This window comes from Pseudoduganella dura, assembly GCF_009727155.1.
In the GTDB taxonomy this organism is placed as follows: Bacteria; Pseudomonadota; Gammaproteobacteria; order Burkholderiales; family Burkholderiaceae_D; genus Rugamonas; species Rugamonas dura.
On record NZ_WNWM01000002.1, the window covers coordinates 6,835,688 to 6,893,358 of the forward strand.

At 68.2% G+C, this 57,671-nt stretch carries 41 protein-coding genes (2 of these 41 running past the window's edge); 11 read left to right on the forward strand and 30 right to left on the reverse strand.

The annotated features are described in order from the left end of the window. From GJV26_RS29455 to GJV26_RS30410, 3 genes are all read left to right on the forward strand, one after another. A protein-coding gene (locus GJV26_RS29455; protein ID WP_155712098.1) for a hypothetical protein crosses the window boundary here: on the forward strand, positions 1-246 show its 3' portion. The gene continues 693 nt to the left of window position 1, outside the view; only the last 246 of its 939 coding nucleotides appear in the window; its start codon lies beyond the left edge, outside the window; it ends in the stop codon at positions 244-246. Positions 247-850: 604 nt separating this feature from the next. Continuing rightward, positions 851-1,378: a PEP-CTERM sorting domain-containing protein gene (locus tag GJV26_RS30405; RefSeq protein ID WP_229419498.1), complete on the forward strand. Its 528-nt coding sequence runs from the start codon at positions 851-853 to the stop codon at positions 1,376-1,378. A 241-nt stretch (positions 1,379-1,619) separates the two neighbouring features. After that, positions 1,620-2,402, forward strand: a complete 783-nt coding sequence (locus GJV26_RS30410; protein ID WP_229419499.1) for a PEP-CTERM sorting domain-containing protein — start codon at positions 1,620-1,622, stop codon at positions 2,400-2,402. 159 nt (positions 2,403-2,561) lie between these two features. On the opposite strand, the gene GJV26_RS29470 is transcribed toward GJV26_RS30410, so the two are convergent. Further along, entirely contained in the window at positions 2,562-2,846 is a 285-nt protein-coding gene (locus tag GJV26_RS29470) for a hypothetical protein (protein WP_155712099.1), read from the reverse strand. A 313-nt stretch (positions 2,847-3,159) separates the two neighbouring features. Here GJV26_RS29470 and GJV26_RS29475 point away from each other — a divergent pair, with 313 nt between their 5' ends. Continuing rightward, on the forward strand, positions 3,160-3,504 hold the full coding sequence (locus GJV26_RS29475; RefSeq protein WP_155712100.1) for a hypothetical protein: 345 nt from the start codon (positions 3,160-3,162) through the stop codon (positions 3,502-3,504). Between the two features lie 65 nt (positions 3,505-3,569). On the opposite strand, the gene GJV26_RS29480 is transcribed toward GJV26_RS29475, so the two are convergent. Both GJV26_RS29480 and GJV26_RS29485 read right to left on the reverse strand, forming a co-directional pair. Beyond that, positions 3,570-4,046, reverse strand: coding sequence for a DUF2726 domain-containing protein (locus GJV26_RS29480; protein ID WP_173346306.1), 477 nt, complete (start codon positions 4,044-4,046; stop codon positions 3,570-3,572). A 68-nt stretch (positions 4,047-4,114) separates the two neighbouring features. Next, positions 4,115-7,243: a glycoside hydrolase family 2 TIM barrel-domain containing protein gene (locus tag GJV26_RS29485; protein WP_155712103.1), complete on the reverse strand. Its 3,129-nt coding sequence runs from the start codon at positions 7,241-7,243 to the stop codon at positions 4,115-4,117. Between the two features lie 207 nt (positions 7,244-7,450). On the opposite strand from GJV26_RS29485, the gene GJV26_RS29490 reads away from it, so the two are divergent. Continuing rightward, positions 7,451-8,608, forward strand: a complete 1,158-nt coding sequence (locus GJV26_RS29490; RefSeq protein ID WP_155712104.1) for an acyl-CoA dehydrogenase family protein — start codon at positions 7,451-7,453, stop codon at positions 8,606-8,608. Then, positions 8,605-11,565: a response regulator gene (locus GJV26_RS29495; RefSeq protein WP_155712105.1), complete on the forward strand. Its 2,961-nt coding sequence runs from the start codon at positions 8,605-8,607 to the stop codon at positions 11,563-11,565. Before GJV26_RS29490 ends, GJV26_RS29495 begins: the two co-directional genes overlap by 4 nt. 40 nt (positions 11,566-11,605) lie before the next feature. Here GJV26_RS29495 and GJV26_RS29500 read toward each other — a convergent pair whose 3' ends face one another. The 8 genes from GJV26_RS29500 to GJV26_RS29535 all read right to left on the reverse strand — a co-directional run bounded on the left by GJV26_RS29500 (position 11,606) and on the right by GJV26_RS29535 (position 20,976). Further along, positions 11,606-12,994, reverse strand: a complete 1,389-nt coding sequence (locus GJV26_RS29500) for an acetate kinase (protein WP_155712106.1) — start codon at positions 12,992-12,994, stop codon at positions 11,606-11,608. A 26-nt stretch (positions 12,995-13,020) separates the two neighbouring features. Beyond that, positions 13,021-13,509, reverse strand: a complete 489-nt coding sequence (locus GJV26_RS29505; protein ID WP_155712108.1) for a hypothetical protein — start codon at positions 13,507-13,509, stop codon at positions 13,021-13,023. A gap of 27 nt (positions 13,510-13,536) precedes the next feature. Then, a complete protein-coding gene (locus tag GJV26_RS29510) occupies positions 13,537-14,220 on the reverse strand; it encodes a C39 family peptidase (RefSeq protein WP_155712109.1) in 684 nt (227 codons plus the stop codon). Continuing rightward, on the reverse strand, positions 14,217-14,705 hold the full coding sequence (locus GJV26_RS29515; protein WP_229419500.1) for a hypothetical protein: 489 nt from the start codon (positions 14,703-14,705) through the stop codon (positions 14,217-14,219). The genes GJV26_RS29510 and GJV26_RS29515 overlap by 4 nt, the downstream gene beginning before the upstream one ends. A gap of 91 nt (positions 14,706-14,796) precedes the next feature. Continuing rightward, complete coding sequence (locus GJV26_RS29520) at positions 14,797-17,052, reverse strand: hypothetical protein (RefSeq protein WP_155712110.1); 2,256 nt, start codon at positions 17,050-17,052, stop codon at positions 14,797-14,799. Positions 17,053-17,479: 427 nt separating this feature from the next. Further along, positions 17,480-18,856, reverse strand: a complete 1,377-nt coding sequence (locus GJV26_RS29525; RefSeq protein WP_308807644.1) for a sigma-54 dependent transcriptional regulator — start codon at positions 18,854-18,856, stop codon at positions 17,480-17,482. 514 nt (positions 18,857-19,370) lie between these two features. Further along, on the reverse strand, positions 19,371-20,567 hold the full coding sequence (locus tag GJV26_RS29530) for a YsnF/AvaK domain-containing protein (RefSeq protein WP_155712112.1): 1,197 nt from the start codon (positions 20,565-20,567) through the stop codon (positions 19,371-19,373). A gap of 28 nt (positions 20,568-20,595) precedes the next feature. Beyond that, positions 20,596-20,976 carry a YsnF/AvaK domain-containing protein gene (locus GJV26_RS29535; protein ID WP_229427958.1) on the reverse strand — a complete coding sequence of 127 codons (381 nt, stop codon included), beginning with the start codon at positions 20,974-20,976 and terminating at the stop codon, positions 20,596-20,598. Between the two features lie 258 nt (positions 20,977-21,234). Between GJV26_RS29535 and GJV26_RS29540 the strand changes: the two genes are divergently transcribed. Together GJV26_RS29540 and GJV26_RS29545 are read left to right on the forward strand one after the other, a co-directional pair. Beyond that, positions 21,235-21,513, forward strand: coding sequence for a hypothetical protein (locus GJV26_RS29540; RefSeq protein WP_155712114.1), 279 nt, complete (start codon positions 21,235-21,237; stop codon positions 21,511-21,513). Between the two features lie 151 nt (positions 21,514-21,664). Beyond that, complete coding sequence (locus GJV26_RS29545) at positions 21,665-24,064, forward strand: hybrid sensor histidine kinase/response regulator (RefSeq protein WP_155712115.1); 2,400 nt, start codon at positions 21,665-21,667, stop codon at positions 24,062-24,064. Between the two features lie 145 nt (positions 24,065-24,209). Here the strand turns inward: GJV26_RS29545 and GJV26_RS29550 are convergent, their stop codons facing one another. The 5 genes from GJV26_RS29550 to GJV26_RS29570 all read right to left on the reverse strand — a co-directional run bounded on the left by GJV26_RS29550 (position 24,210) and on the right by GJV26_RS29570 (position 30,122). Then, positions 24,210-24,977 carry a GGDEF domain-containing protein gene (locus GJV26_RS29550; RefSeq protein ID WP_155712116.1) on the reverse strand — a complete coding sequence of 256 codons (768 nt, stop codon included), beginning with the start codon at positions 24,975-24,977 and terminating at the stop codon, positions 24,210-24,212. Continuing rightward, entirely contained in the window at positions 24,974-25,369 is a 396-nt protein-coding gene (locus GJV26_RS29555) for a DUF1987 domain-containing protein (protein ID WP_155712117.1), read from the reverse strand. The genes GJV26_RS29550 and GJV26_RS29555 overlap by 4 nt, the downstream gene beginning before the upstream one ends. Positions 25,370-25,382: 13 nt before the next feature. Then, entirely contained in the window at positions 25,383-25,940 is a 558-nt protein-coding gene (locus GJV26_RS29560; protein WP_155712118.1) for a SiaB family protein kinase, read from the reverse strand. Between the two features lie 121 nt (positions 25,941-26,061). After that, entirely contained in the window at positions 26,062-27,363 is a 1,302-nt protein-coding gene (locus GJV26_RS29565; RefSeq protein WP_155712119.1) for a SpoIIE family protein phosphatase, read from the reverse strand. Between the two features lie 83 nt (positions 27,364-27,446). Beyond that, entirely contained in the window at positions 27,447-30,122 is a 2,676-nt protein-coding gene (locus GJV26_RS29570; RefSeq protein WP_155712120.1) for a bifunctional diguanylate cyclase/phosphodiesterase, read from the reverse strand. A gap of 204 nt (positions 30,123-30,326) precedes the next feature. On the opposite strand from GJV26_RS29570, the gene GJV26_RS29575 reads away from it, so the two are divergent. Continuing rightward, complete coding sequence (locus GJV26_RS29575) at positions 30,327-31,832, forward strand: CYTH and CHAD domain-containing protein (RefSeq protein WP_173346307.1); 1,506 nt, start codon at positions 30,327-30,329, stop codon at positions 31,830-31,832. Between the two features lie 122 nt (positions 31,833-31,954). Next, positions 31,955-33,085, forward strand: coding sequence for a sensor histidine kinase (locus GJV26_RS29580; protein WP_173346308.1), 1,131 nt, complete (start codon positions 31,955-31,957; stop codon positions 33,083-33,085). 41 nt (positions 33,086-33,126) lie between these two features. On the opposite strand, the gene GJV26_RS29585 is transcribed toward GJV26_RS29580, so the two are convergent. From GJV26_RS29585 to GJV26_RS29620, 8 genes are all read right to left on the reverse strand, one after another. Further along, entirely contained in the window at positions 33,127-35,619 is a 2,493-nt protein-coding gene (locus GJV26_RS29585; protein WP_155712123.1) for a hybrid sensor histidine kinase/response regulator, read from the reverse strand. A gap of 167 nt (positions 35,620-35,786) precedes the next feature. Continuing rightward, positions 35,787-36,344 carry a PEP-CTERM sorting domain-containing protein gene (locus tag GJV26_RS30415; RefSeq protein WP_229419502.1) on the reverse strand — a complete coding sequence of 186 codons (558 nt, stop codon included), beginning with the start codon at positions 36,342-36,344 and terminating at the stop codon, positions 35,787-35,789. After that, positions 36,331-36,930: a PEP-CTERM sorting domain-containing protein gene (locus GJV26_RS29595; RefSeq protein WP_155712124.1), complete on the reverse strand. Its 600-nt coding sequence runs from the start codon at positions 36,928-36,930 to the stop codon at positions 36,331-36,333. The genes GJV26_RS30415 and GJV26_RS29595 overlap by 14 nt, the downstream gene beginning before the upstream one ends. Before the next feature lie 33 nt (positions 36,931-36,963). Continuing rightward, the gene (locus tag GJV26_RS29600; RefSeq protein WP_155712125.1) at positions 36,964-37,701 is read right to left on the reverse strand and encodes an NF038120 family PEP-CTERM protein; all 738 of its coding nucleotides are present in this window, start codon (positions 37,699-37,701) and stop codon (positions 36,964-36,966) included. Between the two features lie 23 nt (positions 37,702-37,724). Next, complete coding sequence (locus tag GJV26_RS29605; protein ID WP_173346309.1) at positions 37,725-40,865, reverse strand: S8 family serine peptidase; 3,141 nt, start codon at positions 40,863-40,865, stop codon at positions 37,725-37,727. A 415-nt stretch (positions 40,866-41,280) separates the two neighbouring features. Next, complete coding sequence (locus tag GJV26_RS29610) at positions 41,281-43,335, reverse strand: phosphocholine-specific phospholipase C (RefSeq protein WP_155712127.1); 2,055 nt, start codon at positions 43,333-43,335, stop codon at positions 41,281-41,283. Positions 43,336-43,360: 25 nt separating this feature from the next. Further along, on the reverse strand, positions 43,361-44,176 hold the full coding sequence (locus tag GJV26_RS29615; RefSeq protein WP_155712128.1) for an NHL repeat-containing protein: 816 nt from the start codon (positions 44,174-44,176) through the stop codon (positions 43,361-43,363). Then, a complete protein-coding gene (locus GJV26_RS29620; RefSeq protein WP_155712129.1) occupies positions 44,173-45,270 on the reverse strand; it encodes an ABC transporter ATP-binding protein in 1,098 nt (365 codons plus the stop codon). The genes GJV26_RS29615 and GJV26_RS29620 overlap by 4 nt, the downstream gene beginning before the upstream one ends. Positions 45,271-45,429: 159 nt before the next feature. On the opposite strand from GJV26_RS29620, the gene GJV26_RS29625 reads away from it, so the two are divergent. Continuing rightward, on the forward strand, positions 45,430-48,426 hold the full coding sequence (locus GJV26_RS29625; protein ID WP_155712130.1) for a polysaccharide lyase family 8 super-sandwich domain-containing protein: 2,997 nt from the start codon (positions 45,430-45,432) through the stop codon (positions 48,424-48,426). 231 nt (positions 48,427-48,657) lie between these two features. On the opposite strand, the gene GJV26_RS29630 is transcribed toward GJV26_RS29625, so the two are convergent. From GJV26_RS29630 to GJV26_RS29655, 6 genes are all read right to left on the reverse strand, one after another. Next, positions 48,658-50,388, reverse strand: coding sequence for a glycoside hydrolase family 35 protein (locus GJV26_RS29630; RefSeq protein ID WP_155712131.1), 1,731 nt, complete (start codon positions 50,386-50,388; stop codon positions 48,658-48,660). A 160-nt stretch (positions 50,389-50,548) separates the two neighbouring features. Continuing rightward, positions 50,549-52,975, reverse strand: coding sequence for a TonB-dependent receptor (locus GJV26_RS29635; protein WP_155712132.1), 2,427 nt, complete (start codon positions 52,973-52,975; stop codon positions 50,549-50,551). A 131-nt stretch (positions 52,976-53,106) separates the two neighbouring features. Next, the gene (locus tag GJV26_RS29640) at positions 53,107-54,294 is read right to left on the reverse strand and encodes a glycoside hydrolase family 88 protein (protein ID WP_155712133.1); all 1,188 of its coding nucleotides are present in this window, start codon (positions 54,292-54,294) and stop codon (positions 53,107-53,109) included. 72 nt (positions 54,295-54,366) lie between these two features. Next, positions 54,367-55,992: an extracellular solute-binding protein gene (locus GJV26_RS29645; protein WP_173346310.1), complete on the reverse strand. Its 1,626-nt coding sequence runs from the start codon at positions 55,990-55,992 to the stop codon at positions 54,367-54,369. 53 nt (positions 55,993-56,045) lie between these two features. Next, positions 56,046-56,993 carry a carbohydrate ABC transporter permease gene (locus tag GJV26_RS29650; protein ID WP_229419503.1) on the reverse strand — a complete coding sequence of 316 codons (948 nt, stop codon included), beginning with the start codon at positions 56,991-56,993 and terminating at the stop codon, positions 56,046-56,048. A gap of 9 nt (positions 56,994-57,002) precedes the next feature. Next, positions 57,003-57,671, reverse strand: the 3' portion of a protein-coding gene (locus GJV26_RS29655) for an ABC transporter permease (RefSeq protein WP_155712135.1). Its footprint extends 306 nt past the window's final position; the window shows 669 of its 975 coding nt (coding positions 307-975); its start codon lies off the right edge, out of view; the stop codon is at positions 57,003-57,005.

Consider the following 57,671-nt stretch of genomic DNA (forward strand, 5'->3'; position numbering starts at 1 on the left):
GCACGTACATTTATCGAGGCGCATAAGCAGCAGCTTGCAAAACGCACGCGTGATAAGCGTACTATTGCTACCGTAATACTTTATGATGCTCCAGGCCACACTTCGGACTTATTTTCAATAAACAAATATATTGTTACTGTTGAGACCTATGGGAATTCGGTGGAAGATATGCTACTCAGGCAGCGTATTTCAGCGACGTTCTCGCAGGCGCTTAATAAACAGATTAGTGCAAGTCAATCGTTATGATCCCTGATGGCAAAAGTCGAAGAGCTCGGCTCAGTAGCCGTACACCTTGGACAGCGCAATCGGCAGCTTGAGTCAGTATGAAGATGGATTTGCCGCAGTCAGTGGCCGCACCAGCCAAACCTGCTCTCGCTTTGTCTTCTGCCCTTCCACTGTCGACTGGATTTCGTAGCCACTAAGGACAAAGCCACGCTGGTCGGCCTGTTCGACAACGGGGTTGAAGAGTGGCTTGCAAACAGAGCCCAATTCCAGCGCGCCAGGCTTCATCAGGTCGGCCATCCGCGTAGAGCCGGTGCCGCCTTGGTGGCGACCCGTAGGCCCCAGCAGCAGGCGCCCGATCAACGGCACTGCAGCCTTGAACTCGTCCCAGTGATGCGCTGGCCGTCGCGGCGTAGAAGAATCACGGCAACAGGGATGGCCAGGAGACGCTCGGTCGTGGGCGGGCTGCCCATGGAATGACTGGTGCCGAACATTCGCGCCTCTGACAAGTACTGTACAAAACAACAGTATATCAGTGCGCTACGGCAGTACCATTTTGATTACCCGGCGGCGATTAGCTGATGCTAAGATTCGATTGCACTTATGACAATCCACTTACTGGAATATTATGAAACGCCTCCTGCTGGCCGCGCTGCTTGCGCCGACCTTCGCTCTCGCAGCGCCTCAAGAACTGTACGTTACCTACACAGGATTCCTGAGCTATAACGCAAACGGCCTTGGGCTCTTTGTGCCTGACCTCAAGCAGGTGCTGCACGTAACTTACGAAGACTTGAATGCGAACGGTTCGATCGAGCTACAGGAGCTGACGCAATTTTCTTTCGGCGAGATCAACTTCGTTGATAGCCTGTGCGCCAGCAGGGAGAAGTGCGTAGAAAGCTTCTCCTATACCCCCGAAAGCGCGCCAGAATTTCTCGCACATGATTACAAAGACGTATCCTCTCCGACTGGCCACTCTTACGATGTGTTCGGCGGCTACCGCTATTACACCGAAGAAGCCGGGGTCACCACAGAGCATAACTTCTGGACGTTAGAGACAACGTACTCGGTATCGGCCGTTCCAGAGCCGGCTACCTATGGGATGCTGCTCGGTGGCCTGGGGATCTTGGGCCTTGCAATGCGTTGCCGCTCTGCTTGATAAAGAGTCGTTCGTTATCTTCCATGGCACCTCCCGGTTAGAATGTTACACGCACGGCATCAGCGAATCTTGATCGGCCTCAAATACGAGCTTGCTCCAGATTTTTAAACAGCAAAAGGGTTTCAGTAATGTTGCCGAAAGTTTATTTTCGATCCGTGACAATTGGAGAGGGTAAAGGACTTCGATGTAAGATACCCTAGAAAAATCTGTTGACTGCTAAATACGAAATGGAGCAAATATAATGAAAAGCACTCTCACTGCAGCCTTACTTGGCGCATTCGCCTTTGCCTCTGCAAGCACTCAAGCGGCCAGTCAGGCACAGGCGACGCTCAGCTCAATTTCCTACGAGCTGATCGACACAGATCTAAACGACGGCATTACGCCGAGCCTTACATTCCTATACCAAAATACTAACCATCGACACGCCGAGGTATGGACATCATATGGGAATCATGCCCAAAACAATGGCGATGGCTTTAGCGGAGCTTTCGCTTCCCTGAACGTGCCAGGGGAATCGGCGATCGCAATGATCACTGGCCGCGATTTTGTTATCCCAGCTGCGTTGTGGAGCAGCGCTGTAGTTGGCGATGGCACGAACTTTATGAATAGCGCTGGCACCTTTATTACCGGTTCAAACCAGTTTTATCTTAGTGGAAACACTCAAGTCAAGATATCCACGAACGCGAGCTTGTCGACTCGGACGGACCTCGCAACTTTTGGCGATTATGCGAGGGCAAGCGTTTATGCTGGCGCGTCGCTTTATGCCAACTCGCAGTTTCTCGGGGCCAGTTCGGAAGGATTGGATAGTCGACTAGGCTACGGCGGCGCAACGGGTACCAGCGAAAATTTGAGCGAAACTTGGAACCTTTTGTTGGACAATAACAGAAGTGAAACCGCAGTTGGCACTTTCGAATTTTCATCGTATCTTACCGTTGCGAGCCAAGTCCCAGAATCGAATACCTACGCGATGTTGCTTGCTGGCTTGGGGTTACTAGGATTCGCAGCGCGCCGCCGCAAGGCATAGGTCTACTTCTCCGGCGCCGGCTCGGCGCCATTGTTCATCGCGCAGCAGGCTTCGAATCGCTCGACCACACGCTGGTACTTCCGCAGGACTGGCCCTGTATCTGCGGCGAGGCCGAGAATATCGCCAGCCACCTCTCGCACAATTGCAGCTCCGGATGCGTCAGGCGCCGGCGCCAGGGCGCACACGGCGCTGAGCAGCAGAGACATTTTCGACATAGGTTTGCTGCTTTATGGCCGCGGCGGCGTCGGCCGTGGCGAGTTTCGTGCGCAGGTTGCGCTCGGTGGTGCGATTGCGGGCACGCTCGGCATCGAGCTGCGCCTTGCCGGCAGCGACCGCCCTGGCATAGCCGGCTTTGTCGCCCTGGGCGCGGGCGCTCGACACCGCGTGCATGTGCCAAATCAGGCCCGCGGCGGCGGCTCCACCTGCGATCAGCACCGCGCCCATCAGCCCTTGGATGCTCGCGTCAGCACTGCCGAGCAGTGCTTCGTCAGCGTCAGGCGCTTGTCATAGCCAATCGAATCCCGTACCCGCTGTCGTGGACCGCGGTGCCGCACAATGGCCTGGTCTACGTGGTCGCCCGCGACGTGACGGACGACCGTCAACGATGTGCTGCCCGCTCTGGCGATATGCCGGCCGACGCGGCGCAAGGACCGGCAGGCCCTCCGGCCAGCCACGACCGTCAAGGTTGATACCGCCGGCCGCCAGCCGGGCCGCGACGAATGCGCCATCCTCCCGCCGCAACTGCTATGCTTCGCCCATGACTACCGATACCGACATTGAACTCTCCGGCCCGTTCCAGGCCGCCGACAGCGGCGGGCGCAAGCTCGACGTGAAAGCCATCCGCATCTTCGACGAAGGCTACGGCATCATCGACGTCTATGTCGACTTCGCCAAGCCGCTCGATGGCGGCCACAAGGACAGCGTGCTGCTCAAGGGAATCGTCGAGCGCCTGCGTTCGCTCGGCTACAAGGGCCCAGATTTCGGCCTGAGCGACCCCGGCCTGCAGGAAAGCAAGCTGATCGTGCTGGAAGCGCCCGAGGAATTCTCGGTGTTCGCCAAGAGCCGCGGCTGGAAGAACCTGGCGGAAGAGTTCGACGAATAAGCTGCGCTGCAACGCCGGCGGCGTTGCGCACCGCATCGACGCGGGCGGCGCGACGCGCCATGGCGCTACTCGCCCGCAACCTCCGCCAGCGCCGCCTTGATCTCCCGCAGCGACGGCTTCGCCCGCGATTCGAACCGCAGCGTGCGAATCCCCGCCTGCTCCAGCCGCTCGTCCCGCACCGCGTCCTTGGCACGCGAATGCGTCCGGTCGTCCAGCTCGACCACGGCGACCACATTGCAGCGCTTGTCGCACACCACATAGTCGATGCGCTGCTGGGCGATGCGCAGCCGGTCGGTATTGCGCCGCGCCTCGTCGCGGCTCGCCGCTTCGAGCAGCGCCGTCATGGCCACCTGCGGGAACACGTAGTATTGCGGCAGCGCCTGGACCAGGCGGCCGAAGAACTCCAGCTCGTTATCGGTCATCAGGTCGCGGCCCTGGTATTCCCCCAGCGTGATCCGCCGGTTGCGCTCGCGGGCGTGCAGCAGGAAACCGGTCAGCGCCAGCGCGGCGATCACTACGACGATCAGGATCTGGTACTTCATGACGCGACATCCAGGGTGAATTCGGGAGGCCGACATCTTAGCGCGCTATTGCCCCAGAGAACAATCCTTTACTTGTAACGGAACACCAGGCTCCCCTTGTATTCGCCGCCGGCCGTGGGCCAGGCCGCGGCCGGGCCCAGCACTTCCGTGCCGCTGAACTTCTCGCCGATGGCGGGAATGGCATGCAGCCATGACAGGTCGCCGGCCGGGAACTCCACCGTGGTGTTCGCATGCGAGATGCGCGGCGTGCCCACCCGCAGGTAGCCGTCCGGCCCGCCGGGGGTGACCGTCAATGCGCCGGCGCCGGTATCGAGCCGCGCCCAGCGTACGCCCGCATAGAAGCCCTGGGACTCCGGGTAGCGGTATGTCTCGCCCGGCTGCTGGTCGAAATGCGCCACGTCATGCACGCCGAGCCAGGTGCCGTGCAGCCGGTTCTTCCACACGCGGTATGGCCCTTCGCCGAGCCAGCGCATCGAACGCTGCGCGTTTTCCGGGTGGTCGAACGTCACGCCGTGGTACTGCATGCTGCCTTCCAGCCGGTAGGCATAGTCCAGCCGCAGCGCGCCGTCGCCGTGCAGCGTCCAGCGCACGCGGTCCAGGCCCGCGCTGTTCAGGGCTTCCACCCATGCCACCGGCCTGCCGTCGGCATCGGCGCCGGTGCCGCTGGTCACGGCGGGCGCCGCCCCGGCAGGGAGCGGGAAACGCTGCGCCGCATGACCGAGGCGCAGGCGCTCCAGCGCCACGGGCCGGCCCTGGGGATCGGCCAGGTTCGTCACGCGAACGGCCAGCACCGGCTGCGGCGGGAAGCGGTATTCGTTGCCGTCCGAGCGCCGGCGCGAGGCGTCGAACAGCGTCTTCCAGTTCCGGCCGTCGGCGCTGATCTCCAGCTTGAACCGGGCGTACGCCTGTTGCTTGTCGATCGCCGGGATGATTTCGAGCACGCTGGCGATCCGTGCCCGGTCGAGGCGCCGCGTGCCGCCGGCCGCATCCTCGCCGGCCAACGGCAGCCATTCGACAGCGACGTCCTTCGCCGGCCGCGCGAACGCCAGGCGCGGGCCGTTCGCCAGCGCCGACACGCGGCCGCCGCTGCGCAGCGCCAGCAGTTGGCCGACGGGGTCGAAGCTGGCGCTGACGCCGCCGGCCGTGAGGCGGATGCCGCCATTGTCGCTCTCGGCACGCGGCGCGGCGCTGGCCGGTCCATCGGGTGCACGCTGCCGCGCCGACAGGTCCGGCGCGGGATAGCTCCAGGTCCACAGCTGGCCGCCATCCGGCCCGGTGGCCGTCACCTCCAGCGCATCGGCGCCATGCCCGCGCCAGCCGGCCGGCAGGCCCAGGTCCAGCGTGCCGCTGCTGCGCGCCGCCACGGCGGGTCCGCGCACTTCCCCTTTCGCCAGCACGGCCGCGTCGGTCGACGCCGCATCGGGCCCGGCATACCGCACCAGCCGCCAGCCGAAGCGCACGTCTTCCAGGCCATGGAAGTCGTACAGGTTGTCGACCGCCAGCCTGCCGTCGAATTTCGCATCCAGCACGGCGGCCCCCAGCCGCACCGGCGACCAGATGTGCCGCACCGCGTGGTAGCTGCCTTCCTTTTCGTGGCGAGGCCCGACGATGCCGTCCGGGCCATACGTGCCGTACGGGTCCACGCGGTCGTTCTCGTCGGTGCGCACGACGCCTTCGTCGTTCAATGCCCAGATCACGCCGCCCACGCCCACCTTCGACGCCATCATCGCGTTCCAGTAGTCGTCCAGGCTGGCGCCGCCGCCGCCGTCGTACAGCGCATGCATGAACTCGGTCGGCATGAACAGGTTCGGGCCCCGCAGGCGTTCGTTCAGCAGTTGCCAGTTCGGGTAGTGCTTGGTGTCGATGTCGCCGAAGATCGCCCAGGGGTGGATCACCGGTCGCTTCTGCGGATCGTGCTTGTGATATTCGCCGTCGAGCTCCAGGTTGAAGCCGCCCTCGTTGCCGTTGGCCCAGAACAGGATGCTCGGGTGGTTCACGTCGCGCGGCACCATTTCGGCCACGAGCTTGCGGCCGATCGGCGTGCCGTGCGCCGCCTGCCACCCGGACAATTCGTCGATCACATACAACCCCAGTTCGTCGGCCGCCTTCAGGAAGGCAGGATCGGGCGGGTAATGCGACATGCGCGCCGTGTTCATGTTCATCGACTTGATCAGGCGCGCATCGGCGTAGTTGTCTTCGGTGTCGAGCGCGCGCCCCGTTCCGGGCCGGAAGCTGTGCCGGTTGACGCCCTTGATGACGATCTTGCGACCGTTCAGGTACAGCCCGTCGCCCTTGCGCAGTTCGAACGTGCGAAAGCCGAAGCGCTCGGTGACCGTGTGCAGCGCCTTGCCGCCGCCCCGCAGCGTGAGGCGCAGCGAGTACAGGTTCGGCGTCTCGGCGGACCACAGGCGGGGGCCGGCGACCCTGGCGGACAGTGTCACGGGTCCGCCACCGTCGACGGGTACGCCGAACGGCTTGCCCACCGCCTTGCCGGCGGCATCGAGCACCTGCGCTTCCACCGTGGCGCCGGGCACGGGCCGGGCCAGCGTCACCAGCGCGGCCAGGCTGCCGTCGGCGCGCGCATCGATGGCGGCGTGCGCGATCGACCGCGCCGGCGCCGCTTCCAGCCACACCGGGCGGAAGATCCCGCCGAACACCCAGTAGTCGCCGCGCCGTTCGGCCTTTTCGCTGAGCGCATCCGACGCCACCTTGTTCACGTCGACTTCGAGCACGTTGTCGGCGCCGGCCGAATACTTCACCAGTTTGCCGATGTCGTAGCCGAAGCGATAGAACCCGCCGGTATGCGGCTCGCCCGCCTGCACGCCGTTCACGCGCACGGTGGCTTCGGTCATCACGCCTTCGAACACGACCCTGATCGCGCGGCCTTTCCAGGCCGGCGGCACGGCGAACTTCACGCGGTAGCTGCCCCGCTCGTTGTGCCGCTTGTCGCCTTCGCCGTAGTCGTAGCCGCCGAAGCCCTGCAGTTCCCAGTTCGACGGCACGGCGATGGTGCTCCACGCGCCGGCGCGGCGCCCGTCCGACACCTTGAATTCCCACGGCACCGCGCTGCCCGGCCCCTTGCCGGACAGGTAGCGCTGCTCGGTAACGGGGGTGGCGGCGACGGTGGCTGCGACGATGGCGCCGCTGGCAGCCAGCAGGGTGGCCGCGGTCAATATCCGCTTGGTGTGTGCATGCATGGGGTGCGGGCCCGAAGGCAGTGGGAAACAACCGCCCAGCATAGCCGCATCGCCGGGAAAAGTGGACGGTTACCCGCAATCAGTCACCATCGTGCGCGCATGCCCTGGCCGACCGGCGGCGCGGCAGGCACCCGGGCGCGAACGATCGTGCGCGGCGCCGCTGAGCCGTTGGCCTATACTGGGCTCCTGCCCCACCACGGTACCTCCATGATTTTTCCAAATGAACTTGAGCAGCTCGTCGGCCTCGCCCGCGGCATCGTCGAAAACGTCGTCGCACCGGCAGCGGCCGAGGTGGACGAGCATTGCCGATGGCCGGCCGCATCGATGGCGGCGTTCGCCGAGGCCGGGCTGCTCGGCCTGCAGGTGCCCGCGGCGCTGGGCGGCCACGGCCAGGGGCTGCTCGCGCTGGCCGCCGTCAGCGCCGAGATCGCCCGTGTGTGTCCATCGTCGTCGCTATGCTTCGGCATGCACTGCGTGGGCACCGCGGTGATCGCCGCGAAGGCAACGGCCGACCAGGAGGAGCGCTACCTGCGCCCGATCGCCGCGGGCCGGCACATCACCACGCTGGCCCTGTCCGAAGCGGGCACCGGTGCGCATTTCTACCTGCCGGAAACACGGCTGGAAAGCCACGGTGACCACTATGTTGCCAACGGTACCAAGCAGTTCGTCACCAACGGTAGCCGGGCCGACTCCTATGTCGTCTCCACGCTCGCCAGCGACGGTAGCGCGGCCGGCGGCGATTTCAGCTGCCTGGTGGTCGATGGCGACACGCCGGGCATCGGCTGGCAGGGCGAGTGGGAAGGCTTCGGCATGCGCGGCAACTCGTCGCGCGCGCTGGCGCTCGACAACGTGCAGGTGCCGGCCGCCAACCTGCTGGGCGCGGAGGGCGACCAGGTGTGGTACGTGTTCGAAGTGGTGGCCCCCTACTTCCTGATGGCCATGGCCGGCACCTACCTCGGCGTGGCCCAGTCCGCGCTGGAAGCGGCCGGCGCGCACCTGCGCAGCCGCCGCTATGCCCATTCCGGTACCGCCCTGCGCGACATCGAGACGATGCAGACGCGCTACGCGAAAATGTGGATCGCCTGGCAGAAGACCCGCGCGCTGGTGTTCGAGGCCGCCGCGCGGGGCGACGCCGGCGATCCCGATGCGTTGCCGTTCATCCTCGCCAGCAAGGCCGATGCCGGCGAAACCGCGATCGCGCTGGCCGGCGACGCGATGACGATCTGCGGCGGCACCGCCTACCGCGACAACAGCCGGGTGGCGCAGATGCTGCGCGATGCGCGCGCCAGCCACGTGATGTCGCCGACCACCGACATGCTCCACATCTGGGCGGGGCGCGCGCTGCTCGGCGTGCCGCTGCTATGAAGGCGCCGTGGCAGGCCGGCGTGCTGCTGGTGAGCGACACACCGGCGCACGAGGTTGCGCACGAGGTCAGTCATCAGGTGGAACATGAGGTAGCCCATGAGGTGGTCCATCAGGTGGTCCACGAGCTGGCCGCCAGGCTGGCGCGGGACGGCATCGAACTGCAACACGCGGCATCGGCCGATGCGGTGGCGGCGCTGTCCGGCGCCGTCCGGGCGGGCAGCCCGCCGGCCGTGTGCGTCCTGGCGGACGTGCCCGCGCCGCTGGCGCTGGCCAGGGCGCTGCGCCGCGTCTGGACCGGCGCCCTGCTGCTGGCCTGCCCGGCGCAGGCATTGCCCGCCCTGCGACGGCAGATGGGCTACATGCCGCTGCTGGGCCCCAACGTCATGCTGCTCGACGCCGGCGACCCCGCCCTCGCCGGCGAAATCGTGCGGGCCGTGCAGGCCGAGGGGCGTGCCCGCCAGTTGCGCACCACGCTGCAGCGCGCCAACGCCACGCTGGCCCCCGGCGCGGGCAACAGCGCCGGCATCGGCGCCGGCGGGTTCCAGCGACTTGCCACCGCCGAACGCTACCTCGCGCGCTTCCTCGAGCAATCGGCCGAGGCCATCGTCGGGCTGGACCAGCAGGACCGCGTGCTGTACTGGAACGACGCGGCGGCGCGACTGCTCCACCTGAGCGCGCGCGAAGCACGCGGCCGCGCCGTGCGCGACCTGCCGTTCTGGCACGCGGACATCGGCAATGCGCTGGCGCAATTGCATACCGGCCCGGAACACGCGGTCGCCGAGGTGCGGGCGGTGCGCGGCACCACGGTCGAGGTGCTCGAAGTGGCGCTGTCGGCCATCGCCGATGACCACGGCGCGTACGCCGGCGCCATGCTGCTGTTGCGCGACGTGTCCGAGCGCCACCGCCAGCTGGCGCTGGAACGTTCGCGCAGCAGCGAGGCGATTTCGGTGGCGAACAGCCGCTACCGCCACCTGGCCACGCTGTTCGACAGGGCGCCCGGCTTCCTGGCCGTCACGCGCGGTCCGGGCCACGTGTTCGAACTGGCGAACCGGGCCTATCTCGACACGTTCGGCGACCGCGCGCTGCTGGACCGCACGATGCACGACGCGTTTCCGGAGCTGCGCGACCAGGCGTTCCTGGCCCTGCGCGACGAGGTGTACCGCACCGGCGAACCCTTCGTGGGGCGCGACGTGCCGGTCGGCGTGCGCCTCCGTCCCGATGCAGCCCTCGCGCAGCGCTATCTCGATTTCGTGTACCAGCCGCTGAAGGGCAAGGAGGGCCGCGTGTGGGGCATCTTCTGCCAGGGTAACGATGTGACCGAACAAAAACTGATGCGCGACGAACTGGTGGCGCACCAGAACGAGCTGGAGCGCCTGGTCGCGGAACGCACGGCCGAGCTGGAAGAAGCCCAGGCCGCCCTGCTGCATGCGCAAAAGCTCGAAGCGATCGGCAAGCTCACCGGCGGCGTGGCCCACGACTTCAACAATATCCTGCAAATCCTGCGCGCCAACCTGGAACTGCTGGCGCGGGAAGTGGACACCGCCGACGGCCCGGCGAAACGGGTGGCCAGCGCGATGGTCGCGGTCGACCGCGGCACCCGGCTCACGGCGCAGCTGCTGGCGTTCGCGCGCCGGCAGCCGCTGCGACCGGAGCCGGTGGATCTCGCCGTGGTCGTGCGCGGCCTCGACGACATGCTGCGCCGCGCGCTGGGCGAAGCGATCGACATCGACACGGTGGTGGGAACAGCGCTGTGGGCCACGCCCGTCGACCGCGCGCAGATGGAAAACGTGCTGCTGAACCTGGCGATCAACGCACGCGACGCGATGGACGGCGCGGGGCGCCTGACCATCGAGCTGGTGAACGTGGAACTCGACCGGGATTACGCGGCCCGGCAGGACGACCTGCAGCCCGGCCAGTACGTGATGCTGGCCGTTTCCGACACGGGCCACGGCATGTCGCCGGCGGTGTTGGCCCGCGCCGTGGAACCGTTCTTCACGACTAAGCCGGAAGGCGAAGGAACCGGCCTCGGCCTGAGCATGGCCTACGGCTTCCTGAAGCAGAGCGGCGGCCACCTGAAGATCTACAGCGAGCCCGGCAAGGGAACCTCGGTCAAGCTGTACCTGCCGCGCACCTTCGAAGCACCGCTGGAACCGGCGCGCGCGCCCGGCATCACGGTGCGCGGCGGCCACGAAACGATCCTCGTGGTGGAAGACGATGCCGATGTCCGCGCCGTCGTGACCGACGGGTTGACCGAACTGGGCTATACGGTGCTGCAGGCGCCGCATCCGGAAGCGGCGCTGGCCGTGCTGCAAAGCGGCGCCCCCATCGACCTGCTGTTCACCGATGTGGTCATGCCCGGCACGCTGCGCAGCCCGGAGCTGGCGCGCATTGCCCGCGCCATGCTGCCGGGGATCGCCGTGCTGTTCACGTCGGGCTATACGCAAAATGCGATCGTGCACGCCGGCCGCCTCGACCCCGGCGTGGAACTGCTCAGCAAACCCTACAGCCGGCAACAGCTCGCATTGCAGGTCCGCGAAGTGCTGGACAGGCACGCGGTGACGCCACCGGCACCCGGGCCAGACCCTGGTCTTGCTCCCGGCCCGGCCGCGGAACCGGCCGCGGAACCGGCCCGCCGCAAGGTGCTGGTCGTGGAAGACAACGACGACGGCCGGGAACTGCTGTGTGAAATGATCGGCTTCCTCGGCTACGAGGCCACAGGGGCCAGCAGCGGGGAAGAGGCGTTGCCGCTGCTGGAGGCGAGCCACATCCTGCTCACCGACATCGGCCTGCCGGGAATGTCGGGCCTGGACCTCGCGCGCAGGGCCCACCGCGAGCACCCGGGAGTGCGGATCGTGTTCGCCAGCGGCGGCGCGCGGCCGGAAGTCGACTTCCCGTGCGGCGCGATCCGCAAGCCCTTCTCGATGGAGCAGCTCGAGGAAGCGCTCGGCGGCCGTTGACGGGCCGGGAACGCACCGGTCGCCTCACTGGTGTCCCGAATCAGAAATTCATCGGCAGCCGCACCGACAGCGAAACGTCCGGCGTATCCTGCGTCAGGCCGGCGCCCACCGTCACGTTGATGGTGCGCTGGTTGTTCAGCCGGTAGGAAAACCCCATCAGCAGCGTGCCCAGCTGGGTACGCACCGAACCCGGCACCGGCACGCCATCCTGCTTCGTGCGGGACATCGAGCTGTGGTCGTAGCCGAGGCTGAGCGACGCCTTGTCGTTCAGCGCCAGGCCCACGCCGAAGTTGAAGCCGAGCACCCCGCCCGGCTTGATCTCGCCGAGCCATTCCATTGCGCCGTCCAGCACCTGCCGCTCCACGTCCTTGCGCTTCACGGTGTGCAGGTAGCTGACGCTGCCGAAGAAGATCGCCGGGTCCGACGGGAACAGCCAGGTCAGGCTCGGCTGCACGCCGTAGAACCCCGAGCCCGTGGGCAGGTCCAGCGGCAGGCCGGTGCCGGTGGCGTTCTGGCCCACGCAGCGCTGCGTGCAATCGGTGACGACTTCGAACGGGTCGCGGCCGGTACGCGACTTGATGCGCAGCCCGGCGATGTAGTACGGCTTGTCGATGCCGCCGTCGTTCAGCTGGTGGCGCAGCGACAGCTCGACGTCGCCGATCGCCCTGCCGCTGGTCTCGAACACGCGTTCGACCGCCGTGCCGGTGAACAGCTCGCGGCTCACCGTCGAATCGGAGCGGTACACGTAGGGCACGCGCAGCTCCAGTTCGGTACGGTTGGTCAGCCCATAGCGGCCGGTCATCGCCGCGGTGAACGTGTTGCGCTTGACCTCGCGCACGTCGACCAGACCGATCAGCAGCGCCGGAATGATCGTGTAGCCCACCAGCGCCACGCGGTTGCTCGACGAATAGCCGAACTGGAACGATGGTTCCAGCACGTACCTGCCGCGCGCCGTCAGCACGCCGGGCGCTTCGAACAGGGGCGCCACTTCGGGCGGCCGGCTGTCGCGCTGCGGCGCCTGGCCGACGGCCGGCGCGGCCGGTGCCGGGCCCGGCATCGGTGCCTGCCCCGGCGGCTGCAGCGGCGGCTGCGGCTGCGACTGCGGCGTGCCGCCCGTGCCCCGCAGCGCCTCGAGCGCCGCCGCCGCCATCGGGCGCTGCGCCGGCACGGCCGCGGCCCGCGGCGCACCCGCCTGCGGCCACAACTCGGGGATGACGGCCTGCCGCTGCGCGGCCAGTTCGGCGCGCATCTGCCTGAGCAGCTCGCGCTGCTCGGCCAGCTCCTGCTTCAGTTCGCGCAGCTCGGCGGAAAGCTCGGCCGGGGAGCGCCCGCCCGCGGGATCCGGCGGCGGCTCCTGCTGCGCGAAGGCGCTGAGCATGCACAACGATAGACCGGCCGGGCCGGCACGCAGGATCTGGGGAAGCGGCATGCGTTGTTCTCCTTGGTCGTGTGCCCTCAGCGCGGCACGATGGCGGTCGACAGTGCCTGGCGCAGGCTGTCGCCGAAATTGAGGTCCTTCATGATCGACGCGCTGTTGACGGTCGCATCGATCGTGGTCTGGGCGCGGATCAGCTGGTTGTTGACGCTGTTCTGCAGCACCAGGCCCATCGCCGGCGGATTCTCCAGCAGCAGCGCGTTGCCGGCGCCAAACTGGGCCGTGTGGAACGACGCCGTGCCGATGCCGGCCGCGGCGGCTTTCGCCACGTCCGGCACGGCCATCTGGCTGCTGGCGATCGTGTTGCCGTTCAGGCTCAGCAGGCGATCGACGGACAGCGAGACCAGCAGGCCGTTGCCGGCATCGAAGCCGCCGCGCGAGCCGGCCAGCAGCGTTTCGTCGACGGCGAGCCAGCCGTCCGGCGGGCTGTCGGCCCGCGCGGCGGGCGCGCACAGCAAGGACAGCAGGGACAGCGAGCACAGATACGGCGCCGGCCACAATGGTTTCATGGTTGTCTCCCCAGCATGATTGTTTCCCTAATAGTCGCCGGCGTCGAACTTGGGCAGCGTGATGCGCTGCAGGCTGTCGCGCTCCAGTGCCAGGCCGGGCTGCAGGCGCGGCGCCACGGCCCAGTCTTCCTCGGCATTGAAACGGGGCTTGCCCGGCCGGCCGTGGATCACGAACAGCAGCTGGTTCAGCCAGATCTTTTCAAACGCGGCGCGCGGCATCGCGCGGGTGCCGCCCGCGGGATCGCCCAGCAGAACGCGCCCTTCCCGCACGCCCTTCACGACCACGAAGTGGTGGTAGCCATGCTCGGCCACCAGCACGATGGCGGGAAAGCCCGACTTCGCCAGCTCGTCCAGCGGCTGCTGGAAGCCGTCCGCCGTGAACCCGTGCGCGCCCAGGAAGCCCTTCATGTCGAGCAGCGAAAACCCTTCGCGGCGAATGCGTGCCTGGTCGCCGCGCTGGAACATCTCTGCGAATGCCTGCTGCTCGGTGACCGGATAGCCGTAGTGATAGGTGAGCAGCGTGGCCAGCGCCGCCGACCCGCAGCTGAAATCGAACTGCTGGCGCACCGTCGACAGGTAGCGCACTTCCTTCATGCTCTTGACGCGCAGCGTCACCGGCCCGCCGCCCGCGAGCGGCAGGTCGGCCGCCCGCGCCGCCGGCACCGCGATGAACACGGCGGCAAGCGCCGTTGCCACCCGCCGCGCCGTCATCGCATCTGCAGGTTGACGATCGTGGCGTTCTGGATCAGCACGTTGGCGCCCGAGTTCTGGATCACCATCGGCAAGCCCGACGCATTGCTGAACGCGCCATCGGTGATGATGTTGGCGCCGGTGACCACGTTGGTGGCTGCGTTGTTGCCCACCGTGCCGCCCAGTTTCATGTCGCTCCACGGCGTGTCGGTGCCGCCGCGCAGTTCGGCCAGGCGGTCGTCGCCGATTGCCCTTGCTGCCCCGCCGTGCGGTGAAGGCAGCGCCAGCGCGGGCAGCGCGGGCGCGGGCGCCGTGCCGGCCGCCACCGCGAACTCGCGCGGCGCGGTGGTGGCCGCCCCTGCCTGCGGTGGCTGCGCGTGGGCGCCCAGCCACCCGGTGGCCAGCAGCGCCGCCCCGCAGGCCCGCGCCAGGCCCGCCGTTCGCCGCGCCCGATGGCGCGGCCCGCTGTGCATCATTGTCCGCATCATGCTTTGCTGGTCATGCATGTCGCCTCCTCGATGTCCGGAAAGCCGCCGCCCGGAAGACCGGACGGCGGCCTGGTCGAAGCCGGCCCGCGGGCCGGCCGGTGCGCTCCGCTTAGCGGCCCACGCCCAGGTTGGCCTGCACGTTGATGCTTTGCTGCACGAGCGAGCTGATGCCGCTGCTCTGGCTGATGACGGAAATGCCGGCCGCCGATTGCGCCACGCCGCTCATCGTGTTCGACATGTTGAACACACCGGCATTGACGGTGTTGGTGCCGCCGGCACCGCCCGTGCCGCCCGCGGCATTGCCCGCGGTCGCCGAAGCCGTCGTGGCGCCGGTCGCGCCGCCGGCCCCGCCGCTGCCCGCACCGCCGGCACCGCCCGCACCGCCGTCGCCGGCCGTGGCATTGCCGTTGGTCGCGGCACCGCCGGTGCCGGCGCCGCCCGTCGTGGTGCCCGCCGTGGCGGTACCGCCCGTGGCCGCGCCGCCTGCCGCACCGGCACCGGCGGTGTTTTCCGCCGAGCCGCTGGCCGCGCCGGTGCCACCGGCGGCACCGGCCGCGCCGGCACCGGCCACGCTGGAGCCGCTGCCACCCGCCGCACCGTTGCCGCCGGTGCCGCCGGTGCCGGCCGCGCCCGCGCCGCCCGTCGTGCTGGCCGTGGCGCCGGCACCGCCGGCGCCGCTGGTGTTGGTGCCGCCCGCCGCGCCCGCGCCGCCGGTGTTGGTTCCCGCCGTGCTGGCACCGCCCGCCGATCCCGAGCCGCCGGCCGCGCCCGCGCCGCCCGTGGTGCTGGCCGTCGCGCCCGCGCCACCGGCGCCGCTGGTGTTGGTGCCGCCTGCCGCACCCGCGCCGGCCGTGTTGCTGCCTGCCGCGCCGGCACCGCCGGCTTCCCCGGCACCGCCGGCCGCGCCCGCGCCGCCCGCAGCCCCGGCACCGCCCGCGCCGCCCGTGTTGGTGCCTGCGGTGGCCGTGGTGGCGCCCGTGGTGGCCGAACCACCCGTGCCGGAACCGCCCGAGCCCGCGCCGCCGGTGCCCGTGCCGCCGGTGCCTGCCGCGCCGGTGCCGGTGCCTGCCGTTGCCGTGCCGGTGCCGGCACCGGCGGTCTGGTCGCCCGACGTGCCGGGATTGGTGCCCGATGGCGTGCCGGTCGTGTTGCTGGCGGTGGACCCGCCGCTGGTCGCACCGCCGGCACTGCCCGTACCGCCAATACCCGTAGCACCGGTACCGTTGCCGCCAGGGCCGTTGCCGCCCCAGCCACCGGCCGCCGTGGCGGTGCCGCTCGCGCTGGTATTGCCCGACGAGGCGCTGCCGCCCGCCGCGCCGGAACCGCCGGCGCCACCGGCGCCGCCTGCCGCGCCGCTGCCGCCGCTGCCGCCAGCCCCGCCGGTTGCGGCACCCGTGTAGCCGCCGGAACCGCCCTGTCCGCCGTTGGCATAGCCGCTGCCGCCGCCGGCGCCGCCGGTTGCCGCGCCGGCCAGGCCACCCGCGCCGCCCGCCGCGCCGCTGCCGCCCGCACCGCCCGCGCCGCCGTTGGCGTTGCCGGTACTGCCGCCGGCGCCGCCGGCCCCGCCGCTGGCATTGCCGCTGCCGCCACCGGCACCGCCGGTCGCCGCGCCGGCCAGGCCGCCCGCGCCGCCGCTACCGGCACCGCCTGCCGCGCCACTGCCGCCCGCGCCGCCGTAGCCGTCGGAGCTGGTGCCGCCGGCACCGCCCGCGCCACCCGTGCCGCCGGCGCCGCCGGCGCCCGACGTGGCCCCGCTTGCCGCACCGCCGGCACCGCCGGCGCCGGCATAGGCCGCGCCGGTGTTGGCGTTGCCGCCCGTGGCGGCGCCGCCAGTGCCTGCGCCGCCGTTGGCGCTACCGTTGGTCGCCACGCCGCCGATCGAACCGGAGGCGCCCGCGCCGCCCTGCCCGGCCGCGCCGTTGCCGCCGGTGGCGCTGGCGTTGCCGCCGCCCGCGCTGCCACCCATGCCGCCGGCGCCGGTGCCGCCGTTGGCGTTGCCGCTGTTGGTGGCGACATTGCCGATGTTCTGCACGTTGTTGCCGGTGACGGTGCCCGTCAGCGTGCTGACGGCGGTGGCCGTCGAGGTGTTGAAGGCGTTATCGAGGCTGGACGTGGCCGTGGCGCCGTTGTTCGCGGCGGCGGCACCGATGGCCAGCGCGCGGGCGTCGCCACTGCTGTTGTTGTTGGCGTTGGCCTGACTGGAATCGTTGTTGCGGTTGGAGCTGGAATCATTGTTGCGATTGCTGCTGCTGTCCTGTACCGCCGACGCGTTGTCGGTGGCATGGGCACCGGCGCCGCTCTGCGTCGTCGTGGTCTGGGCCTGCGCCCCAACGCTGAAGGCAAGTGCGATTGCTGCGGCAAGCATGGTTTTTTTCATTTGATCCTCACTGAAGTAGTTGGCCAATTCACCCTCCGAGAAACGTCGTTCCTCAGCGGCCTCTTCAATGCAAGCTTGATGCCATCGGTATTAACGAAAGCTAAACTCTTGATATTGCTCAATTATCTGCATTGCCATATCGATGTTGGATCCGCAATTGAATGCCTTTTGTCACTTCCGTGTTACAACGAAATCGCGCCGCGCTGGCTCGCCGCCGCCCTTTTCACAGGGCAACGGGTACTCTAGGCGCTTTGTAACGCTGGTGTGACAATGCAAGGCGTGCCGAACACGCCGGCATGGCGCTGTTCGCGTTGGCGCCGTTCGCATGAACTATGTAATTCCCCGAAGTGCGGAACTTGTTTAACGCTGACAGCGCCACCGGCATGGCCGGCGGACAGCACCCGCCCACTCGGCGTCAGGCGCGCCGCCGCGGCGGCAGCTTGATGTCGTGCTTGGCCATCAGCCGGTACAGCGTCATGCGCGACACGCCCAGTTCCTGGGCCAGCAGCGTAATGCTCTTGCCGGCGGCCAACCCGGCCGCGATCGCCAGCCTTTCGGCCTGCACGCGGGCGCCGTTCAACGGCAGCGTGAACCCGGCACCGGCTTCGGTCAGGCCCAGGTCCTCCGGCATGATCAGGCGCCCTTCGGCCATCACCGAGGCGCGGCGCACGCGGTTGAGCAGCTCGCGCACGTTACCCGGCCAGTCGTGGGCGCGCAGCGCCGCGAGCGCCGCACGGGAAAAGCCCTTGACGCCGGCCGCCCGCTCGCAGGCGTAGTCGTGGAAGAAGGTCTCGGCGAGCGGCTGCACGTCGTCGAGCCGCTCGCGCAGCGCCGGTACCTCGAGCGACAGCACGTTCAGGCGGTAGAACAGGTCTTCGCGAAAGGCGCCGCGTTCGACCGCCTCCTCCAGGCGCACGTTCGATGCGGCCACGATGCGCACATCCACGGCCAGCGGCCGGTTTCCGCCCAGCCGGTAGATGGTCTTTTCCTGCAAGAAGCGCAGCATGTTCGCCTGCATGTCCAGCGGCAGGTCGCCGATCTCGTCCAGGAACACCGTGCCGCCGCTGGCCGATTCGATCAGGCCGATGCGCGCCTTGCCGGCGCCCGTGAAGGCGCCGCGCTCGTTGCCGAACAGCTCCGACTGGATCAGGCCCGCCGGGATCGCCCCGCAGTTGATGGGCACGAACGGACCGGCGCGCCGCGCCGAGTTCTCGTGCACGCCGCGCGCCACCAGTTCCTTGCCGGTGCCGCTTTCGCCCCAGATCAGCACGGGTGCCTCGGCACGGGCGGCCTTCAGTGCGCGCTGGCGCAGGGCCGTGATCGCCGGGCTGTTGCCGGTCATTTTCATGCCGCCGCCACGGACGAGGCGCGGCATGGTATCGCCCAGCGCGGCGAAGCCATAGGCGTGCCCGAGGGTATGGCCGAGCCGGGCCGGATCGATGGGAAACGTGTGGTAATCGATACAGTGATCGCGGATCAGCCGCCGCCATCGCTCGTCCTGCAGGGTGTCGCCACGGCACGCCGCCACCCAGGTCACCCACGGGTGTTCGCGCAGGAAAAGGTCGATCGCTTCGGCGGGCACGGCGGCGCCCAGCTCGATGATGCCCACCAAGATCGTCCGGCTGCTCAGCAGTGTTCGCGCATGGTCGAGATCGCGTGCCGCGGACAATTCGAAATTGCGCGCGGCCATCAGTGCGGCACTTGCTTCCCAGCTTCCGGATGTGATGCCCAGAAGTTTTTTTATGAACATTGTATCGACAGTTGAATGTTCCGCATCGCGCCCATTTCTCATGGTTGAGCGTCGAACCCTGAAGCCGTGTTCACCCGCACGCGGACGAACCAATCAATTGCGCAAATCCCTCAACTACTCATTAATGAACCAACTATCAATTTTAAATACGAATCAACAGTGAATATTCGGCACTATAGGCCAGCGTCCGCAAAGGCGCCAATATTGATAAGAAAATACACCGCCGCGTCTTAACATTCGCTGCAACAGTCGACGGCGCACCACAAGCGGGGGCGCAAGGCGTGGACCGGATCGAGCGGATGCAGGTATATACGCGGCGGGAATGGATTTGGATGCAGGCTTCAGCGAAAAAAGCTCGCTGGCAGTAGATGGCGGATGTTGCTGCCGGTAATGTGCGAGAGACTTTCGCGCGGCAGGATCGCGGGAAGGCCTGATTGCGCCTCGCAAGCGGGGGCCGCGGACGTGAAAAGGCCCGACGCATGACGCGCCGGGCCCGGATGCCGGCGGCGGGCAATTACGCCTGCCGCCGCCGGCGGTGATGTTTCAATACCGGGCGTTATTGCGTAATGCGTTCCCAGCCGTGGCGAACCGCCGACTTGACCTTGTCCCAGGTCGACTGCGGATAGCGGCTTTCCCAGCTGGTGCGCAGGCCGCTCTCGGAATCGTCCCACGAGCGGCTGCTGTAGCCCTCGGTACCGCGCATCGCGGCGCCGTAGCGGTAGGCAGGCGCGTAATCGTCATACGTGCCGCCGGCCGTGGAGAAATTGCTGGTCCAGTGGCTGCGGTAGTAATCCTCGTCATCGGTGCTGCCCAGCTGTTCCACGTCCACTTCGGTGTGGCGCACGGTGTCCGTGATCTGGTCGGTGCGCTGGGTGACTTCCTTGCCGACGAGCACTTCCTCGACCACGCGGGCCGTCTTCTGGACCACGGCTTCTTCGGCGCTTTCACGCAGCTCGAACGAGGTTTCCTGGAATGCACCTACCTGCGAAGGATCGACCGAGCGGTCCACCGGGCGGCGTTCCACGTTCACGTGTTCCTCGCGCAGGCTCACGCTTTCATGCACCGGCGTTTCCACCGTGCGCTGGTAGATGCGCACGCCGCCGCGCTGCACGGTACGCTTGCCCACTTTCAGTTCTTCCTGGATCACGGGGATCACCTGCGATTCGGTCTCGGCGCGCTGCAGCGTGCCGGAGTCGCCGTAACCCTGCAGCGAACCCTGCGTGCCGGACGCGGACGTCACCGCCGAGCCGGACAGCGAACCGCCCTGCAGGCTGCCGCCCTGCACGCTACCGCTTTGCTGCGAGGCCGACAGCAGCGCGCCGCCGCTGCTGCTGCGCGCGCTGGCAGGATTCCAGCCGCCCGCTTCCCACTGCGAGCGATGCTCGTCGATATCGATCGGGCCGAAGCGTTCGACGATATCGGCGGCGCGTTCCACGTCGTCCTGCGACGCGGTTTCCACGGTCAGCACCACGTTGCCGCGGTTGACCGCTTCGCCGTAGACCACGCGGTCGTCATCGTCGTCGCCAAACATGTTGCCGAAGAAGTTCTTGATGCTGTCGCCCAGCGACTGCTCGCCCGTGGCGGAGCTGCCGGTGGCCGAAGTGCTGCCGGCGCCGGTGGTGCCGCTGGCGTTGGCGGTGGAGGAACTGGAAGCGTTCAGTTGAACATTGGCGATTCCGGAACCGATCAGTTCGTCGCGGGCACGCTCGGCATCAGCGCGGTTGTCGAAAACAGCTGCTAGCGTATGGCTCATGGTTGATTCTCCTATTCAGGTTGATTGATTACGGAATGTCGTTCCGCGCGTTGTCGTCGAAGGCTTCGATCTGCACGTCTTCGACCCGCAATGGAACGGTTTCCCGATACTCCTGCTCCTTCCTTACCCTGGTGATCCGCAGCTCTTCCTTGATGCGGTATCGCTTCTCGATCACCAGGATTTCTTCCAGTACCGGCACCACCAGCACGTCGCCTTCGTAGCGGGACGGCGGCGCTTCGGCCACCACCCGGTCGACAGCCACGCGCTGCACGTCCACTTCCTCGTGCCAGAGTCGTTCGCGAACTTCCGCGGACTCCTCGGTGACATTCTTGGTGACGCGTACGCCACGCCCCGTGTCCACGACCCTGGTCGTGATCGCCACCTCCTCGCGGAGGATGGGTACTGCCACGGTCTGATCCGCGGCGTGCTTCGGTTCCGGTGTGCTTTCCATGTAAAAAAGTCTACGTTGAAAATAAATAATGTGGCGCTACGTTGCCTATCTGCATCGATCTGACCCCGAATTTCGTCCATTTCTGCGTAGCACTCAGGGCGCACGGTAATTCCGCCAGCGTACCGCGGCTCCGGCCGCCCGCGGCGCACGCCGCAACCGCCCCACCTGCCTCGCTTGCCCTTATACTTGCGCGCTTTACCTGCTTCGAGAACACCGTTGGACGCTACCTATGACCCGAACAGGCTGCTCGCTGCCCTGGCCCGCGAACTGAAGATCACGACGGACAAAAAGCTTGCGAAAACCCTGGGATTCAGCGCCGGCATCATTGCCGGCCTGCGTGCCGGCCGTCTCGCCCTCACCGCCACGATGTACCTGCAGATCCAGGAAAAAAGCGGGCTGCCGCTGCCGGCCCTGCAGGCCCTTTCGGGCGACCGCCGCCGGCGCCTGCGCCCTTCCGGCTCGGCTGCGCCGGGAGCGCCGCGCACTGAACGCTGAGCCGGACGCCGAGGCCCCCGCCCGGCGACGCCGGGCGTCGGGCAGCGTAAACCGGCTCCCCGCCGGCCGTCCCTTAGAATGACGGGCATCCATCAGCCAACCATCCTTCACCTTGACCAACCACATCGATTTCCTTTCCGGCGGTGGAGAAATGGGCGCGCTTATGCGCCGCCACGACTGGACCGCCACGCCGCTGGGCCACCCGTCGGGCTGGCCGCAGCCGCTCAAGACGGTGATCCGGCTGCTGTTGACGAGCAACCACCCGATGTTCGTCTGGTGGGGCGACGACCTGGTCCAGTTCTACAACGACGGCTACCGCCAGACGCTGGGCCCGGAGCGCCATCCGTCCGCCCTGGGCGCGCTGGGCCGCGAGTGCTGGGCCGAGGCCTGGCACCTGATCGGGCCCGACATCGAATCGGTGATGAGCGGCGGCACGGCCGCGTGGCACGAAGACCGCCTGGTTCCGCTGACCCGGTTCGGACGCCGCGAAGACGTGTGGTGGACCTACGGCTACAGCCCCATCGAGGATGACGGACGCGTGCGCGGCGTGCTGGTCATCTGCAACGACGTCACGCGCGAACACGTCAACCGCGAGGGGCTGCGCCAGAGCTACGACACGCTGATCGAAACCATGGACGAAGGTTTCTGCCTGCTGCAGATCCTGCGCGACGCGGCCGGCAGGCCGGTCGACTACCTGTTCGTGGAAACCAACCGGGCGTTCGCGCAGCAGACCGGGCTCGCCGAAGCCAAGGGCCGGCGCGTGCGCGAGCTGGTGCCGGCCATCGAACAGCGCTGGATCGACGTGTATGCGGAAGTCGCCGATACCGGCGTGGCGCGCCGGTTCGTCGAGGAATCGGGCACGATGGGGCGCTGGTTCAACGTGTATGCGAGCCGCGCCGCCCACATGCGCGATGGCGTGACGCTGCTGTTTACCGATATCACCGACATCAAGCGCACCGAGGCGGCATTGATCGCCAGCGAGGCACAGTCGCGCGCGCTGGCGGCGGAAGCCCACGCGCGGCGGCAGGCGCTCGATGCGCTGCTGGCATCGGCGCCGGTGGGCATCGTGTACGCCGACGCCAACGGCGCGCTGGTGCTGGTGAACCCGATGAACCGGCAGTTGTGGGGGGACCACCCGATGTCGGCTGACCGGCGCGAGTATGGCGCCTGGAAAGGCTGGTGGGCCGACGGGCCCGCACGCAACGGACAGCCCATCGCCCTGGACGACTGGCCGCTGGTGCGCGCGCTGCGCGGCGAAACCGTCGACGGCGACCTGATCGAGATCGAGCCGTTCAACCAGCCGGGCGTGCGGCGCACTTTACTCGTGCGCGCCACCGCCATCCGCGACGACGATGGCGCCATCGTGGGCGCCGTGGCCGCCAACATGGACGTGACGGCCCAGCGGGCCGCCGAGCGCGAGCTGCGCTCGTTTGCCGACGCGCTGGCGGCCGCCAGCGAACGCAAGGACGAATTCCTGGCGATGCTGGTCCACGAACTGCGCAATCCGCTGGCGCCGATCAGCAGCGCCGCGCAGATCCTCCGGATGCCGGGCATGGCCGCGCAGCACGTGGCGCACGCGGCGGAAGTCATCGGGCGCCAGGTGCGGCACATGACGGAACTGGTCGACGACCTGCTGGACGTGTCGCGCGTGCAGCGCGGCCTCGTCGAACTCGACCAGGCACCGGTGGACATGAAAGGCGTGGTGCACGCCGCCATCGAACAGGCCCGGCCGCTGATCGAGCGCCACGGCCATTTGCTGACCACGCGGATCGGCTCGAACGATGCGCCGGTGCTGGGCGACCGCAAGCGGCTGATCCAGGTGGTGGCGAACCTGCTGACCAACGCGGCGAAATACACCGATCCCGGCGGCGAGCTCGCCGTCACGCTGCGCGCCGGCGCGGACGAAGTGCGGCTCGAGGTGGCCGATACCGGCATCGGCATCGAGGCGGCCCTGCTGCCCCAGGTGTTCGACCTGTTCACGCAGGCCACGCGCACGCCGGACCGCTCCCAGGGCGGCCTGGGACTGGGCCTGGCGCTGGTGCGCAGCCTGGTGGGGCTGCATGGCGGCCGGGTCGAGGCGCACAGCGACGGCATCGGCAAGGGCAGCGTGTTTACCGTCTCGCTGCCGCATCACCGAACGGCCGGCGCGGCGCCGGAGAGCGGCCTGGTCCGGGCAGCGCCGCTGGGCGCCGTGCGGCGCAGGCGTGTCCTTGTGGTCGACGACAACGTCGACGGCGCCGGCGCCATGCAGCGGCTGCTCGCCGCCGCCGGCCACGACGCGTCGGTCGTGCACGATGCCGGGGCGGCACTGGCCCTGCCGCCGTTCGACGTGTACCTGCTCGACATCGGGCTGCCGGGCATGAGCGGGCACGTGCTGGCCACGGAACTGCGCGGCCGGTCGGCCGGCGCGCCGCTGACGCTGATCGCCCTCAGCGGCTACGGCCAGCGCCAGGATATCGCCGCGTCGCTGGCCGCGGGATGCGATGCGCACGTGACCAAGCCGGCCGATATCGGGGGGTTGCTGGCGCTGATCGAGGGCAGGCAGGCTTGAGGTGCGGGCTTGAGGTGCAGGCTTGACGTGCAGGCCTGGCAAGCGCGCATGAGAAGCCGGCCGTGACGGGAGCCGGCGTTGACCCTCAGGGCATCCACGATACCGGTGCTCCCCCAGTGCCGCCACCGGTGGCGGCACTGGCCGTTCAACGAAGGGGTTTCACCGCGTCAAGCGCGGGTCGGCAAGCCGACGGCACCGGCGCAATGGTGCGCACGCACCCCCTGCCTTCCCGCTTGGCCCGGTACAGCGCCGCGTCGGCCTGCCCGTAGGCCGACTCGAACGCCGTGCCCCGGTCGAACCAGCCCGCGCCGAGGCTGGCCGTCACGGCCCGGTCGACGGGCGCGCGGTGCGCCAGCGCGCCGACCGCGTCGCACAGCTGCCGGGCCACCGCCACCGTGGCCTCGGGCGCGAGGCCGGGCCAGACGATCGAAAACTCCTCGCCGCCGACGCGGCCGATCGCGGCGGGCGTCGGCACGAGCGCCTTCAGGCGGTCGACGATGGCGCAGATCACGGCATCGCCGGCCGGATGGCCGAACTCGTCGTTGATGCGCTTGAAGTGGTCGATGTCCAGCACGATCAACGCGGCGGCTTCGCGTTCCAGCACCCCGGCGGCGTAATCGATCAGCGCGCCGCGATTGAGCACGCCGGTCAGCGGATCGTGGGTGGCGCGGTGCTGCAGCTGCAGCGCGAGCTGGTGCAGCTCGCGGTTCATCTGCTGCATGTCGCGCTCGGCCCGGTCGCTGCGCCCGATCAGGCGGCGCGTCTCGCGCATCAGCCGTTCGTAGTGCGCGATCAGCTCGCCCAGCACGCGCCGGTGTCCGGCGCTGTCCGCCTCCAGGGCGAATGCCTCGCGCGCCCGCAGCAATGCCTGGAACTCGGCGGCGAACAGGTCCGGCTGGTCCGCCACCGTCATGCCTGGCGGGCGGGCAGCACGCAGTCGACGAATTCGAGCGCGGCGAAATCGTCGCGCAGTTCCTCGCCGAATTCGAGGATCGTTTCGTCTTCCTCGTCGCGGTACCAGTGCAGGCGTACTTCGTTGCCGAAGATGGCGGCATCGTTCAGCGCGTCGAACAGGGCGAACAGCATCTTCGTGCTGGAACTGTTGAAGTAGGCCAGCGCCACGTGCACGTCGATCGACTGGCCGTCGCACAGCGCGAGGTAGGCGCGCGCGCTGTCGATCACGGGGCCGTAGAAAGCGGCGGCGTTTTCCGGATACGATTCGCCGCGGATCGACAGGGCGTGCCGCGAGAACTCGAACGAGACTTCGGGCGAGGTGGGGGATGCGGGGAGAAAGAAGTGTTCCATGGTCGGTCGGGGTTCAGATGGTGGCGGCGATGCAGAAGACGGTGCGGCCGGCATCGTCGCTGTCGGGCAGGAACTGGAACGTCAGCGGCGCGCTGGCATCGCGCGCCATCGTCAGGAAACCGAGGCCGGCGCCCTTGCTGTCTTCCGGCGCGGCCTGCCGCAGCGCGGTGCGGTAGGCGGACTTGATCTCGTCCACCGTCATCGCGCACAGTGGCGCGATCTTGCCGCGGATCGCTTCGACGCTGGCGTTGGCCACCGGGTTGGCGCACAGCAGGTAAAACTGGTCGCCGCTGACGCCGATGCAGAACGCGCCGCCGCGGATCTGGCGGTCCGGCTGCGCCGCCGGCGTGAGCGCGTCGGCCGAGTAGTGCATGATGTTCTGGGACATTTCGACGAATGCGGAAAAGATGCGCCGGCTGGTGGGCCCGGCGGTGCCGGCCGCGTTCAGCCGCGCCTTGATGGTCTCGGCGATCGCGCTGACCACGTGCTGCGAGAAATAGCCGGCATAGAAGAAGATGACCTGGCGCTTGCTGGCGGCATGCCAGAATTCCTGGAATTGTGGGTATTGCAAGGCGGCGGCTCCCATGGCGGTGTTGTCGGGGATTTGTCCTGTGGACTGTCCGGTGGTCTGTTCGGTCATGCGGTTCGGTGCTGTCGTTCGTCGATCCGGCCAGGCTGCGGCCCCGGGGCGTCTATGGCCTGCAGCACAGGAAGGTCACGTCGTCGCGGCGCGGCTGGCCACCCTGCCAGCGGGCCAGCTCGGCGGCCAGCAGCGCCGCGAGGCCGGCCGCGGGGTCGTCGCGCCGCTCCAGCAGCAGGCGCTGCGCGCGGCGCTTGCCGAACGAGATGTCGCGCTCTCCGCCGATCTGGTCGAACAGCCCGTCGGTACCGGTAAACAGCAGGCTGCCCGGCGGCAGGTGAACGGCGTGCACGGGCCAGCGATGGCCGGCCGGCGTTTCCGCGTAGCCGGCGCCCATCCGGTCCGGTTCGAGCACGCCGAACGCGTCGCCGTCCGGCGCCAGCACGAACAGCGGCAGGCGCGCGCCCGCGTACGACAGGTGCCGGGTCGCGCCGTCGAACCACAGCACGGCCGCATCGAGGCCGTCGTTCGACAGCGACGCGCCCTTGTTGTACTGGCCCGGCCCGTACCCCGCCCCAACTGCTTGCCCTCCCGCCGTCTGCACCGCCGCCGGCTGCCCCGGCATGTGCTGGCCCAGCATGTCCTTCACGCCGCGGTTCAGTTCCGCCAGCAGCGCGGCGGGATCGCGCGGCCCGAGCGCCTGCAGCGCCTGCGTCAGCAGCGACGAGGCGATCAGCGTCATGAACGCGCCCGGCACGCCGTGCCCGGTGCAGTCGGCGATGACGGCGCACCAGCCGTCCGGGTACCGGGCGACATGGTAGAAATCGCCGCCGACCACGTCGCGCGGCTGCCACACCAGTCCCGCGTCGGGCAGCGCGGCGGCCAGCGCATCGTCCGAGGCGCGCAGCAGCGCGCGCTGGATCACGCTGGCGTACTCGATGCTGTGCATGATCTGGCGATTGCGCTCGGCCTGCATGTCGGCAACCACGTTCATCAGCTGCAGGCCGAAGCCCACGCCCTGCAGCTGGCCGGCACGGGTGATGATGAAACCGTCGGCCAGCGCCTTCTCGCCGGACTCCACGGCGCGGAACGTCAGCGCCTCGATGCCCAGGCCGGCATCGACCACCAGCGGGTCCTTGTCCATGAACGCGATGCAGCTCTTGCGTCCGTACAGCTCCTGGTAGAACGGTTTCGACATCTGCGACATGAAGATGTTTCTGCAGATGAGCCCGATGGGCCGGCCCTCTTCCACCACCGGCAGCGTCATCAGCTCGCGCCGCCCGGTAAACAGCGCCAGCACGTCGCCGTTGCTGGCGTCGGCCGGCACGCACGCCGTCGGCACGCACAGGTCGGCCGCGGTGGCTGGCCGGAAGCGCGGCAATGGCAGGCGCGACGGGTTGAAGGATTCGGTCATGACGGCTCGCAAAGGTTTCCGATCATTCTAGAAAGAAATTGTGACACTGCCATGACGTTCGTAACGGAATGAAACCAGTATTGCTACATTGACATTTCGATGGAGCGCGCCGGCATGGTCATCATCTGCGGCCGGCCCAGCAGCGCGCCGGCCTGGCGGGCCGGCATCGGCGCGGCGAACAGGTAGCCCTGGCCTTCGTCGCAGCCGAGGGCGACCAGCGCTTCCAGCTGGCCGGCCGTTTCCACGCCTTCGGCCACCACCGCCATGTCCAGCGCCTTCGCCATCGACACGATCGCCTGGAACAGTACCCGGCCTTCCGGCGATACCGTCAGCTCGGACGTGAACGCGCGGTCGATCTTCAGCACGTCCATGTTCAGCCGCTGCAGCTGCGCCAGCGACGAATAGCCGGTGCCGAAGTCGTCCACGTGCAGGCGCACGCCCAGCTCGCGCAGCGCGGCCAGTTCGCGCTGCACGTCCACGCCTTCCGCGACCATGGCCGACTCGGTGATCTCGACCTCCAGCATCGCCCCCGCCAGGTGATGGCGCGCCAGGTGCATGGCCAGGTGCGCGTGCACGCCTTCGTGCGCGAACTGGTGCGCCGAGACATTGATCGACACCGGCACCAGCGCCAGGCCGGCGGTGCGCCACAGTGCCAGCTGGTGGCAGGCTTCCTCGATGACGAAGCGGCCGATCGGGCCGATCAGGCCGCTTTCTTCGGCGATCGGGATGAATTTCGCCGGCGGCACCATGCCCAGGTCGGGGTGGCGCCAGCGCAGCAGCGCTTCCATGCTGCACAGCCGGCCGGTGGCAAGGTCCACGCGCGGCTGGTAATGCAGCTCGAACTGTTCCGCCGCGAGGGCCCCCTGCAGGCTGTGGCGCAGTTGCGCGCGGGCGGTGGCGGCGATGTACAGGTCCGGATCGAAGAAGCGGAACTTGCCGCCCCGGTCGCGCTTCGCGGCGGCCATCGCGATGTCGCCATGCTTGAGCAGCGTGGCGGCGTCCTCGCCGTCGCGCGGGTAGCAGCTGATGCCGATCGATGCGCCGATCGTGTAGCGCACGTTGCCCAGCTCGTAAGGCCGGGACAGCGCCGCCGCCACGCGGCCGCCGATCGCGGCCAGTTCGTCGTCCCCGCCGCCGGGCGAGATCACGACGACGAATTCGTCGCCGCCCAGGCGGGCCACGATGTCCTGCGGGCGTAGCAGGCCGCCCAGGCGCAGCGCGGCCTGCTTGAGCAGATCGTCGCCGGCGCCATGGCCATGGGTCTCGTTGACATGCTTGAAGCCGTCCAGGTCGACCAGCAGCAGCGCCAGCGTGCCGTTGCGCCCCGCCGCCTCCTCGATCGCCTGCGGCACGTAGCGTGTCAGCCAAGGCCGGCTGGGCAGGCCGGTCAGCGAATCGTAGTTCGCCAGGTACAGCAGCTCGCTCTCGAACGCCTTGCGTTCGCTGATATCCTGCAGCGTGATGGCCAGGCCGTTGCCGACACGGACGATGCGCCGGCGGCCCCACGTGATCTGCATGCGCCGCCCGGCCGGCATCTGGCGCTCGTCTTCATGGATGCCGTTGGCCATCGCCGCGTGGTACGCATCGAGCATCTGCACGTCATGCTCGCGTTCGATCGACGAGATGCGCCGCCCCACCAGATCGTCGCGGCTGCCGCCGTAGAACGAGGCGCCCCGCTCGTTGCAGTCCACCACGATGAAGTCGGTCACGGCGCCCGTCGTGTCGCGCACCGCCTGCGCCATGTAGAAGCCGTCCTTGGCGTTTTCGGTCGCGGCCCGGTAGGCGGTGCGTACCTCCTCTTCTCCGGCGCGGCGCAGCAGATAGCGCCGGGTGGCCAGCGCCAGTGCCAGCGCGGCCAGCATCAGGCCCGCCGATATCACCGCCCACACCCGGCGCATCGCCGCGGCGCGTTCATCCGCGCCGGCCAGCGCGTCGCTCATCGTCCTGCCCGCCATGGCGACCACCGGATAGACGGCGGAGCGGTGCCATGCCAGCAGCCGCGGCGTGCCGTCGCTGAAACGGGCGCCATCGAAGCGGGCGCCGCCGTCGCCGCCCTGGACGGCGGGCGCCGTGCCGAACAGCGTTTCACGGCGGCCGGCGGCATGGCCCTCGAGCCGCAGCCCGCCATCTTCCGCCACCAGCGCGAGCAGGCCGCGCATGCCCAGCACCCGTTCGTTGTAGAACGCGGTCAGGTAGTCGCCGGCGACGACGAACGACACCATGCCCGCGAACTCGTTGTCGGGCGACTCCAGCCGCAACGTCGCGCGCAGGTTGCGCTGGCGCCCGGCGGCGTCGCCCGGCGCGGCGCCGAGCAGCAGCGCACTGGAATTGTTTTGCCGGTGGTGGGCCAGCGCCGGACCGGCCGCGGGCAGGGCGAACCGGCCCCTGCGCGGGATCGCGGAGACCACCTTGCCGCCGGCATCGAAGATGGCCACTTCCAGGAATGCCGAATCGGTGAACATGCCGTCGCGCCGCAGCGCCTCCAGGTCGAGGTGGCCATCGGCCTGCTCCCACGCGTGCTTGAGCTGGACGGCGACCTGTTCCAGCTGGCCGATCGAACGGGTAACGTACTGCTCGTACGCTTCGGCGTACGAGCGCACTTCGCGCATGGCATCGCGCTCGGCAAGCCGGCGGTCGTGCGCGATCTGCGCGGCCATCGCGAACCAGTAGACGGCCGTCACCAGCGCGGCCAGCAGGGGCCAGAGCGCGGGCAGCCAGGAATGCGGGGCAAACCGCGCGGGTGGGCGAACATGGAACATAGGTTGCAAATGGTAATGCAACAATGTGACCGCATCGTGACGCAGCGACACAATCACACCGCCCGTCCGTGGCGACGGCCGAGTTCCGGAAACAGTATAGTTCGTTTTTCCGGGAACCGGGAGTGACGCCTGCCGGTCCCCCATGACTGACAACACTGACGCCCGGGTACGCATCCGCGCCGGCGCAAACGAATGGAGAAGCGAATGGAAACCGAACTGAAGCTGAAAGTCGCCCAGCGCGACCTGGCCAAATTGCGCGAGCACGCGCTGCTGGCAGAGCTGGCGATCGCCACGCCGGAAGAACACGAACTGCGCGACACCTACTACGACACGCCGAAGCTCGACCTGTGGCACAACGGCCTGACCTTGCGCGTACGCACCGACAACGAGGCATACATCCAGACCGTGAAGACGGCGTCCGGCGGCTCGGCCGGCCTGCACGAACGGGGCGAATGGGAATCGGCGCTGGCCGGGCCCGCGCCGGAACCGGCGGAAGTGGCGCGCCAGATCAAGACGAAGCGCATCGCCGAGCTGCTGCGCTCGCCGAACATCGTCAACAACCTGCGCCCCGTCTTCAACAACGTCACGCGCCGCACCAGGTGGAATATCCTGTTGCCCGATGGCCGGCAGGTGGAATGCGTGCTCGATGCGGGCGACATCCATGCGGGCGGGCGCAACGCGCCGATCGGCGAGCTGGAATTCGAGCTGAAGCGGGGCGACCCCACGCAGCTGTTCGAGCTGGCGCTGTCGCTGCACAAGGATATCCCGCTGCAGATCGCCAACGACAGCAAGGCCGCGCGCGGCTATGCGCTGCTCGACATCGCGCCGCCGGCCCCGGTGAAGGCGGTGCCCGTGCACCTGACGAAGAAAATGCGGCTGGAAGACGCGCTGCAGTGCATGGGCCTGAACTGCCTGCAGCAGCTGGAAGCGAACGTGCCCGGCGTGCTCAAGCAGAGCGTGGAAAGCCTGCACCAGATGCGCGTGGGCCTGCGCCGGCTGCGCGCGCTGCTCGACATGTTCCGGGACATCGCGCCGCTGCCCGAACCGATGGCCGAGAGCCTGGAGTGGCTGGCCGGCGAGCTCGGCGCGGCTCGCGACTGGGACGTGCTGGCCGGCTCCACGCTGCCGCGGATCGCCGGGCTGGATACGGGCACCCTGCGCGCCATTGCGCAGCAGCGGGGCGACGAATTGCACCGCACGCTGGTGCAGACGCTGTACCTGCCCCGCTATACCCAGTTGATCCTGCAGCTGAACGGCTGGTTCCACGGCAAGGGCTGGCGCGACGGCGACGCCCTGCCGAAGGGCTCGCCACTGGCCCTGCGCGCGGCGGATGCGATGGCGCCGCTGCTGCACAAGGCCCAGCAGCGCCTGCGCAAGCGCATCGACGCGCTCGACGAAGACAATCCCGATGCGCGCCACCGGGTACGCATCGCCGCGAAAAAGGCGCGCTACGCGGCGGAGTTCTTCCACGACCTGCTGCCCGCCAGGCCGGTGAAGAAATACGTGCGCGCGCTGTCGGGGCTGCAAGACAAGCTGGGCCTGCTGAACGACCTGGCCGTGGCGGGCACGCTGCTGGGTGAAATGGAAGCGCGCGGCCCGTCCGGCGAGCTCAGCTATGCGCGCGGCTATGTGACCGCCACCGCCGAAGCGGAAAGCCATCATCTCGACACGGCGCTGCATGACATCGCGCGCCTGAAGATCGTGCGCTGAGCACGACCTGACTCGCCGGCTCGGGACGCTCCGCGGGCCGGCGCCATGGGAGTCGGTGCCATGCGGGCCGTTATGTACGGTCAAGCACGGAAGGACCCGCTGCACCGCCTACAATGGGCGCCATGATGCGAGCAACCGACCAGCAATCCGGCCAGCCGCTCGCCGAGATCTCCCGGCGGGCACTCGCGCTGCGCGACGACGTCATCGCACACTGGATGGCGCTGGCACGGCGCGAAGTGCGCGGCGCCAGTCACCTGCCTGCGCCGATCCTGGCCGATACCCTGCCCGCCTTCTACGACAGCATCGCCAGGACCCTGGCTCCCGGCTGTCCGCGCCTGCTGGCCACGGAGGGCAACAACGCCGCGGAACAGCACGGCGGCGAACGCGCCAGGATGACGCATTACGGCCCCGAACAGGTGATCCATGAATACCAGCTGTTCCGGGATGCGATCTACGAAGTGACCGGCGCGGCCGGGCTGTCGTTCGACTTGTACCAGCGTGCCCATATCGAGGCGGCAATCGATATCGCGCAGCGCCGGGCCATCGGGGAGTTCAGTACCATCCACGAGGAACTGCGCCGCAAGCTGGCGGCCACGCTGTCGCACGACATGCTGTCGCCGCTGGCCACCATCGTGTCCGGTGCCGAGCTGATCGGTCTGGCCACCGACGTTACCGCGGCGCGGCGCACGTCCCGCAAGATCCTGGAAAACGGCCAGCGCCTCGGGCACATGATCGCCCAGCTGCTCGACGCCCTGACGGTGGCCGGCATGGACCGGCTGCCGCTCGATCCCGCGCCGTTCGACATCCGCCTGCTGGTGCGTGCCGTGTGCGAGGAATTCTCCGCGCAGCACGTGCGGATCGAAATCGAAGGCGGCTCGGTGCACGGCTGGTGGGATTTCGTGCAGTTGCAGCGGGCGCTGGAAAACCTGGTGCGCAATGCCGCGAAATACGGCGACGGCGACGCGGTCACGATCCGTTCGGCCGAAACCCACGGCCGGCTGCTGCTGTCGGTGCACAACACGGGCAATCCGATCGCCACCGACCGGTTCGAACACATCTTCGCCTACCTGCACCGCGAGAACGTGCTGCCGGTGGCGGGCTATGGCATCGGCCTGCCGTTCGTCAAATCGGTGGCCGAAGGCCACGGCGGCTCGATCGTCGTCGACAGCTCCGGGCCGGCCGGCACCACGTTCCTGATCGATATTCCGCTGGATTGCCGGCTGGCCGCAGGGGGCCGGGATCCTGGGGACTGACACTTTTCGGGGTGGATTTCCAGGAAAATCCCGGTAAATTCCTAGCCCTTTCCCAGCGCCCCGATCAACCGCCGCAGGTCATCGATCCCGTACGGCTTGGCCAGCGCCTGCGTGCCCGGCAAGTCGGGCGCCGTGCCGAAGCCGGAGGCGATCGCGGTATGCAGGTGCGGCACGCGCTGCCGCGCCAGCCTGACCAGTTCGATTCCCTGCATGCCGGGCAGCTGCTGGTCGGTGATCAGCACGTCGATCTGGGTGCCGAGCAGCGCCAGCGCTTCCTCGGCGCTGGCCACGGCGATCACCTCGTGCCCGATGAATTCGATCATGTCGCGCGTATTGGCGCGGATCGCTTCCTCGTCCTCGACCAGCAGCACCTTCAGCCTGGACGGCGGCGGCGCCACCGGCACGGCGCCGGCGGGCCATGGCACCGCCGGCGCGCCGGGAACGCGCGCGCGCTGCCGCTCGCCGGCCAGCACATGCCGGATCTTGCGCGCCAGGCTTTCCTTCGTATAGGGCTTGCCGATCAGCTCCACGCCCGGGTCGAGGCGCCCGCCGTGCACGATCGCGTTTTCCGTGTAGCCCGACGTGAACACCACGGCGAGATCGGGAAGCCGTTCCCTGGCCTTGCGCGCCAGGTCCGGGCTGCGCAGCGTGCCCGGCATCACCACGTCGGTGAACAGCAGGTCGACGTGGATGCCGCTGTCGATCACCGTCAGCGCCGCCGCCGCGTCGTGCGCCTTCAGTACCCGGTAACCGAGTTCGGTCAGCATGTCGACCACGGTACCGCGTACTTCGTCGTCGTCCTCGGCCACCAGCACGGTCTCGGTACCGCCGGTCGCCGGCGTGGCATCGAGCACGGTGTAGGCGTCTTCCGCCTCGCGCGTGCGCGGCAGGTACAGTTTCACGGTCGTGCCGAGCCCCGGCTCGCTGTAGATCTTCACGTGGCCGCCGGACTGCTTGACCAGGCCATAGACCATCGACAGCCCGAGACCCGTGCCCTTGCCTTCCGGCTTCGTGGAAAAGAACGGCTCGAACGCCTGCGCCATCACCTCGGCGCTCATGCCGGTGCCCGTATCGCTGACGGCCACCATCACATACTGGCCGGGCACCACGTCCAGGTGGGATGCGCAGTAGTTACTGTCGAGCAGCGCATTGTTCACCTCGATGGTCAGCCTGCCGTGGCCGTTCATGGCGTCGCGCGCGTTGATCGCCAGGTTGAGGATGGCGTTTTCCACCTGCGCCACGTCGATCGACGCGCTCCACAGGCCGCCGGACATCACCGTCTCGATCTCCACCTCTTCGCCCAGCGTGCGGCGCAGCATGTCTTCCATGCCGGCGATCAGGCGGCTCACCTTGACCACCTTCGGTTCGAGCGGCTGGCGCCGCGCGAACGCCAGCAGGTAGCCGGCCAGCCTGGCGCCGCGCTCCACGCCGGCGCGCGCGTTTTCCAGGCGCCGCATCACTTCCGGCCGGTCGGCCACCCGCGGCGCCATCAATTGCAGATTGCCCGAAATGACCTGCAGCAGGTTGTTGAAGTCATGCGCCACGCCGCCGGTGAGCTTGCCGATGGTTTCCATCTTCTGCGCATGCTGCAGAGCCGCCTCGGTGCGACGCATCGCTTCGGCCTGCTCGATGTCGGCGGTGATGTCGCGGCCGATCGCGTGGATGTAGCGGGCATCCGGCGACGCGGTCCACGACAGCGAACAGTAGCTGCCGTCCTTGCGGCGGTAGCGGTTCTCGAAGCGGAACACGTGGGCGCCCGCGCTCAGCGCCGACACCTGGCGCACGGTGGTTTCGCGATCCTCCGGGTGCACCAGGTCGAGGAACGACTGGCCGATCACCTCGGCCGCCTGCCAGCCCAGGATCGACGTGAAAGCGGGGCTCACGGCGGTCAGCCGCGCGTCGAAACCGGCCACCAGGAGGATGTCCTTCGACAGCCGCCACATCCGGTCCCGCTCGGCGGTGCGCTCGGCCACCTGCGATTCGAGCGTGGCGTTCATGCGCGCCAGCGCCTGCGCGGCCGCTTTCTGGCTCGCTTCGCTCTCGCGCAGCGAGCGCTCGGCGCGCACCTTCGCGCTCGTTTCCACCACCACCGCGAACACGCCGCCGATCGTGCCGTCCTCGTACGTGACGGGCGAATAATCGAGGTTCATCCATACCGGTTCCGGCTGGCCGCTGCGGTGCAGCGTCAGTTCCTGTTCCACGTAGCTGAGCTTGCCGCCCCGCAGTACCACGCGCATCACGTTGTCGTTGAAGTCCGCCACTTCCGGCCAGCCCTTGCGCACCTCGGAGCCCAGCAACGTGGGGTGGCGGGCGCCCGCGAATTCGGAATACGCATCGTTATAGATCATGTAGCCCAGCGGGCCCCACAGCGTGACGATCGGTACCGGCGATTGCAGGATCAGGGCGACGGTGGTCTTCATGCCGGGGTGCCATTCGTGCATCGCGCCGAGGGCGGTATCGGCCCAGGGAAATGCGCGAATGAGCTCGGCCGTGCGGCTGCCGGCGGGCAGGAACAGTGGAGAAATATGCGTCATACGGTAGCAGTACGGTCAGGTCACGATTCGCGCCGGGGCGGCGCGAGATGCCGAAATAGTTAGCGATCATACACTTTCGTGGCCGAGAAGTATGTTCCTGCTGTACCGTACGCGCGAGCCGCCCTCCATGCGGGCGGCTCCCTTCCGTGCATCCGGGCGTCGTGGCGTCAGCGCCGGCGCCGCCGGCGCGCGGCCATGCCCGACCCCGCCAGCGCGGCCAGGCCCGCCAGCAGCATCGCCGCCGAAGCCGGTTCCGGCACCGCGCTGATATGGACCAGCCCCTTGCCGCCCACGGTGGTGCTGAACGCGCCCCAGTCGTAGTCGTAGTAGCCGGCCACCACGAACACGTACTGTTTGCCCGGATCCATCGCCGCCATGACGGAGGTCAGCTCGAAGCCGTCGCTGCCGTCCGACGACATCAGGTTCTTCTGCGGCTGCAGCGGATCGAACGCATCCCTGTAGAAGAACGACATGCAGTTGAAGGCGCAGTTCGTGAGGAACGAATACTGCCAGTCGCTGGTGTCGACGCTGACATTGAACGCGCGGTAGGTCACCGCGGTCACGTAGTCCGGCGTGGGCCCGCCGTACGAACCGGCCCGCGCATACGTGGGACCGAACGTGGTGTCGCCGGTGATCGTCGCCACGTCGGCGCGCGCGCCCTGCAGGCCGGCGGCCAGCAGGCCGGCCATGGCCAGGATGGCGCGGAGTTTTTTAGCGGATCGCATCGATGTGTCCTTTCGTGCTGGTGGATGGGGCGGCGCGCCTGCGGACGGCGATGCCGAGGCCGAGCAGGCCGGCGCCCAGCATCAGCCAGGCCGATGGCTCGGGCACGGCGGCAACCGGCGTGATGGTGAAGGCCCCGGCACCGGAGATGGTGGTGCTGAAGCTGCCGAACTGGGTGGCATCCTCGCCGGTGACGACGATCGTGTAATGGCCCGGATCGAGCGGCCCGCCGAAGGCCACCGCCCATGGCGTCACGTAGTTGCCGTTCGCCGCGAAGAAGTTCCTGGTCGGATCGGCGGGATCGAATGCGCCCGTATAGAGGTACATCGAACAGTCGAACACGCAGGTGGTGGCGAAGTTGAACGGATTCGCCGCTTCCTGGATATGCACATCGTAGGCGAGATAGCGCGTGCCCGGATAGACCGCGCCGTCCGGCCAGGACTTCGGGTCTTCCTCGATGCGGGTAAAGGTGGGCGCGTTACTGGTGTCGCCGGTGAAGGTGACTATTTCGGCGCTGGCGCCCTGCGCGAGGCCGGCGAGCAGCGCGGTCGCCGCGAGCGTGCGGGCCAGTCGGGTGGTTGTTTGCATCGTTTTCTCCTCAGTGTGGATCGGGTTGTGCCGTCAAGCCTGGCGGGTGCGCCGGACCGCCGCGCCGAGCACGCCCAGGCCCGCCAGCAGCGCCATCCACGTGGCCGGTTCCGGCACCGCGCTGACGGTCGCATCGATGTTGTCCAGCGCGAACTGGGCCAGGTTGTAGGCGGGCTGGTCGAGCGAGTTGACACAGCTGCCTTCGATGAACACGCAGGCGCTGAAGGTCACGCTGGTGAACGCGGCGCCGTTGAAGCCGTCCAGCGCCGCGGTGGCGAACGCATATGCGCCGTTCGCGTCGAGGCCGGGTAAATCCAGCGCCAGCGTGGCGGTGGCGCCATCGGCGCGCGTGCCGCTGACCACCAGCTGGCCGCGCAGGCCGGCATCGACCGGTTGCGGCGCGAGGAACGCAAAGTCCAGGCTCGTCACCGAGAAAGTCCGGCCGTCCGCCCGGGACAGCCGCAGCGCGCTGTCATTCAGTCCCGCGTAATACAGGCTGGCGTTGCCCGCCGGGCAGGCGATGCCGTCGCAACCGGACGGATCGCCGCCGTCGAGGATCGCGCCGCTCAGGCCGTTGACGCCGTTGGCGATGCCCCAGGGATTATCGAGAGCGGCGAGCGTGAATCCCGATTCGGCCAGCGTTTCACCGCCTCCGAGGATCACCGGCGCCTGGCTGTCGAACGTGATCACGCCGGCCATCGCCGGGGCCGTGGCCAGCAGCGCGCAGGCGAACAGCGCCTGCCGGACAGGGGTCTGCAAGAGTTTTTTCATGTGTTTTCCAGGGGGTGAAAGATTCAGTGCAGGGCCTTCGACCGGGCGCGGCCGCTGGCGAACGACGGCAGCGGATCGGTGGTGTCCACTTCGAGCAGCGTGCCGGCCTCGCTGGCGCCGCCGAACAGGTAGCTGACCATGCCGACGTAGCGCTTGCCCGCCTCCAGCCCGGACCAGCTGTAGCCGACGGTGGCCGACCGGTTCGGGTAGACCACGCCGGGCATCGTCACCTTCAGGTTGGCGCCGGCGCCCGGCGTGACGATCCAGCTGGACAGCTTGTACGTGGCGCTGCCATCCTGCGGCGCATAGCCCAGCACGCAAACGAAGTAGTTGCCGGGCGCGGGATCGCGCCAGGTGAGCATCTCGTCCGAGCCGCCGTTGCCGCTGGCGCCCAGCACCGTGCCGTCTTCCTTCGCCAGCACCAGGTCGAGGTCGCTCTGCTCGCCGCCGCTGGTGTCGCTGTTGTACAGCGCGAAGCGGGCCAGCAGCGTGCCCGGCGCGATCGTGACCGGGGTGACGGTCTGGCCTTCCGACGGGAACGGGCAGGTGTTGCCGCTGTTCGACGTGCCGACCGTGCCTTCGCTCTGCACGGCCGCGAGCAGGCCGCCCTTGCGCGCGGTGATGGCGCCGGCAAAGCCGGAGCGCAGCGCGACGACCTTGCTGCCGGCGGCCGCTTCGCTGGCCACCGTGTCCGGCACGTCCAGCGCCGCCGCCCGGGCGATCAGCGGGCTGGCCACCTTGTGGCCGCCGCCATCGCGCCAGGTGAGCGCGCCATAACGCCAGGTGTGCAGCGGGGCATCGGTGCGGGTGAGCTTCACGGTGAACGCGCCTTGCGCGCCCGGCGCCAGCGTCAGCGCGGCGGGCGCCACGTCGACCCTGAATCCCGGCAGGCTCGCGGTTGCCGTGTACGTCGCGCGGCTGTTGCCCACGTTCGTCACCGTGCGGCGCAGTTCGGCCACGCCCAGCACGCGCTCGGCGGTCAGCGCCGGCAGGTTCAGGTCCGTGCTGTCGAGCGGCGTCACGCCGCCGCAGTCGAGCGGCATGGCGAGCACCTGCCCGCACAGGAAGCGGCGGTAATCGTCCGGTCCCAGGTCATACACGAGGCCGGGGTCGGCCGCGGCCGTGGGCGCGATCTGCCCGGCGCCCTGCCCCCATGGCAGCTTGCCGGAATCGAGCGCGCTGCCATCCCATGCGACCGGCGCGGCGCGGCCGTCGCTCTGCGTGGCGAACGCGGTCGTCACCAGGGCCGACTTGATCGCGGCCGGGCTCCAGTCGGGATGCAGCTGTTTGAGCAGCGCGGCCACGCCCGACACGTGCGGCGTCGCCATCGACGTACCGGTCAGGAATTCCCATGCCGGCGGCGCCAGCGTGCCGCCCGTGAACGGGGCCATGAACTGCTCCTCCGTCATCACCGGCAGGTAGGCGGCCAGGATGTCGGTGCCCGGTGCGGCCAGGTCCGGCTTCAGGATGCTGGCATCGGCCACGTTCGGCCCGCGCGACGAGGAGCCGGCCACCACCGGCGCCGCCGTGGGAGCCGGATCGTAGACCGCGCGCACGTCGCCCAGTGCCGCCGTGGCGCTGGCCGGCGCGGCGGCGATGTAGCTCTTCAGTTGCCGCGCCCCGGCCAGGTCGAGGTGCACCGTCGACAGCGTGTAGGGCTGCGCCGGCAGCGTGGTCGCGCCGCCTTCGACATTGACGAGGATGACGCCTGCCGCGCCGGCCGCCCTGGCGGCGGCGACCTTGTTGACCAGCACATTGCCGCCCCGGTCGCAGACGAGGATCCGCCCCTTCACCTTGTCCGGATCGAACGGCATGCCGACCTGGTCGTCGGGGCCGAAGCACTGGGCGATGCGCGGATCATCCGGCGACGTGCCGGGCTTGCCGGCATCCTTCGCCAGCAGCAGCGGTGCGGACGGCGTGTGCGCGTTGATCGATGCGCCCGTCAGCACAACGCCGCTGCCCAGCCTCGCGTTGCCGGCGTAGGTGCGGTTGTGGGTGGAGTTGGCCACCGTCGTCAGCCACGGGCTGATGTGCGTGACGGGCGCCGGTGCCGTCGAACCGGGCCCCTGGTTGCCCGCGGCCGCGGCGACGAACACGCCGGCATTGGCCGCGCCCAGGAAGGCCTGCTCGGTGGGCTCGTCGAACGTGCCGCCACCGGCCGAGTTGCCGATCGAAAAGCTGATCACATTGACGCCATCGAGCACGGCCTGCTCGATCGCGGCCACGCTGCTGTCGGTCGGGCACGCGTTCTGCATGCCGCCGCCGTAGTCGGCCGTCCAGCAGACCTTGTAGACGGCCAGGCGGGCGCGCGGCGCCATGCCGCCGACGTTGCCGAAGCCCACGCCGCCAATGCCGGCGGCCACGCCGGATGCGCCGCCGGCAGTGCTTGCCGTGTGCGTGCCATGGCCATCGCTGTCGCGCGCCGACACATACTCCCAGTTCGACATCTGCGCATCGGGCAGGAACGCCCGGGCGCCGATCAGCTTGTTGTTGCAATGCGAGGTCGTGAAACCCTGCCCCGGCTGGCAAAAGCCCTTCCAGTGCGCGGGCGGCGGGCCGTAGGCCGGCGTGCCGCCCTCGAAGACGGGCCTGCCGTCGCCGTCGACACGGTCGGCGAACGCCGGGTTTTCAGGCCACACGCCGGTATCGAGCATGCCGATGATGACATCCTCGCCGGCGCCGGCCTGCCCGCCGAGCTGCTGCCACAGGCCGGCGGGCGCGTTCAGGCCGAGGAATGTCGGGGTGTAGCCGGTGGAGGTGTGCAGCAGCACGTTGGCGCTGACCTTCGCCACGGCGCCGTTCTTCTTCAGCTGGCGCACCTCGTCATCGGTCAGCAGCGCCGAAAAACCGTTGAACACCACGTTGTAGCGGTGCGTCACCGATGCCGCGCCGATCGTGCGCAGCACGTCGGCACGGCGTTCCTCCAGGTACGCGATATACGTCTGCACGTGCGGCGCCCCGGCTTCGAGGCGCTGGCCCGCCGCCGGCCTGGTGGCCCGCATGCCGGACACCGTGCCGGCATACGACGCGGCCGGCTTGTCGACCAGTTGCACGATGTACGACTTGCGGACCGGCTCGGCCGCGCCGGCCGTGCCGGCCGTGCAGCACAGCAGCAGCACCGCGCCGACCACGGCTGTCAGCCGCCCGATTCCTGCGCCCGGCATGCCGGGTTTTATTCGATTTCCCATTGTTGCGGCTTCCTTCCAAGTGACAAGACGAACGATAGCGCTACCATTTACGGTAGTAATCCGTAGCGTTTGGCGTGGTTCGCTGCTTCAGGCATCGACAGCTCATTTCGGAGCGACAGCCTGCTATGCGCCCCGTCCACTAGGGCGCGGTGGCAACGTCATCGACAGTGACTTGCAAATAACGTAACAGCGCGAAGGACATTACATGTTTTCGATAGCGTTATCATCCCCCGTTGTTTTTTACCTACGTTTTGGTGGAATAAATGTCTTGCGCAGCGGTGTTGGATCGTGTGGTGAAAGCGTAGGTAGGCGGCCGGCATCAGGTCGAAACCCTGGCCGTGCACGCCGGTCGTGCAGGACAAAAGTGCAGGTTTGCCGGCTGCCGGCTGCCTCACCAGGGCTGGGCGGGCGTGACGGCCATGGCCGGATCGCTGGTGGCATCGAAGCCCGTCTCCACGCGGCCGGCAAAGCGCCAGGCCGCGCCGCCACAGCTGACGGCGGCGTCATACCACGGCGCGGGAAGCACGACGCGTTCCCGCGTGCCTGGCGCCAGGCGCACGATGCGCGGGGCCGGGTCGCCATGGGCGAGCATGGTGACGGTGGCCTCGCGCGGCACGGCGCCGCCGTTGTGCAGGTCCAGCACGAGCCGATCGTTGTCGCGCACCGCGGACACGGCGATGTCGGGCGTACCGGTGCCGCGCAGGGCACGGTGGAAACCGTTCGGGCCGAGCAGCCACAGGTCGTAGGCGCCGGACGGCACGGCGGCGGACGGCGCGGCCCCCGCCGGCGCCGGGGGCGTCCACAGGTCGTCCAGCTCCCTGCCCGCCTCCACCGTGTAGCGCCGCGGGATGCCGCCCAGGCGCAGCCGGTCGTAGACATGGAACACGGCGCCCGCGCCACCCGTGTTGGCGAACCGGAGGGCGATGCCGTCCGCACCCGGTTCGGCGCTCACTTCGAGGCGGTACGGCAGCGCACGCGACGGCCGCGTGCCGGATTCCTGGCGCGGCGCGGCCTGCGCGCCTTCCGCGGGCACATCGATGGCGGGGCCGGCGCGCTGGCGTGCGCGCACGGCGTCGGCCTGCGCCATGCCGAGGGCCGGCAGGCGCGGCCTCGCCGCATCGTTCGACGCGAAATCGAAGCAGCTCGTCAGGTCCCCGCACACCGCACGGCGCCAGGCGCCGATGTTCGGCTCCATCACGCCGAAGCGGCGCTCGAGCAGGCGCAGGATCGACGTGTGGTCGAACACCTGCGAGTTGACCCAGCCGCCCTTGCTCCACGGCGACATCACCAGCATCGGCACGCGCGGGCCGAGGCCATACAGCTGGCCGTCGGCGTGGCATTCGTCGGCAAAGGCAACGGTCGACTTGCCCGCGCGGGTGCCGTCGCGGCGCAGCGCGGGCGGCGCCGGCGGCGGCGCATGATCGAAGAACGCGTCGTTCTCGTCATACATCTGCAGGAACACGGTACCGCTCCACACCTCGGGATCGGCCAGCAGCGCTTCGAGCACCTGCAGCGTATAGGCGCCGCCCTGCACCGGCGTGGAGGGGCCCGGGTGCTCGCAGTACAGCCGCGGCGGAACCACCCAGCTCACCTGAGGCAGGCGGCCGTGCACCACATCCTCGCGCAGCGCATCGAGGGTGCCGCCCCGCAGCGTGCTGCTCACGCCCTTGTCGGCCAGCGGATGCGGGCGCGCGGCATGCGCTTCGCGAAAGCGGCGGAACGTGGCCAGCATGTTGCAGTCGTAGTTGTCCGCCATGTCGGTATAGACCTTCCAGCCGACGCCGGCGGCCTCCAGCCGCTCGGCATAGGTGGTCCATGTGAAACCCTGCTCCGGCGGGCCGAAGCCTTCCATGCGGTTGTCGATGGCCGGCCCGCCATGGCGGCCGGACGGATCGTTCGTCCCCGTCAGCATGAACAGGCGGTTCGGATTGGTGCCGCCCTGCAGCGAGCAGTGGTACGCATCGCACAGCGTGAATGCGTCGGCCAGCGCGAACTGCACCGGCAGTTCGTCGCGCGTGTAGTACGCCATCGCCGCGTCGGTCTTGGCGCGCGGCCAGGCGTTCATGCGGCCGTCGTCCCAGGCAGCCTGGGCATCGGGCCAGGCATGCGGCAGGTCCAGTGCGGGCTGCGCATTGCCGGCGCGCGCGTCCAGCCGGTAAGGCATCACGATGCGGCGGCCATTGTGCTGCTGCCACACCGTGCGGCCGTCGCGCAGCGGAATCGCCATGCGGTCGCCGAAACCGCGCACGCCGGCCAGGGTGCCGAAGTAATGGTCGAACGAGCGGTTTTCCTGCATCAGGATGACGACATGGCGTACATCGGCGAGGGTGCCCGTGGAACGCCGCGCCGGCACCGCCAGCGCCTCGCGCAGCAACGGCGGCATGGCGCCCAGCAGGCCGGCAAGGGCCGTGCCGCCGAGGAAGCGGCGGCGTGGAATCCGGCTCATGGGTACCCTCCTTCCCTTGTCCGGCTCACAGTACCAGGATGCCCTGGAGCGACGAGATCCGCTGGGGGTCCGACCACGCGTCGAGCAGCCGGCCTTCCGCATCGAAGGTGAGCAGCTGCCGCCCCTTGTGCCCGTTTTCCGGCCCATGGTCCTGCCAGTTGGCGACGACGATGCGGCCGTCGCCCAGCACCTGGAAGGTCGCGTAGAAGAACGGCGCCACCTCTTCCGGCACCTGGCCCGCCGCGCCGAACGTGCGCACCAGCGCCCCGCCCGCATCGAAGCATGCCATGAACGCGCCATAGCCGGCCGAGACCAGCGTGCCGCCATCGGCCAGCCGCTCGGCTTTCCACGCGTGCTCGAAGCCCGGCGCGGCCAGCTTGCGCAGCGGCCGCAGCGCCGCGTCCGTTTCGAGGATATGGTCGTTGGTGCACAGCAGGTAGCCGTCGCCGGCCGGGCGCATCAGGCGCACGTAGTCGCCTTCGCGGCGCACCGAGGCCGTTTCGCGCAGGTCGGCATCCAGCGTCACCACGTTGATGCCGTTGGTACTGCCATCGAGGTTCATCCCCGTCACCAGCGTGCGCCCGTCGGGCAGGCGATGCGCCGCCGTCACGCCGCGCCAGCGGTCACAGGTGCGCAGCACGGCACCGCTGCCGATATCGATCTCGATGAAGCCGCGCTCGAAGCCGATCAGCGCGCGGTCGCGGCCAATGCGCTGCAGGTCGCGCGCCAGCGGAAAGTCGGCCAGGTCGCGCTGCCAGCCGGCGGCCGCGTCACCCGTGTCGACCAGGTGCAGGCGCTGGCGTCCTTCGTCGATCGCCAGCAGGGTCAGCGCCGGCATCATGCGCCCTCCCGCGGGCCGAGGCCGATGTTCGCCTCACTGGCGGCATCGAACACGTGCAGGCGTTCGGCATCGAGGTACAGCGTGGCCGGCTGTTCCGGCACCAGCTTCACGTGGCCATCGAGCCGCGCCACCACGCTGCCACTGCCCACGCGCAGGCTGACGATGGTTTCGGCGCCGAGTGGCTCCACGACGTCGACCACCGCGTTCAGCGCCTCCCCGGCCGTCGGGTCCAGCGAGAAGATTTCAGGACGCACGCCGAGCTTGACCGCGCGCCCGGGCCACGCCGCCAGCCGCGCGGCCATCCCGGCCGGCAAACGCACCGTGTAGCCGTCGCCGGCCACGCTGCCGCCGCGCAGTTCGCCTTCCAGGAAACTCATCGCCGGCGAACCGATGAAGCCGCCCACGAACACGTTCACGGGCCGATCGTACAGTTCCATCGGGCTGGCCACCTGCTGGATCTCGCCGCCCTTCATCACGACGATACGGTCGCCCATCGTCATCGCCTCCACCTGGTCGTGCGTGACATACACCGTGGTCACGCCCAGTTGCCGGTGCAGCTTGAGGATCGACGCGCGCATTTCCACGCGCAGCTTGGCATCGAGATTCGACAGCGGCTCGTCCATCAGGAACGCCTGCGGCTTGCGCACGATCGCGCGGCCCAGCGCCACCCGCTGGCGCTGCCCGCCGGACAGTTCCTTCGGCCGGCGCTCCAGCAGGTGATCGAGCTGCAGCATGCGTGCCGCTTCGTCGACCCGTTCGGCGATCGCCGCCTTCGGCACGCCGTCGAGCCTGAGCGCGAAGCCCATGTTCTGGCGCACCGTCATGTGCGGATACAGCGCGTAGCTCTGGAACACCATCGCGATATCGCGCTGCTTCGGTTCCATGTCGTTGACGACGGTACCGCCGATGCGCAGCAGTCCGTCCGAGATGTCTTCCAGTCCCGCGATCATGCGCAGCGTGGTCGACTTGCCGCAGCCGGACGGACCGACGAAGACGACGAATTCGCCGTCGCCGATATCGAGGCTGAAATCGCGCACCGCATGAAAACCGTTGTCGTAGAACTTGCGCACCTGTTGTAACGAGATCGCCGCCATGCCTGTCGCCCTGAAAAGTTGAACATAAATGTTAACGTTACCGCCTCTTCGGCGTATATTAGCCCCAGTTATCCCAGGATGCAACGAATTCATGGGCTCCGAATGATAACGTTACCGATGATTGCCACAGAATGCATGACCACCGACAATGGAGAGCACATGTTGACCCGACCATCCCGCGTATCCCCTACCTCCCCGAGCCGCCGCGTGCCGGCGCCGCAGGTGCTGGCAGTGCTGCTGGCGCTTGCCACGCTGGCCCTCGCTCCCCACACCGCCCTTGCCGACGAATACGACACGCTGCGCACGAAGTGGCAGACCCGCCTGACCGGCGGCGTCGCGATCGACACGGGCGATCCGGACATCGCCCAGGCCGTGGCCACGCTCGCCGCCAACGCGCAGCTGCACTGGAACGCGATGGACAAGGGCGCCGGCCGCACATTCCTGTGGAGCGACCTGGCGGCAACGGCCACGTCGGCCCATGTCACCAACAGCTACGGCCGCCTTCATTCGATGGCGCTGGCCTGGTCCACCACCGGCTCGCCGCTCAAGGGCAATGCGGCCCTGGCCGCCGATATCGTCGCGGCGCTCGACTGGCTGTACGCGAACCGCTACAACGAAACGGTCACGTATTACGACAACTGGTGGGACTGGCACATCGGCACGCCCCAATCGCTGACGGGCACGATGACGCTGATGTACGGCCAGCTCTCCACCGCGCAGCGCGCCAGCTGGCTGAAGGCGATCGACAAGTTCGTACCCGACCCCGCGGTGCGGCTGAGGCCCGACGGCACCGCGCTGACCACCGAAACCGGCGCCAACCTGCTGGACAAGGCGCTGGCCGTGATCCTGCGCGGCGTGCTGGGCAAATCGGCGGCGAAGATCGTCCAGGGCCGCGACGCGATCAGCCCCGGCTTGCTGTACGTGACGGCCGGCGACGGCTTCTACCGCGACGGTTCCTTCGTCCAGCATGAATATGTGCCGTACACGGGCTCCTACGGCCCGGCGGTCATCGACGACATGTCGAAGCTGCTGTACCTGCTGACCGGTTCAACATGGGCATTCACCGACCCGAACGTGACCAACGTATACGACTGGAGCATCAACGCCTTCGCGCCGCTGATCCACGATGGCGCCATGATGGATGCGGTGCGCGGCCGCGGCATCGCGCGCCAGTACTCCACCGATCATACGGCCGGGCGCAGCATCGTCACCGCGCTGGTGCGGCTGACGCATGCCGGCGCGGCCACGTATCCGCAGCAGAGCGCCGCCATCGACGCCGCGGTCAAGGGCTGGATGGCGCGCGATACGACTTTCGGCGCCAGCTATTTCGCGGCCACGCCGACGGCGGTGGCGGGCGTCTACTCCCCGCTGCCGGTCTATGAAATGACACTGATGAAGGCGCTGGCTGCCAATCCGGACGTCAAGGCGGCGCCCGAGCCCGCCGGCGTGAACGTCTTTGCCTCGATGGACCGCGCTGTGCAGCGCGGCCCCGGTTTCGCGGCCAGCCTGGCGCTGTTCTCGAACCGGATCTCGGCCTTCGAATACGGCAACGGCGAAAACCTGGCCGGCTGGTGGACCGGCATGGGCATGCTCACGCTGTACGACGCCGACCAGGCCCGGTACCTGAACGGTTACTGGCCCACCATCGACAAGCGGCGCCTGCCCGGCACCACCACCGACCGTTCGGGCAGCGGCACGCCGGTGGCCTGGAAGAAGTACCCGAACACCCGCAACTGGGCCGGCGGCGCCGCGCTGGCCGGCAAGTACGCGGCAATCGGCATGGACTTCGCCACGTCGGGCGTGACCGGCAGTACGCTCACGGGGAAGAAATCATGGTTCATGTTCGGCGACCGGATCGTGGCGGTCGGCGCCGGCATCGCCAGCACGGGCGGCGCAGGGTCGGGCAACCCCGTCGAAACCATTGTCGAGAACAGCAAGCTCAATGCCGACGGCAGCAATGCCTTCACCGTCAACGGCGCCGCGCAACCCGCCGCGCCGGGCGGCGGCACGGCGTTGGCCGCCGTGCGCTGGGCGCACCTGGCCGGCAACGTGCCCGGCGCCGACGTGGCGTGGTATTTCCCCGACGCGCCCACCATGAACAGCCTGCGCGAAACCCGCAGCGCCACGTGGCAGACGATGTCCAGCGGCGGCGGCACGGCCAGCCTGTCGAACCACTTCCACAGCCTGGCGCTGCCCCACGGCACCGATCCGGCATCCGGCAGCTATGCCTACGTGATCCTGCCGGGCCGCAGCGCGGCGCAGGCCGCGGCCTATGCCGCCGCTCCAGGCGTCACGATCCTGGAGCGCTCGGCCACGGCCACGGCGGTGCGCGATACGGCCCTCGGCCTGGTCGGCGCGCATTTCTGGACCGATGCCGACAAGACCGTGCAGGTCGACGGCGCGCCGTACTTGACCAGCAACCGCAAGGCGGCGGTGATCACGCAGGAGGCGGATAACGTCTTGCAGGTGGCCGTGGCCGACCCCACCCAGGCCAACACCGGCACGATCGTCATCGAGGTTGCCCGCGCCGCGGGCGCGGTGATCGCGTCATCGGCCGGCGTGACGGTCAGCCAGCTGAAGCCGACGATCAGGCTCACGGTCGACGTCGACGCCGCTGCCGGCAAGTCGTTCGGCGCCAGCTTCAGGCTGCTGCGCACGAAGACGCTGCGGCCGGTCGCGGATGCCACGCTGCGCGACGGCACGTATGGCGCGACAAATTACGGGAGCGCGGCAACGATGACCGTCAAGAACGACGCGCCCGGCTACGCGCGGCAGGCGCTGGCACGCTTCGACCTCGCGTCGATCGACGGCACGATCGGCGCCGCCACGTTGAAGCTGGCGCCGCGTTTCGTCGGCCAGGGCACGGCGATGACGCACAACGTGCTGCAGGTCGCCGATACGTGGGCTGAAACGGGTGTCGCCTGGAACAGCCGGCCGGCCGACATCGCCACGCTGGGCACGTGGACCGTGCCCGCGGTGAACACCTACGCGACGCTGGACGTGACGTCGGCTGCGACCGCCGCGCAAAGTGGCGACAAGCTGCTGTCGGTGCGGGTGGAGGCGGCCGCGAACTACGGCGCGAACGGCTGGGTGGAATACCCGACCCGGGAAAACGGCACCGCGCCGCTGCCGGCGCTGGTGGTGGATTATTACTGACGCGGGATGGCAGATTCAACGGTTCGTGAGCGTCTGATGTCGCGCCTGGTGTCGGACACTATTTCCGGGAATTATCCGGAAACGGTGTCGGACACCGGTTTTCCACGCCGGAAGTCGGAACGCGTGCGCACCGGTTTCCGGTAGCCTGCAGCGGAAAACCGGTGTTTGACACATTTTCCGGAAGCACCACCCGGAAAAAAAATCCGACACCAGCAGCCTCAAATGCTGCGGTTACGCCAACACCGCGTCGCCGGCGCCCCCATGCAGCTCGAACACGATCAACTCGTTTTCGCCGGTCCGCAGCAGCGGCGCCGGCACATACAGCGCCTGCTGCGGTCCCCGCTCCCAGTAGCGGCCCAGGTTGAAACCGTTTATCCAGGCCACGCCCTTGTTCCAGCCCGGCAGCGACAGGAAGCTGTCGGCCGGTTCCGCCACGTCGAACACGGCGCGGTGGAACGCCGGGCCGGCGCACGCCGCCGTGCCGAAGCGCAGTGCCGAAAGTTCGTCCAACGGCAGCGGGAACATCGTCCAGTGATACAGCTTGTTGATACCCAGCCTTACCCAGCCCAGCAGCCCTTTCCGGTCCTGCAGGTCCGGCCCGTAGTTGACGCGCCCCATGTTCTCCACCAGCAGTTCCAGCCTGACCGGGCCTGCGGGCAGGTCGAGTTCCAGCGTGCCGCCGCCATTGCGCTCGACCACGCCTGCCTCCACGCCGTTGACGAATACCTGCGCGCGGTCGTGCACCCGTTCGACCGACAGCACCACCCTGCCCGGCGGATGGACGATGTCGGTGCGGTACAGGATGAAACCGTAGTCCTGACCCAGGCTTTCCATCGGTCGCGGCACGATGTCATGGCGCGGCGCGGCCAGCGCCGGCAGCGCATCGGCCAGCGCGGTACTGCCCGTGAAGCGGACGGTGGTGGACGGCAGCCTCGCGGCGGGCAGCGGCAGGGCCATCGGCGGCAGATCGACGTATCGTTCGATCACCTTGCGGAACGCGTGGAACTTCTCCGTCGGCTCGCCTGCTTCGCCCAGCGGCGCGTCGTAGTCGTAGCTGTTCACGGTGGGCTGGTACGCGCGTGTTTCCAAATCGGTATTGGCACCGTTCATGAAGCCGAAGTTCGTGCCGCCATGGAACATGTAGACATTGACGGAAGCGCCGGACGCCAGCACCTCGTCGAGCGCCTGCGCGGCGTCGGCCGCTTCGCGCGTGTGGTGCGGTTCGCCCCAATGGTCGAACCAGCCGTTCCAGAATTCCATGCACATCAGCGGGCCGCGCGGCTGGTATTCGCGCAGCTTGGCGAACTCGCCGTCGGCCCGCGAACCGAAGTTGGCCGTCTTGAACACATCGGGCAGCGTGCCATGCGCGAGCATGTAGTCGGTAGCGCCGTCGGACGTGAACAGCAGCGTTGCCACGCCCAGTTCCACCATCAGCGCGCGCACCCATTCCACATACTGCGCGTCGCTGCCATAGCTGCCGTACTCGTTCTCGACCTGCATCGCCAGGATCGGCCCGCCGTGCTGCACCTGCAACGGCAGCAGCTGCGGCAGCAGCGCGGTGTAGAAGCGCCGCACCGCCGCCAGGTAAGGCGGATAGCAGCAGCGCACTTCCATGGCCGGATCGGCCAGCAGCCAGGCCGGCAGGCCGCCGAATTCCCATTCGGCGCAGATGTAGGGCCCGGGCCGGACGATCACGTACAGCCCCAGCTCCTGCGCCAGCCGGACGAAGGCCGGCAGGTCCAGGGCGCCGTCGAAACGGAACGCGCCGGGCCGGGGCTCGTGCAGGTTCCAGGCGACATAGGTTTCCACGGTGTTCAGGCCCATGGCCTTAAGCTTGAGCAGCCGGTCGCGCCACTGGCCGGGTACGACACGAAAATAATGCAGCGCGCCGGACAGCACGCGCAGCGGTGCGCCGTTCAGCATGAACCGGTCGCCGGAAATCGTGAAGGAAGGATTTTGCATGGTGTGCGAAATAAAAAAAGAAGGGAGCGCCGCCACGCGGCGGCGTCCCTTCGAAAGAGCGGCGTTTACCAGGGGGAGCCGGTAATCGCCGCCCACGGACCGAATTAAAAACTCGGCGTCGGAAGCCCCGCATCAACAGTTCGACATCAGATGCCCGGCATCAGAAGTTCAGGTCGAGCCGGGCGCCGACATAGCGCGTGTAGTCGCGCGGTGGCAGCCACGACGTCGTGCTGACGACCGCCACCGGGTTCGGCGCGCGGGCGCTCCAGGTGCCGGTGGCCACCGAGTTGCCGAGGCCGATCGCATAGGTCTTGTCGAACAGGTTGTTGACGAAGACCGACAGCTTGTAGCGGTCGCGCTTGTCCTTCAGGCCGAAGCCGACGTTCGCGATGCCGTACGCGCCCTGCACTGTCACCGGATCCTGGTTCAGCGCGAACTGGGTGCGGCTCTGCCAGCGATACGCCCCCGTGAAGAACAGGTCGAAGCCGGCTTCCCGCAGCGGCAGGTCGAACTGGCCGCCCAGGTTCAGCTTGATTTTGGGCGCGTTGGGCAGCGTGGCGCCCGCCAGGTTCTGCACGTTGGCGTTGGCATACTTCGGGTTCGGCGCGCAATTGCCGCCCACGGCCGCGCCTGTGCCAGCCGCGTTCAGCACGCTGTAGCACGGGCCGTTCTCGAATTCCGTGATGGTGGCCTGCGTCCATGCGAAGCTGCCGTTCAGCAGCAGCGCGCGGCTCACGCGCAGCGTGCCGTCGACTTCCAGCCCGCGGGTGCGCAGGCCGCCGATGCTGTGCAGCGTGGTGCGGAAGATGTTGTCGTCGTCGACGAAGCCGGCCGATTGCTGGAAGCCGCGGAAGTTCGTGTTGAACAGCGCGATATCGAGCGTGGCGCGGTTGTCCAGCAGCGTGGTCTTCACGCCCAGTTCGAAGTTCTTCGCCTTTTCCGGATCGACCGGCTGGTTGCGTGCCACCGCGGCGTTGAAGCCGCTGGTCAAATCGTAGGCCACGCCCTTGTAGCCGGTGGAGTACACGGCATATGCCATCGCATCGCGGTTCAGGTGATGCTCCAGTTCCAACTTGCCGGTGACCGCATTGTCGGAATGGTCGTCGGTGTAGAACTCGGTGGGCACCAGCGCGGCCGGCGGCGGCGTGAAGCGCGTGAAGCCGTAGCCGGAATCCTCGCGGTTCGCGCGCAGGCCGGCGATCACGCTGGTCGTGGCGGTAATGGCGAAGCTGGACTGGCCGAACAGCGCGTAGTTCGTATTCCATGCCTGCGCTTCGTACGCGGTGACGTAGCTGCTGGCCGGTGCCCGCACCAGCACGCGGCCCAGCATATTGCGGCCGTACCAGAAGCCCGCCACGTAGCGGAACCGGCCCGTGTCGGGCGACGTCAGGCGCACTTCCTGCGTGACCGATTTCACGTCGAACGTGCCGTAGCTGTACAGGCCGCCGGACAGCCCGGTCGGCCGGCCGTTCACCGGCAGGTACCGGAGGATATCGGCGCTCGTGCCGTCGCCATCCTGGTAGTCGTCCATGTGGTAGTTGTCGAACGACGTGATCGACGTCAGGTTGTGCCCCGCCAGCGCCGAATCGTCGCCGAACTGCCAGTTCAGGCGCAGGCCGGCGCCGGCGTCGCGGAACTTGCCGCCGGCCGGGTAATCGTTGCTGACCTTCGTGTTGCCGGGCCCGATCGGGATGCCGGCATTGAGTTCCGTGGCGGGCAATTGCGGGACGTTCTGATAAAAGCCGCCCGGTGTCATCGATGTGTACGGGTTCACGCAGCAATTGCGGTTGGTGCGGTTGTAGTGCGGCGAGAACACGGCCTGGAACTGGTCCGTCGGATTCCACTCGAACTTGCCCATGATGGTTTCGCCGCGGCTGCCATTCAGTTTCGAGCCATCGTAAATGTTGTCGACCACGCCGCCGAAGCCGGTCTTGCTCACCGTGATGCGCCCGCGCAGCGTGTCGCTCACCGGGCCGGACACGGTGGCGCTGGCGCGCCACTCCCTGTCGTCCGTCAGCAGGAAGCTGGTGCTGGCCTTGCGCGTGCCGGCGATCGGTTTCGTCGTGATGTTCAGCACGCCGGCGATCGACGACTTGCCGAACAGCGTGCTTTGCGGTCCTTTGAGTACCTCCACGCGGAAGATGTCCGTCATGTCCTTGAACGCGCCGGCCTGCATGCCCATCGGGATGTCGTCGACGATCACGGAAACGTCGGACTCGGTGCCGATGCCCAGCGAGAACGTGCCGATGCCGCGCATGTTGATGCTGTTGTTGCCGGGCTGCGAGCCGTACGAGATCGTCAGCGCCGGCGACAGCGACGGCAGGTCGTCGATGTCGCGCACGTTGGCACGCTGCAGCGTGGCGTCGCTGATCACCGAAATGGCGGCCGGCACGTCCTGCAGGTTCTGGGCCCGCTTGTTGGCGGTCACCACCACCTGTTCGAGTTTCGCGCCCTCCGACCCTTCGGCCTGCTGCGCACGGGCGGGCACGGCGCCCAGCATCGCAGGGATGACGACGAGCGCGATGGCTGCCGCCGCGGGCCGCAGCCGCGGGCCGCTGGTGGAATTGCTGCTGTAGTGCGTAATCATGTTTTCTCCTGATGAGAACTGCCTATGTTATTGACTAACTTTTATTAACTACTTTGATGTAAGCCGATTCGCGTGCAGTGCTATGCAGTGCAGTGATGGTTGTCTCCTCCTCCACGATTCCCGCGCCGCCGTTACCAGTAGCTGGTCCACCCGCGTGCGACCCGGGCCAGCGCTTCGAGATAAAAGAAATCGCCCCACAGGTTCGCCTCGTCGACGCCCTGCCCGTGCGGCTTGCTGTAGACGCCGTGCAGCAGCAGCGCATCGCTGTGCGGCGGGCTGGCCGCGCAGCGCCGTGCCAGCCCTTCGAGGATGTGCAGCGCCGCCGAGTGGTAATGCGCCCGGTCGCGCGCGCCCTCCGCTCCCGGCGGCATCAGCGATGCCAGTTCCAGCAGGCCGCAGGCGGCGATGGCCGATGCCGAGCTGTCCCACGGCTCGCCGCTGCCGTCGCCGTAGGCCAGGTCCCAGTACGCCACGCCATGTGGCGGCAGTCGCGCGAGGAAGTAATCGGCCTGGCCGCGCGCCACGTCGAGCAGGCCCAGGTCCGGCGCATGGCGGTGGTTCAGCGCGAAGCCGTAGATGCCCCAGGCCTGGCCGCGCGCCCAGCACGAGTCGTCCGAGCGGCCCTGCGCGGTGCTGCCGCGCAGCGGTGCGCCGGATACGGGATCGAAGTGGAACGTATGAAAACTGGAGTGGTCCGGCCGCACCAGGTGGTCGCGCGACTGGCGCAGGTGCGACAGCGCCGCGTCACGGTAGTGCTGCTCGCCGCTTTGCGTGGAAGCCCAGTGCAGCAGTGGCAGGTTCATCAGGCAGTCGATGATGATCCGGCCGCGCTGTGCCGGGTCGTCGAGGTCGCCCCAGGCCTGGATGATGCCGGCGCCCGGCAGGTAGCGCGCCATCAGGCAGTCGGCGGCCTGCAGCGCGATGCGGTGTGCGCGGCTATCTCCCGTGTTGCGCCACTCGGCGATCGCCGACGGCGTGTACAGGAAGCCCAGGTCGTGGTGGTCGACCTGGATGCGTTCGGCCAGCCGCCATGCGAAGCTGGGCAACTGCCGCGCGGCGGCCTGGCCGAAGGCCGGGTTGCCGGTCAACTCGTGCGCGATCCACAGCATGCCGGTCCAGAAGCCGCTGGTCCAGCCGGCGTTGACGCCGGGCTCGTGGTGCTCGTAGCGGCGCAGCGTGTAGTGGTTGCCGGCCGTCGTGTCGTCCGGGAACCGTTCGGCAAAGCGTTCGAGATTGGCAGCCAGTTGTCGCAGCGCCAGCGCCAGCGCCTCGTCGAAGACGGCGCCCCGCGCCGGGATTTCCAGGGTGGTTGAAATCATGTTCAGGTCGTGATTATTGTTGGTAACGTTAACTATTCCAGGCAACAAAGGCCGGTGCCGCCATGGCGCGCATCATTTGCCCGCTTGTGTCGGGGGCGCAGGTGTGCGTGCGGCGGATTTGGCGTGGTACCGGTCGAGCGCCTTCTGCATATAGCCTGTCGCGCGCCGCACGCCCGCCTGGTCGAGCCGTTTCAGGTACAGGTCGAAATTTTCCATCGGCTCGCGGCCGGTAATGAAGCGCGTCGTCATCTCCGCGATGTACAGCTTCAGGTCGCTCATGATGGCATTGAACTTGCGCGAGTCGGCAGGGTCGACTTCCAGTGCTGGCAGCAGCAGTTCCGGCGAGGCGGCGGCCCACGTGGCGACCGCTTCGCGCTGTTCCGGCATCGTGTAGAACTGCGTCAGGTAGTTGGCGTCCTGCACCAGCGGCGCGCTTTGCACGCGGGCGTGCACGTAGATCGCTTCGGCCACCGACAAGGTGGGGTGGTGCATCACCTTTTGCGTGTAGCGCGGCTGGCCGTCGACCATCGTGTAGCTGAGCCCTTCGCGCCCGTAGGCCAGCACCCGGCCGCCCTCCTTCGAATAGCCGTAATCGAGGTAGCGCACGGTTTCCACCACGTGCCGGTTCTGGCTGCTGACGGCGGCCCCCAGGCCCGAATAGATCTGCCCAGCCTCCGGCCAGGTAAGAAAATGCCGTCCGCCGCTGCCCGGACCGCTGGGGTAAGGGACCGCCACCAGCCGGAAGCCGGGAAAGCGCTGCCGGTTCATGCTGGTGAAACGCGCCAGGCCGCCCCCGTTGAAGCCGGCGTAGGCGCCGACCAGGTTGTTGGTCATGCGCGCGTCGAACTGGCGTTCGGTCTGCGATACGTAATCGGGATCGATCAGGCCTTCCGCGTACCAGCGGCGCATCGTGGCCAGGAAATCGCGGTAGGCCGGTTCCGCCGGGCTGTAATGCACGCGGCCATCCTTGCGGAAGAATTCCGGCGCCAGCCCGAAGCCGCCGAGGAAGACCCACATCGGCGCGGGCAGCCCCGGCACCGCGCGGTCGCCGTTGATCGTCAACACGGAAAACGGGATCTCGTCCATCTTGCCGTTGCCGTTGGGGTCGCGCGTGCGGAACGCCTTGAGCACGCGGTACCAGTCGTCGATCGTCCGCGGCGCGGCGAGCCCCAGCTTCCGCAGCCAGTCGGCGCGGATCTGCGGCCCCCACACGCTGCGCACCTCCGGATCGAGGCGCAGCATCGGGAACGCATAGATGCGCCCGTCGGCCGTGGACACCTGGCGGAACACTTCCGGGTTCGCGTCCAGCAGCGCCTGGAAATTCGGCGCATGGCGACGGATCAGGTCGTTGAGCGGAATGATCACGCCATCGCGCAGCGCCTTTTCCGAACCGCCCGGATAGCCGAACCAGTCGGCCTCGATCACGTCCGGATACTTGCCGGATACCGCCAGCAGGTTGAAGCGCTCCTTCTCGGCGCCGAGGGGCGGATGGTCGAAGCGCACGCGGATGCCGGTGCGTTCGGCCAGCACCTGGTAGGCGGTCTGTTCGGCATAGCTGTGCATCGACACGGCGGCCTTGGCGTTGAAGTTGACGAACCACGTCAGGGTCAGCGGGTCGCGCACGATCGGCAGCGCCTGCGGCTCGTTGGCCGCCGCAGTCAATGGCAGCGACAGCAGGGCAAGGTTCAGCAGAACCATGTTCGATAAACGCGTCGGTAACGTTAACATCATCAGTCCTGAAGAAAGAGCGCTCATTCCTTGATTCCGCCCACCAGCACGCCCTTGGCGAAGAAGCGCTGCAGGAAGGGATAGACCGCCAGCACGGGCAGCGTGGCCACGATCACGGTCGCGTACTTGATCGTGGTGCTGAGCGCCTCGCGACCGGCGGCCTCGCCGGTCATCATCGAATCGGTACTGCTCGAGACGAGGATCTCGCGCAACACCAGCTGCAGCGGGAACAGCTCGCGGTCGGACAGGTAGATCATCGAGTAGAAATAACCGTTCCAGTGGGCCACCGCGTAGAACATGGCCACTACCGCCAGCGTGGGCATGCACAGCGGCACGTAGACCTGCGTGAGGATCGTGAGATCGCCGGCGCCGTCGATGCGGGCCGCTTCCTCGTAATCCTTCGGCACCGCGTTGAAGGCCGAGCGCAGGATGATCAGGTTCCAGGCGCTGACGGCGAACGGCAGGATCACCGCCCAGCGGCTGTCGAGCAGGCCCAGGTCGCGCACCAGCAGGTAGTTCGGCACCAGCCCGCCGGTGAAGAACATCGTGAAGATGATCATCAGCATCACGGGTTTTTCCAGCATCAGCCGCCGGCGCGACAGCGCATAGGCGCCGCAGCAGGTCAGCACCAGGTTCAGCGCGGTGCCGCCGACGACGATGAACAGCGTGTTGGCGAAGCCGCTGCGCACCATCGGGTTTTGCCAGACCCGCCCGAACGCCTCGAACGACAGGCCCTGCGGCAGCAGCATCAGGCCCTGGTGCGCGGCCAGCGCCACCGGCTCGCTCAGCGATGCGATCAGCACATAGTAAAACGGGTAGAAGGTGATGAAGCACAGCAGCGTGAGCACAGTGACGTTCAGTGTATCGAAGGCGGCACTGCCCCATCCCCGGCGCGGCCGGTAGTGGCGCAGCCGCAGCCGGGGCAGCGTTGCCGCAGGTGGCAGCGGGCTGCCTTGCATGGTCTCGTGCATGGGTGTCTCCTACCAGATGCTGTTGCCGGTCAGCTTGCGGCTGAGCCGATTGGCGGCCGCGAGCAGCAGCAGGGCCACCGCGGAATTGCACAGCCCGACCGCGGCCGCATAGCTGTAGTTCGCATCGAGGATGCCGTGGCGGTACACGTAGGTCGAGATCACGTCCGCGGTCTCGTAGGTGCCGGGGTTGTACAGCAGGATCACCTTCTCGAAGCCGACGGTCATCAGCTGCCCGAGCCGCAGCACCAGCAGCGTGCTGACGATCGGCAGCAGGCCGGGCAGCGTGACATGCACCATGCGCTGCCAGCGGTTGGCGCCGTCGATACGCGCCGCCTCGTACAGCGACGGGTTGATGCCGAACAGCGTGGCCAGGTAGATGATCGAGCCCCACCCCACGCTTTGCCAGATCTCGGAGCCGACGAACAGCGTGCGGAACCACGACGGATCGTTGATCAGGGGGTCCGGCGTGCCGCCCAGCGCCACGGCTACCTGCGTGAGGATGCCGTCGCGGGCCGCGAAGTCCAGCAGCATGCCGGCCACCACCACCACCGAGATGAAGTGCGGCAGGTACGTGATGGTCTGCACCAGCCGCCTGAATTTTTCGCTTGTCAGTTCGTTCAGCAGCAACGCCAGGACGATCGGCGCGGGAAAGCCGAACAGCACGTCGTAGATGTTGAG

What these genes read in the sequence shown, in the direction of transcription:
- GJV26_RS29530 (WP_155712112.1), bottom strand. Translation starts at nt 20,567, where the DNA reads ATGAGCCATACGCTAGCAGCTGTTTTCGACAACCGCGCTGATGCCGAG.
- GJV26_RS29565 (WP_155712119.1), bottom strand. Translation starts at nt 27,363, where the DNA reads ATGACCGAATCCTTCAACCCGTCGCGCCTGCCATTGCCGCGCTTCCGG.
- GJV26_RS29650 (WP_229419503.1), bottom strand. Translation starts at nt 56,993, where the DNA reads ATGCACGAGACCATGCAAGGCAGCCCGCTGCCACCTGCGGCAACGCTG.
- GJV26_RS29520 (WP_155712110.1), bottom strand. Translation starts at nt 17,052, where the DNA reads ATGCTTGCCGCAGCAATCGCACTTGCCTTCAGCGTTGGGGCGCAGGCC.
- GJV26_RS29480 (WP_173346306.1), bottom strand. Translation starts at nt 4,046, where the DNA reads ATGAAGTACCAGATCCTGATCGTCGTAGTGATCGCCGCGCTGGCGCTG.
- GJV26_RS30415 (WP_229419502.1), bottom strand. Translation starts at nt 36,344, where the DNA reads ATGCGATCCGCTAAAAAACTCCGCGCCATCCTGGCCATGGCCGGCCTG.
- GJV26_RS29610 (WP_155712127.1), bottom strand. Translation starts at nt 43,335, where the DNA reads ATGAGCCGGATTCCACGCCGCCGCTTCCTCGGCGGCACGGCCCTTGCC.
- GJV26_RS29645 (WP_173346310.1), bottom strand. Translation starts at nt 55,992, where the DNA reads ATGGTTCTGCTGAACCTTGCCCTGCTGTCGCTGCCATTGACTGCGGCG.
- GJV26_RS29475 (WP_155712100.1), top strand. Translation starts at nt 3,160, where the DNA reads ATGACTACCGATACCGACATTGAACTCTCCGGCCCGTTCCAGGCCGCC.
- GJV26_RS29555 (WP_155712117.1), bottom strand. Translation starts at nt 25,369, where the DNA reads ATGGAACACTTCTTTCTCCCCGCATCCCCCACCTCGCCCGAAGTCTCG.
- GJV26_RS29510 (WP_155712109.1), bottom strand. Translation starts at nt 14,220, where the DNA reads ATGACGGCGCGGCGGGTGGCAACGGCGCTTGCCGCCGTGTTCATCGCG.
- GJV26_RS29585 (WP_155712123.1), bottom strand. Translation starts at nt 35,619, where the DNA reads ATGACGCATATTTCTCCACTGTTCCTGCCCGCCGGCAGCCGCACGGCC.
- GJV26_RS29630 (WP_155712131.1), bottom strand. Translation starts at nt 50,388, where the DNA reads ATGCAAAATCCTTCCTTCACGATTTCCGGCGACCGGTTCATGCTGAAC.
- GJV26_RS29615 (WP_155712128.1), bottom strand. Translation starts at nt 44,176, where the DNA reads ATGATGCCGGCGCTGACCCTGCTGGCGATCGACGAAGGACGCCAGCGC.
- GJV26_RS29570 (WP_155712120.1), bottom strand. Translation starts at nt 30,122, where the DNA reads ATGTTCCATGTTCGCCCACCCGCGCGGTTTGCCCCGCATTCCTGGCTG.
- GJV26_RS30410 (WP_229419499.1), top strand. Translation starts at nt 1,620, where the DNA reads ATGAAAAGCACTCTCACTGCAGCCTTACTTGGCGCATTCGCCTTTGCC.
- GJV26_RS29550 (WP_155712116.1), bottom strand. Translation starts at nt 24,977, where the DNA reads ATGACGGTGGCGGACCAGCCGGACCTGTTCGCCGCCGAGTTCCAGGCA.
- GJV26_RS29500 (WP_155712106.1), bottom strand. Translation starts at nt 12,994, where the DNA reads ATGCCGCTTCCCCAGATCCTGCGTGCCGGCCCGGCCGGTCTATCGTTG.
- GJV26_RS29575 (WP_173346307.1), top strand. Translation starts at nt 30,327, where the DNA reads ATGGAAACCGAACTGAAGCTGAAAGTCGCCCAGCGCGACCTGGCCAAA.
- GJV26_RS29635 (WP_155712132.1), bottom strand. Translation starts at nt 52,975, where the DNA reads ATGATTACGCACTACAGCAGCAATTCCACCAGCGGCCCGCGGCTGCGG.
- GJV26_RS29600 (WP_155712125.1), bottom strand. Translation starts at nt 37,701, where the DNA reads ATGAAAAAACTCTTGCAGACCCCTGTCCGGCAGGCGCTGTTCGCCTGC.
- GJV26_RS29525 (WP_308807644.1), bottom strand. Translation starts at nt 18,856, where the DNA reads ATGAGAAATGGGCGCGATGCGGAACATTCAACTGTCGATACAATGTTC.
- GJV26_RS29545 (WP_155712115.1), top strand. Translation starts at nt 21,665, where the DNA reads ATGGGCGCGCTTATGCGCCGCCACGACTGGACCGCCACGCCGCTGGGC.
- GJV26_RS29515 (WP_229419500.1), bottom strand. Translation starts at nt 14,705, where the DNA reads ATGCATGACCAGCAAAGCATGATGCGGACAATGATGCACAGCGGGCCG.
- GJV26_RS29580 (WP_173346308.1), top strand. Translation starts at nt 31,955, where the DNA reads ATGATGCGAGCAACCGACCAGCAATCCGGCCAGCCGCTCGCCGAGATC.
- GJV26_RS29495 (WP_155712105.1), top strand. Translation starts at nt 8,605, where the DNA reads ATGAAGGCGCCGTGGCAGGCCGGCGTGCTGCTGGTGAGCGACACACCG.
- GJV26_RS29470 (WP_155712099.1), bottom strand. Translation starts at nt 2,846, where the DNA reads ATGGGCGCGGTGCTGATCGCAGGTGGAGCCGCCGCCGCGGGCCTGATT.
- GJV26_RS29605 (WP_173346309.1), bottom strand. Translation starts at nt 40,865, where the DNA reads ATGCCGGGCGCAGGAATCGGGCGGCTGACAGCCGTGGTCGGCGCGGTG.
- GJV26_RS29505 (WP_155712108.1), bottom strand. Translation starts at nt 13,509, where the DNA reads ATGAAACCATTGTGGCCGGCGCCGTATCTGTGCTCGCTGTCCCTGCTG.
- GJV26_RS29620 (WP_155712129.1), bottom strand. Translation starts at nt 45,270, where the DNA reads ATGGCGGCGATCTCGTTACAACAGGTGCGCAAGTTCTACGACAACGGT.
- GJV26_RS30405 (WP_229419498.1), top strand. Translation starts at nt 851, where the DNA reads ATGAAACGCCTCCTGCTGGCCGCGCTGCTTGCGCCGACCTTCGCTCTC.
- GJV26_RS29595 (WP_155712124.1), bottom strand. Translation starts at nt 36,930, where the DNA reads ATGCAAACAACCACCCGACTGGCCCGCACGCTCGCGGCGACCGCGCTG.
- GJV26_RS29625 (WP_155712130.1), top strand. Translation starts at nt 45,430, where the DNA reads ATGTTGACCCGACCATCCCGCGTATCCCCTACCTCCCCGAGCCGCCGC.
- GJV26_RS29640 (WP_155712133.1), bottom strand. Translation starts at nt 54,294, where the DNA reads ATGATTTCAACCACCCTGGAAATCCCGGCGCGGGGCGCCGTCTTCGAC.
- GJV26_RS29485 (WP_155712103.1), bottom strand. Translation starts at nt 7,243, where the DNA reads ATGCATGCACACACCAAGCGGATATTGACCGCGGCCACCCTGCTGGCT.
- GJV26_RS29490 (WP_155712104.1), top strand. Translation starts at nt 7,451, where the DNA reads ATGATTTTTCCAAATGAACTTGAGCAGCTCGTCGGCCTCGCCCGCGGC.